57 protein-coding genes and 1 other RNA gene (2 of these 58 only partly in view) are annotated in these 55,297 nt (G+C 62.9%); 30 read left to right on the forward strand and 28 right to left on the reverse strand.

Translation table 11 applies throughout. The features are described from left to right. Positions 1-521 carry the 3' end of an ABC transporter ATP-binding protein/permease gene (locus NCT32_RS01625; RefSeq protein WP_061117829.1) on the forward strand. 1,357 nt of this gene lie to the left of the window's left edge, so 521 of the gene's 1,878 nt are visible here — the last part of the coding sequence; the start codon falls outside the window, past its left edge; the stop codon is at positions 519-521. 300 nt (positions 522-821) lie between these two features. Here NCT32_RS01625 and NCT32_RS01630 read toward each other — a convergent pair whose 3' ends face one another. Then, a complete protein-coding gene (locus NCT32_RS01630) occupies positions 822-2,210 on the reverse strand; it encodes an MFS transporter (protein WP_061117828.1) in 1,389 nt (462 codons plus the stop codon). 280 nt (positions 2,211-2,490) lie between these two features. Between NCT32_RS01630 and NCT32_RS01635 the strand changes: the two genes are divergently transcribed. From NCT32_RS01635 to NCT32_RS01660, 6 genes are all read left to right on the forward strand, one after another. Further along, positions 2,491-3,462, forward strand: coding sequence for a LysR family transcriptional regulator (locus NCT32_RS01635; protein WP_250476281.1), 972 nt, complete (start codon positions 2,491-2,493; stop codon positions 3,460-3,462). Positions 3,463-3,570: 108 nt separating this feature from the next. Next, on the forward strand, positions 3,571-4,884 hold the full coding sequence (locus NCT32_RS01640) for a Glu/Leu/Phe/Val dehydrogenase (protein WP_250476282.1): 1,314 nt from the start codon (positions 3,571-3,573) through the stop codon (positions 4,882-4,884). Between the two features lie 309 nt (positions 4,885-5,193). Then, a complete protein-coding gene (locus NCT32_RS01645) occupies positions 5,194-6,087 on the forward strand; it encodes a glutamate/aspartate ABC transporter substrate-binding protein (protein ID WP_250476283.1) in 894 nt (297 codons plus the stop codon). A 68-nt stretch (positions 6,088-6,155) separates the two neighbouring features. Next, positions 6,156-6,896 (forward strand): amino acid ABC transporter permease, encoded by a 741-nt coding sequence (locus tag NCT32_RS01650; protein WP_061117824.1) that lies wholly within the window; start codon positions 6,156-6,158, stop codon positions 6,894-6,896. Beyond that, positions 6,896-7,573, forward strand: coding sequence for a glutamate/aspartate ABC transporter permease GltK (gene gltK, locus NCT32_RS01655; RefSeq protein WP_061117823.1), 678 nt, complete (start codon positions 6,896-6,898; stop codon positions 7,571-7,573). Before NCT32_RS01650 ends, gltK begins: the two co-directional genes overlap by 1 nt. After that, on the forward strand, positions 7,570-8,295 hold the full coding sequence (locus tag NCT32_RS01660; protein WP_061117822.1) for an amino acid ABC transporter ATP-binding protein: 726 nt from the start codon (positions 7,570-7,572) through the stop codon (positions 8,293-8,295). The genes gltK and NCT32_RS01660 overlap by 4 nt, the downstream gene beginning before the upstream one ends. 65 nt (positions 8,296-8,360) lie before the next feature. Here the strand turns inward: NCT32_RS01660 and NCT32_RS01665 are convergent, their stop codons facing one another. Further along, positions 8,361-8,693: a YegP family protein gene (locus tag NCT32_RS01665; protein ID WP_250476284.1), complete on the reverse strand. Its 333-nt coding sequence runs from the start codon at positions 8,691-8,693 to the stop codon at positions 8,361-8,363. An 87-nt stretch (positions 8,694-8,780) separates the two neighbouring features. Next, a complete protein-coding gene (locus NCT32_RS01670) occupies positions 8,781-9,683 on the reverse strand; it encodes a class II glutamine amidotransferase (protein WP_086960946.1) in 903 nt (300 codons plus the stop codon). 182 nt (positions 9,684-9,865) lie between these two features. Between NCT32_RS01670 and pyrC the strand changes: the two genes are divergently transcribed. The 3 genes from pyrC (at position 9,866) to rnpB (ending at position 12,196) form a co-directional block, all read left to right on the forward strand. Then, on the forward strand, positions 9,866-10,936 hold the full coding sequence (pyrC, locus tag NCT32_RS01675) for a dihydroorotase (RefSeq protein WP_250476285.1): 1,071 nt from the start codon (positions 9,866-9,868) through the stop codon (positions 10,934-10,936). A 10-nt stretch (positions 10,937-10,946) separates the two neighbouring features. Beyond that, positions 10,947-11,753 (forward strand): DUF3025 domain-containing protein, encoded by an 807-nt coding sequence (locus tag NCT32_RS01680; protein WP_409241415.1) that lies wholly within the window; start codon positions 10,947-10,949, stop codon positions 11,751-11,753. A 29-nt stretch (positions 11,754-11,782) separates the two neighbouring features. Then, positions 11,783-12,196, forward strand: an RNA gene (rnpB, locus tag NCT32_RS01685) — RNase P RNA component class A. Between the two features lie 65 nt (positions 12,197-12,261). Here the strand turns inward: rnpB and NCT32_RS01690 are convergent. Both NCT32_RS01690 and NCT32_RS01695 read right to left on the reverse strand, forming a co-directional pair. Then, positions 12,262-12,684, reverse strand: a complete 423-nt coding sequence (locus tag NCT32_RS01690; protein WP_061117818.1) for an OsmC family protein — start codon at positions 12,682-12,684, stop codon at positions 12,262-12,264. 39 nt (positions 12,685-12,723) lie between these two features. After that, complete coding sequence (locus NCT32_RS01695) at positions 12,724-12,990, reverse strand: hypothetical protein (protein ID WP_250489859.1); 267 nt, start codon at positions 12,988-12,990, stop codon at positions 12,724-12,726. Positions 12,991-13,257: 267 nt separating this feature from the next. Between NCT32_RS01695 and rplM the strand changes: the two genes are divergently transcribed. From rplM to erpA, 3 genes are all read left to right on the forward strand, one after another. Then, the gene (gene rplM / locus NCT32_RS01700; protein ID WP_008351572.1) at positions 13,258-13,686 is read left to right on the forward strand and encodes a 50S ribosomal protein L13; all 429 of its coding nucleotides are present in this window, start codon (positions 13,258-13,260) and stop codon (positions 13,684-13,686) included. Positions 13,687-13,697: 11 nt separating this feature from the next. Further along, complete coding sequence (gene rpsI, locus NCT32_RS01705; RefSeq protein WP_061117817.1) at positions 13,698-14,090, forward strand: 30S ribosomal protein S9; 393 nt, start codon at positions 13,698-13,700, stop codon at positions 14,088-14,090. Positions 14,091-14,300: 210 nt separating this feature from the next. After that, positions 14,301-14,666, forward strand: a complete 366-nt coding sequence (erpA, locus tag NCT32_RS01710) for an iron-sulfur cluster insertion protein ErpA (RefSeq protein WP_061117816.1) — start codon at positions 14,301-14,303, stop codon at positions 14,664-14,666. Between the two features lie 64 nt (positions 14,667-14,730). On the opposite strand, the gene NCT32_RS01715 is transcribed toward erpA, so the two are convergent. Beyond that, positions 14,731-15,861 carry an anhydro-N-acetylmuramic acid kinase gene (locus tag NCT32_RS01715; RefSeq protein ID WP_086960961.1) on the reverse strand — a complete coding sequence of 377 codons (1,131 nt, stop codon included), beginning with the start codon at positions 15,859-15,861 and terminating at the stop codon, positions 14,731-14,733. 381 nt (positions 15,862-16,242) lie between these two features. On the opposite strand from NCT32_RS01715, the gene tyrS reads away from it, so the two are divergent. From tyrS to NCT32_RS01730, 3 genes are read left to right on the forward strand one after another with little or no spacing between them, the layout of a single operon-like run. Next, positions 16,243-17,502: a tyrosine--tRNA ligase gene (gene tyrS, locus NCT32_RS01720; protein ID WP_061117815.1), complete on the forward strand. Its 1,260-nt coding sequence runs from the start codon at positions 16,243-16,245 to the stop codon at positions 17,500-17,502. A 4-nt stretch (positions 17,503-17,506) separates the two neighbouring features. Continuing rightward, positions 17,507-17,965: a D-aminoacyl-tRNA deacylase gene (gene dtd, locus NCT32_RS01725; protein ID WP_061117814.1), complete on the forward strand. Its 459-nt coding sequence runs from the start codon at positions 17,507-17,509 to the stop codon at positions 17,963-17,965. Then, positions 17,962-18,612, forward strand: coding sequence for a histidine phosphatase family protein (locus NCT32_RS01730; protein WP_061117813.1), 651 nt, complete (start codon positions 17,962-17,964; stop codon positions 18,610-18,612). Before dtd ends, NCT32_RS01730 begins: the two co-directional genes overlap by 4 nt. On the opposite strand, the gene ruvB is transcribed toward NCT32_RS01730, so the two are convergent. The 9 genes from ruvB to NCT32_RS01775 all read right to left on the reverse strand — a co-directional run bounded on the left by ruvB (position 18,609) and on the right by NCT32_RS01775 (position 28,260). Beyond that, positions 18,609-19,670, reverse strand: coding sequence for a Holliday junction branch migration DNA helicase RuvB (ruvB, locus tag NCT32_RS01735; protein ID WP_061117812.1), 1,062 nt, complete (start codon positions 19,668-19,670; stop codon positions 18,609-18,611). The genes NCT32_RS01730 and ruvB overlap by 4 nt on opposite strands. 55 nt (positions 19,671-19,725) lie before the next feature. Next, complete coding sequence (gene ruvA / locus NCT32_RS01740; RefSeq protein WP_061117811.1) at positions 19,726-20,307, reverse strand: Holliday junction branch migration protein RuvA; 582 nt, start codon at positions 20,305-20,307, stop codon at positions 19,726-19,728. A gap of 24 nt (positions 20,308-20,331) precedes the next feature. After that, positions 20,332-20,874, reverse strand: coding sequence for a crossover junction endodeoxyribonuclease RuvC (ruvC, locus tag NCT32_RS01745; protein WP_061117891.1), 543 nt, complete (start codon positions 20,872-20,874; stop codon positions 20,332-20,334). A gap of 88 nt (positions 20,875-20,962) precedes the next feature. Continuing rightward, complete coding sequence (gene purH, locus NCT32_RS01750) at positions 20,963-22,528, reverse strand: bifunctional phosphoribosylaminoimidazolecarboxamide formyltransferase/IMP cyclohydrolase (protein ID WP_250489860.1); 1,566 nt, start codon at positions 22,526-22,528, stop codon at positions 20,963-20,965. A gap of 64 nt (positions 22,529-22,592) precedes the next feature. Then, positions 22,593-22,826: a Fis family transcriptional regulator gene (locus NCT32_RS01755; protein WP_008351548.1), complete on the reverse strand. Its 234-nt coding sequence runs from the start codon at positions 22,824-22,826 to the stop codon at positions 22,593-22,595. Beyond that, positions 22,823-23,917, reverse strand: coding sequence for a tRNA dihydrouridine synthase DusB (gene dusB, locus NCT32_RS01760; RefSeq protein ID WP_061117889.1), 1,095 nt, complete (start codon positions 23,915-23,917; stop codon positions 22,823-22,825). Before dusB ends, NCT32_RS01755 begins: the two co-directional genes overlap by 4 nt. Before the next feature lie 212 nt (positions 23,918-24,129). Further along, a complete protein-coding gene (locus NCT32_RS01765; protein ID WP_061117810.1) occupies positions 24,130-25,326 on the reverse strand; it encodes a UbiH/UbiF/VisC/COQ6 family ubiquinone biosynthesis hydroxylase in 1,197 nt (398 codons plus the stop codon). Positions 25,327-25,328: 2 nt separating this feature from the next. Continuing rightward, complete coding sequence (locus NCT32_RS01770) at positions 25,329-26,726, reverse strand: aminopeptidase P N-terminal domain-containing protein (RefSeq protein WP_061117809.1); 1,398 nt, start codon at positions 26,724-26,726, stop codon at positions 25,329-25,331. Positions 26,727-26,955: 229 nt separating this feature from the next. Continuing rightward, complete coding sequence (locus tag NCT32_RS01775) at positions 26,956-28,260, reverse strand: class I SAM-dependent RNA methyltransferase (protein WP_061117808.1); 1,305 nt, start codon at positions 28,258-28,260, stop codon at positions 26,956-26,958. 224 nt (positions 28,261-28,484) lie between these two features. Between NCT32_RS01775 and NCT32_RS01780 the strand changes: the two genes are divergently transcribed. Continuing rightward, entirely contained in the window at positions 28,485-28,703 is a 219-nt protein-coding gene (locus NCT32_RS01780; RefSeq protein WP_061117807.1) for a hypothetical protein, read from the forward strand. Positions 28,704-28,758: 55 nt separating this feature from the next. On the opposite strand, the gene NCT32_RS01785 is transcribed toward NCT32_RS01780, so the two are convergent. The 3 genes from NCT32_RS01785 to NCT32_RS01795 are packed head-to-tail and all read right to left on the reverse strand — an operon-like array spanning position 28,759 to position 31,687. Beyond that, positions 28,759-30,201, reverse strand: a complete 1,443-nt coding sequence (locus NCT32_RS01785; RefSeq protein WP_061117806.1) for an NAD(P)(+) transhydrogenase (Re/Si-specific) subunit beta — start codon at positions 30,199-30,201, stop codon at positions 28,759-28,761. Then, complete coding sequence (locus tag NCT32_RS01790) at positions 30,202-30,522, reverse strand: NAD(P) transhydrogenase subunit alpha (protein ID WP_061117805.1); 321 nt, start codon at positions 30,520-30,522, stop codon at positions 30,202-30,204. It abuts the gene before it with no gap. Between the two features lie 19 nt (positions 30,523-30,541). Then, positions 30,542-31,687: a Re/Si-specific NAD(P)(+) transhydrogenase subunit alpha gene (locus tag NCT32_RS01795; RefSeq protein WP_250489861.1), complete on the reverse strand. Its 1,146-nt coding sequence runs from the start codon at positions 31,685-31,687 to the stop codon at positions 30,542-30,544. Positions 31,688-31,912: 225 nt separating this feature from the next. Between NCT32_RS01795 and NCT32_RS01800 the strand changes: the two genes are divergently transcribed. The 3 genes from NCT32_RS01800 (at position 31,913) to NCT32_RS01810 (ending at position 34,240) form a co-directional block, all read left to right on the forward strand. Next, a complete protein-coding gene (locus NCT32_RS01800) occupies positions 31,913-32,395 on the forward strand; it encodes an NUDIX hydrolase (protein ID WP_061117803.1) in 483 nt (160 codons plus the stop codon). A 7-nt stretch (positions 32,396-32,402) separates the two neighbouring features. Next, a complete protein-coding gene (mnmA, locus tag NCT32_RS01805) occupies positions 32,403-33,533 on the forward strand; it encodes a tRNA 2-thiouridine(34) synthase MnmA (protein ID WP_061117802.1) in 1,131 nt (376 codons plus the stop codon). Between the two features lie 149 nt (positions 33,534-33,682). Continuing rightward, positions 33,683-34,240: a TetR/AcrR family transcriptional regulator gene (locus NCT32_RS01810; RefSeq protein WP_061117801.1), complete on the forward strand. Its 558-nt coding sequence runs from the start codon at positions 33,683-33,685 to the stop codon at positions 34,238-34,240. Positions 34,241-34,636: 396 nt separating this feature from the next. On the opposite strand, the gene NCT32_RS01815 is transcribed toward NCT32_RS01810, so the two are convergent. The 5 genes from NCT32_RS01815 to NCT32_RS01835 all read right to left on the reverse strand — a co-directional run bounded on the left by NCT32_RS01815 (position 34,637) and on the right by NCT32_RS01835 (position 39,128). Next, the gene (locus NCT32_RS01815) at positions 34,637-35,248 is read right to left on the reverse strand and encodes a glutathione S-transferase N-terminal domain-containing protein (protein WP_250476295.1); all 612 of its coding nucleotides are present in this window, start codon (positions 35,246-35,248) and stop codon (positions 34,637-34,639) included. Between the two features lie 149 nt (positions 35,249-35,397). Then, positions 35,398-36,099, reverse strand: a complete 702-nt coding sequence (locus tag NCT32_RS01820) for a membrane integrity-associated transporter subunit PqiC (protein WP_061117800.1) — start codon at positions 36,097-36,099, stop codon at positions 35,398-35,400. Beyond that, positions 36,096-37,769 carry an intermembrane transport protein PqiB gene (locus NCT32_RS01825; RefSeq protein ID WP_061117799.1) on the reverse strand — a complete coding sequence of 558 codons (1,674 nt, stop codon included), beginning with the start codon at positions 37,767-37,769 and terminating at the stop codon, positions 36,096-36,098. The genes NCT32_RS01820 and NCT32_RS01825 overlap by 4 nt, the downstream gene beginning before the upstream one ends. Continuing rightward, the gene (locus NCT32_RS01830; protein ID WP_250476298.1) at positions 37,762-38,451 is read right to left on the reverse strand and encodes a paraquat-inducible protein A; all 690 of its coding nucleotides are present in this window, start codon (positions 38,449-38,451) and stop codon (positions 37,762-37,764) included. The genes NCT32_RS01825 and NCT32_RS01830 overlap by 8 nt, the downstream gene beginning before the upstream one ends. Continuing rightward, entirely contained in the window at positions 38,448-39,128 is a 681-nt protein-coding gene (locus NCT32_RS01835) for a paraquat-inducible protein A (protein ID WP_061117798.1), read from the reverse strand. Before NCT32_RS01835 ends, NCT32_RS01830 begins: the two co-directional genes overlap by 4 nt. Positions 39,129-39,588: 460 nt before the next feature. Here NCT32_RS01835 and NCT32_RS01840 point away from each other — a divergent pair, with 460 nt between their 5' ends. From NCT32_RS01840 to NCT32_RS01855, 4 genes are all read left to right on the forward strand, one after another. Continuing rightward, entirely contained in the window at positions 39,589-40,158 is a 570-nt protein-coding gene (locus NCT32_RS01840) for a cytochrome b (RefSeq protein ID WP_061117797.1), read from the forward strand. A 116-nt stretch (positions 40,159-40,274) separates the two neighbouring features. After that, positions 40,275-40,832, forward strand: a complete 558-nt coding sequence (locus NCT32_RS01845) for a YceI family protein (protein ID WP_061117796.1) — start codon at positions 40,275-40,277, stop codon at positions 40,830-40,832. Positions 40,833-40,891: 59 nt separating this feature from the next. After that, the gene (locus NCT32_RS01850) at positions 40,892-41,482 is read left to right on the forward strand and encodes a YceI family protein (RefSeq protein WP_061117795.1); all 591 of its coding nucleotides are present in this window, start codon (positions 40,892-40,894) and stop codon (positions 41,480-41,482) included. Positions 41,483-41,721: 239 nt separating this feature from the next. Next, positions 41,722-42,588 carry a DUF5672 family protein gene (locus NCT32_RS01855; RefSeq protein ID WP_061117794.1) on the forward strand — a complete coding sequence of 289 codons (867 nt, stop codon included), beginning with the start codon at positions 41,722-41,724 and terminating at the stop codon, positions 42,586-42,588. A 115-nt stretch (positions 42,589-42,703) separates the two neighbouring features. Here the strand turns inward: NCT32_RS01855 and secF are convergent, their stop codons facing one another. From secF to queA, 5 genes are all read right to left on the reverse strand, one after another. Beyond that, positions 42,704-43,654 (reverse strand): protein translocase subunit SecF, encoded by a 951-nt coding sequence (gene secF, locus NCT32_RS01860; RefSeq protein WP_061117793.1) that lies wholly within the window; start codon positions 43,652-43,654, stop codon positions 42,704-42,706. A 26-nt stretch (positions 43,655-43,680) separates the two neighbouring features. After that, on the reverse strand, positions 43,681-45,747 hold the full coding sequence (secD, locus tag NCT32_RS01865; protein WP_061117792.1) for a protein translocase subunit SecD: 2,067 nt from the start codon (positions 45,745-45,747) through the stop codon (positions 43,681-43,683). Between the two features lie 127 nt (positions 45,748-45,874). Then, a complete protein-coding gene (yajC, locus tag NCT32_RS01870) occupies positions 45,875-46,204 on the reverse strand; it encodes a preprotein translocase subunit YajC (RefSeq protein WP_061117791.1) in 330 nt (109 codons plus the stop codon). A gap of 208 nt (positions 46,205-46,412) precedes the next feature. Continuing rightward, positions 46,413-47,573 (reverse strand): tRNA guanosine(34) transglycosylase Tgt, encoded by a 1,161-nt coding sequence (gene tgt, locus NCT32_RS01875; protein WP_061117790.1) that lies wholly within the window; start codon positions 47,571-47,573, stop codon positions 46,413-46,415. A 47-nt stretch (positions 47,574-47,620) separates the two neighbouring features. Next, positions 47,621-48,667 (reverse strand): tRNA preQ1(34) S-adenosylmethionine ribosyltransferase-isomerase QueA, encoded by a 1,047-nt coding sequence (gene queA, locus NCT32_RS01880; protein ID WP_061117789.1) that lies wholly within the window; start codon positions 48,665-48,667, stop codon positions 47,621-47,623. A 95-nt stretch (positions 48,668-48,762) separates the two neighbouring features. Here queA and recG point away from each other — a divergent pair, with 95 nt between their 5' ends. The 6 genes from recG to ubiA all read left to right on the forward strand — a co-directional run. Further along, positions 48,763-50,952, forward strand: a complete 2,190-nt coding sequence (gene recG / locus NCT32_RS01885; RefSeq protein ID WP_061117788.1) for an ATP-dependent DNA helicase RecG — start codon at positions 48,763-48,765, stop codon at positions 50,950-50,952. Positions 50,953-51,082: 130 nt separating this feature from the next. Next, positions 51,083-52,042: a hydrogen peroxide-inducible genes activator gene (locus NCT32_RS01890; protein ID WP_061117787.1), complete on the forward strand. Its 960-nt coding sequence runs from the start codon at positions 51,083-51,085 to the stop codon at positions 52,040-52,042. A gap of 335 nt (positions 52,043-52,377) precedes the next feature. Further along, positions 52,378-53,850 carry a catalase gene (locus tag NCT32_RS01895; protein ID WP_061117786.1) on the forward strand — a complete coding sequence of 491 codons (1,473 nt, stop codon included), beginning with the start codon at positions 52,378-52,380 and terminating at the stop codon, positions 53,848-53,850. A 33-nt stretch (positions 53,851-53,883) separates the two neighbouring features. Continuing rightward, entirely contained in the window at positions 53,884-54,036 is a 153-nt protein-coding gene (locus NCT32_RS01900) for a hypothetical protein (RefSeq protein WP_250489862.1), read from the forward strand. Positions 54,037-54,182: 146 nt separating this feature from the next. Continuing rightward, positions 54,183-54,671, forward strand: a complete 489-nt coding sequence (locus NCT32_RS01905) for a Dps family protein (RefSeq protein ID WP_061117886.1) — start codon at positions 54,183-54,185, stop codon at positions 54,669-54,671. Between the two features lie 119 nt (positions 54,672-54,790). Further along, positions 54,791-55,297, forward strand: partial view of a 4-hydroxybenzoate octaprenyltransferase gene (gene ubiA / locus NCT32_RS01910; RefSeq protein ID WP_061117785.1) — the 5' portion only. Its footprint extends 354 nt past the window's final position; the window shows 507 of its 861 coding nt (coding positions 1-507); its start codon is at positions 54,791-54,793; its stop codon lies beyond the right edge, outside the window.

Below are 55,297 nucleotides of genomic sequence, written 5' to 3' on the forward strand. Positions count from 1 at the left end.
CGCAGGACACCGTGCTTTTCAACGATTCGATCTACTACAACATCGCGTACGGACGTCCTTCGGCGAGCCGCGACGAAGTGATCGCGGCGGCGCGCGCGGCGCATATCCACGAGTTCATCGAGGCGTTGCCGGCGGGTTATGACACGCCTGTCGGCGAGCGCGGGCTGAAGCTGTCGGGCGGCGAAAAGCAGCGCGTCGCCATCGCGCGCACGCTTTTGAAAGACCCGCCGATCCTGATCTTCGACGAAGCCACGTCGGCGCTCGATTCGAAGTCCGAACGCGCGATTCAGCACGAACTCGATTCGATCGCGCGCGAGCGGACGACGCTCATCATCGCGCACCGGTTATCGACGGTCGTGCATGCGCAGCAGATCATCGTGATGGATCACGGGCGCATCGTGGAGCGAGGCACGCACGCCGAACTGCTGCGCGCGAGCGGGCTGTTTGCGCAGATGTGGGCGTTGCAGCAGCAGCGGGCGGAAGAGGCGGTGCGCGATCAGCGGGATACGGCGGGCGTTTGACGCAGCGGGCGCCTGATGGCCGATCAGGCGCGATCGCACGAAACTCGACAAATCCCCCGTTCCGCACCTGAAGCCAAGGTGAACGCGCGTGGATGGTGTCGGATTCGAGGACTTGATCCTTCTCGCTGCAATCCTCGCCGTGCTCACCTGTCCGGTTGTGCGAATCATTCGTCGCATGGGGCGTTCCGGCTCGTGGGTGCTCGCGTTCATGACGCCGGCACTGACCTCATCGCGCTGTACGTCTTCGCATTCGTGCGCTGGCCGGCGATCGACGGCGACCGCCGGCCATAAGCCGCGGCCTCACTCCATCGCGTGCGCGCCGCCGATTGCGACGCCATCATGCGTCTGCGAGGAAGTGGACGACCACCGCAGCCACTGCGCACGCAGCATGAACAACGCGCCGAATGCGCAGGTCGCGAGCACGCCGAAGGTCGCGAAGCCCATCTGATAGCTTCCCGTGCTTTCCTTCGCGATCCCCATGATCACCGGCAGATAGAAGCCGCCGATGCCGCCCGCCGCACCGACGATCCCCGAGAGCAGCCCTGTCTTGCCCTTCCACCGATGCGGCACGAGCTGGAACGTCGAACCGTTGCCGAGACCGAACGCGACGTACAGACAGATCAGAATCGCCACACCGCCCGCGACCGGCGGCATCCAGATCGCGAACGCGAAGTCGCCGATCGCAATTGCCGCGAGCAGCACGAGCAGCGCCCGCACGCCGGTCACACGATCGGCGACATAGCCGCCGAACGGCCGCACGATCGCGCCGAGAAACGCGAGCAACGACATGAAAAGCCCCGCTTCCAGCTTCGGCATCTGATAAAGCGACGTGAGCAGCAGCGTCACATACGACGACATGCCGACGAAGCCACCGAAGGTAATGCTGTAGATCAGCATGATGACCCATGTATCGCGCTCGCCCAGCACCGACCGATAGTGTCGCGGCAGCACCGCAATCGCGATCAGCGCACCGATCACCGGCAATAGCAGCACGCCGGTCTTGCCGCCGCCGAACACGCCGCCATTCACCGCGAGCACCAGCACGATGAGGCTGACCAGCGTCACCGCGAAGCTGGACAGCGCGCGCATCGTGCTGCCGGTTTTCTGGCCGGCATCGGAGGCCCATGCGAGAAGCGCGGCCGCCGTGATCGCGAGCAGCGGCAGCGCGGCGGCGGTCGAGATCTGCCAGCCGAAGGCATCGGCGAGATGCGGGAACAGGAAGCCGTCGAGCACCGCGCCGATGTTGCCCGCAGCGGCGAGACCCAGCACGAGCCCTTGCACCTTCGGTGGATAGTTGCTGCCGGCCATCGGCAACGCGACTGCGAAGCTCGCGCCGCCCATGCCGAGAAATACGCCGAGCACGAGCAGCAGCGCATACGAGGGCACGCCAGGCAGAAGCGGCAGCACGATCGACGGAATCGACGAGAGCACGACGCCCATCAATGCGACGCGCCGTCCGTCGGTCGACTGATAGAGATTGCCGAGCGTCACGCGCAGGATCGCCGCGGCCAGCACCGGCACCGCGACGAGAAAGCCCTGTTGCGCGGCGGACATCGTCACGTCGCGGCCGATGAACGGCGCGAGCGGTCCATACAGCACCCAGACCGTGAAACCCGTATCGAAGTAAAGGAAGCAGGCGAGCAGCGAGCGCCAGTTGCCGCTCCTGAGCGACGCGATCAGATTGGACATTGCGGGTTTCCGTATATGCGCGCTTCCGGAAGAGCACGCGACGGCCCCCAAAATTGCAAGCATCATGCCAATGGAATGCATGTTTGATCGACGTATCGCATCGGGCGAGTGGTGGCGCGGGATTCGAGCGCGCATGGGGCACGTCGTCGCGATTCGGCACACCCGCCGACGGCACCGCGTCCGTGCGCGACCGCATGCGAATGGTGCGCCGCGCCTTCGCGCGGTTCATGCCCGCTAGAATGCGCATTTGCCGAACAAGCGCCGCTTGCGCCCGAATCGAATGGAACTGAAATGGCTGGAAGACTTCGTGTCGCTCGCGGAGACGCGCAGCTTTAGCCGCTCCGCCGAGCTTCGACATATCACCCAGCCCGCATTTTCGCGGCGCATCCAGGCGCTGGAGGCGTGGCTCGGCACGGAGCTCATCGACCGGTCCGTGTATCCGACGCGGCTCACGCAAGCCGGCAACGTGTTCTACGAGCAGGCGCTCGCGATGCTCTCGCAGTTCCACGAAGCGCGCACGCTGCTGCGCGGGCAGGGCGGCGTGCCCTCGGCGACCATCGAGTTCGCCGTGCCGCATACGCTGTCGCTCACCTACTTTCCGCGCTGGCTCGAGCACATCGAGGCGCGGGTCGGGCGCATCCGCACGCGGCTGCGCGCGCTTAACGTTCACGATGCGGTGCTGTCGCTCGTCGAAGGCGGCTGCGATCTCGTGATGGGCTATCACCATCCGAGTCATCCGGTCGCGCTCGATCCCGCGCGCTACGACATGCTCACGCTCGGCGTCGAGCCGATCAGTCCGTTCTCCGCGGTCACCAAGGGCGGACGCGCGCGCTTTTCGCTGCCCGCGACCGCCGAATCCCCGGTTCCGTATCTGTCGTACACGCCGAACGCCTATCTCGGGCGCATGACCGAAGTCATCATCGCGACCGCGCCTACGCGGCTCTATCTCGACAAGGTGTATGAAACCGACATGGCCGAAGGACTCAAGGCGATGGCGCTGGCCGGGCACGGCGTCGCGTTCCTTCCGCACAGCGCAGTGGAAGATGCCGTGGAGGAAGGGCGGCTCATCCGCCTCGATCGCGGCACACGCGGCACGCCCGCAGGTCAGTTCACGCTGACGATGGAAATCCGCCTCTATCGCGACAAGCTCGCGGCGCCTGGCGAGGAGCCGCGGCAGGCGTTGATGCGCGCGCTATGGGACGCAGTCGGTGAAGAATTGTTAAAGGCATCGTCCGGAAAGCCCGGCGCATAAGGCTTGGCGACGTTATGCAGGATTTGCATGATGGGATAAGGAAACGGCATTGGATTTGAAAACGGCGTTTTTCGACAATGAGCGCATTCCTTCAACGCTGGAGCGTCAATGTCCTCCTCGAAGCAGTCGCTGCAAACGCCGGATGCCAAACATGCAATCCCGTCGTATCTCAACGCCGACGATCTCGGTCCCTGGGGCAACTATCTCAAGCAGGTCGATCGCGTCGCGCCGTATCTCGGTTCTCTCTCGCGCTGGCTCGAAACCCTCAAGCGCCCGAAGCGCATTCTCGTCGTCGATTGCCCGATCGAACTCGATAACGGAACCGTCGCGCACTTCGAAGGCTATCGCGTGCAGCACAACACGTCGCGCGGTCCCGGCAAGGGCGGCGTGCGTTATCACCAGGACGTGACACTCTCCGAAGTGATGGCGCTCTCCGCGTGGATGTCGGTGAAGAATGCGGCCGTGAACGTGCCGTACGGCGGCGCGAAGGGCGGTATCCGTGTCGATCCGCGCACGCTGTCGCGCGGCGAGCTCGAACGCGTGACGCGTCGGTACACCAGCGAGATCGGCATCATCATCGGGCCGAACACGGACATTCCCGCGCCGGACGTGAACACGAACGAGCAGATCATGGCGTGGATGATGGACACCTACTCCATGAACCAGGGCCAGACGGCGACGGGCGTCGTGACCGGCAAGCCGATCTCGCTCGGCGGCTCGCTCGGCCGCAAGGAAGCGACGGGTCGCGGCGTGTTCGTGGTCGGCACGGAAGCGGCGCGGCGCATCGGCATGGAGATCGAAGGCGCGCGCATCGCGGTGCAAGGCTTCGGCAACGTGGGCGGCATCGCAGCCAAGCTGTTCCAGGAAGCGGGCGCGCGCGTGATCGCCGTGCAGGATCACACGGGCACGATTCACAACTCCAAGGGCATCGACACGGCCGCGCTGCTCGATCACGTCGCGAAGAACGGCGGCGTCGGCGGCTTCGCGGGCGCGGATCCCGTGCAGGCCGAAGAGTTCTGGATGATCGAAACCGACATCCTGATTCCGGCCGCGCTGGAAAACCAGATTACCGAGAAGAACGCGTCGAAGATTCGCACGAAGATCGTCGTCGAAGGCGCGAACGGCCCGACCACGACCGCAGCGGACGACATCCTGAACGACAAGGGCATCCTCGTGATTCCGGACGTCATCGCGAACGCGGGCGGCGTGACGGTCTCGTATTTCGAATGGGTGCAGGACTTTTCGAGCTTCTTCTGGACCGAGGACGAAATCAATCAGCGTCTCGAACGCGTGATGCGCGAGGCGTTTGCCAGCGTGTGGCAAGTCGCGAGCGAGCACCAGGTTTCGGTCCGCACGGCGGCGTTCATCGTCGCGTGTACGCGGATTCTGCAGGCGCGTGAAATGCGCGGCCTCTACCCCTGATCCGATGCGGCGGCGCGCTCGCTCGAGCAGTCTGCGCAATGCGGGCAGCGTTCGCGCCCCTTGAATGATGCGGGCGGCATTCCCTCGGGAATGCCGCCCGCATTTGCATGAAAACTACAAGTCGGCCGACTAGTTGTATTCGGTCAAGCATCCGCGCAAAAACGCCAGTAATATGCGCGGTCGCAACCCGTTGCAACCCAGTTGCAATCAGGCGTCTCACAAATAAGACGGCGTGGGTTAACAATCATTCTTTCAGAATAATTACCCTGCTAAACTTGCCCCGGTTTTTCGCCACAGGAGATCGAACACATGAAGATTAAAAAGGCTGCGCTGCTCGTCGCCGCGCTCGGGTTTCTCGCAACCGGCGCGTATGCCCAGGACGCGGGCACGCTGAAGAAGATCAAAGACACGGGCGTGATCTCGCTGGGGCATCGCGAATCGTCCATTCCGTTTTCTTACTATGACGACAAGCAGAACGTCGTCGGTTACTCGCACGAGTTCGCGCTGAAGGTCGTCGAGGCCGTCAAGCAGAAGCTGGGCATGCAGGATCTGAAGGTGAAGCTCACGCCGATCACGTCGCAGAACCGCATTCCGCTCGTGCAGAACGGCACCGTCGATATCGAGTGCGGCTCGACCACGAACAACGCCGAACGCCAGCAGCAAGTCTCCTTCTCGAACACGATCTTCGTGATCGGCACGCGCCTCATGACCAAGAAGGATTCGGGCGTGAAGGACTGGGCCGACCTGAAGGGCAAGACCGTCGTGACGACCGCCGGCACCACGTCCGAGCGCCTGCTTCGCAAGATGAATCAGGACAAGAACATGGGCATGAACATCATCAGCGCGAAGGACCACGGCGAGTCGTTCCTGACGCTGTCGACGGGCCGCGCGGTCGCGTTCATGATGGACGATGCGCTCCTCGCGGGCGAACGCGCCAAGTCGAACAACCCGAACGATTTCGTGATCGTCGGCGCGCCGCAGTCGCATGAAGCGTACGGCTGCATGATCCGCAAGAACGATCCGGAGTTCAAGAAGGTCGTCGACGATGCGATCGCCAAGGTCGAAACGTCGGGCGAAGCGGACAAGATCTACAAGAAGTGGTTCGAAAGCCCGATCCCGCCGAAGGGTCTCAACCTCAACTTCCCCGAAAGTGACGACATCAAGGCTCTCTACAAGAGCCCGAATGACAAGGCAATCGACTAACCGGTTCGAGTCTCGAACGAACGAAACGGAAGGAGCTTGCTTCTTCCGTTTCTTTTTGGAGTGAGTCCATGTCTTATCACTGGAACTGGGGCATCCTGCTGAGTCCGGTTTCGACCGGCGAGCCCACCACCTATCTCGGCTGGCTGATCTCCGGCTTTTGGGTGACGATCACCGTGTCGCTCGCGGCCTGGGTGATCGCGCTCGTGGTCGGCTCGTTGTTCGGCATCTTGCGCACGGTCCCGAATCGCACGCTGGCGGCCATCGGCACCGTCTACGTCGCGATCTTCCGCAATATTCCGCTGATCGTGCAGTTCTTCGTCTGGTATCTCGTGATACCGGAGCTGCTGCCGCCTTCCATCGGCAACTGGTTCAAGCAACTGCCGCCGACCGCGCAGTTCTTCTCGTCGTCGATCATCTGTCTCGGGCTCTTCACCGGCGCGCGCGTGTGCGAGCAGGTGCGCTCGGGCATCAACGCACTGCCGCCCGGACAGCGCAACGCGGGCCTCGCGATGGGCTTCACGCAATGGCAGACGTACCGTTACGTGCTGATGCCGGTCGCGTACCGCATCATCGTGCCGCCGCTCACGTCGGAATTTCTCAACGTGTTCAAGAACTCGGCGGTGGCGTCGACCATCGGTCTCTTGGATCTGTCCGCGCAGGCGCGTCAGCTCGTCGACTACACGGCGCAGACCTATGAGTCGTTCATCGCGGTGACGGTCGCCTACATGCTCATCAATCTGGTCGTGATGCAGTTGATGCGCTGGGTCGAAGCCAGAACGCGGCTGCCTGGCTACATCGGAGGCAAGTGATGCATCATTTCAACTGGAGTGGTGTTCTCGCGTCGTGGCCCACGCTGATGACGGGCGCCAAGATCACGCTGCAGATCACGGTGCTCGCCATCGTCGTCGGCATCGTCTGGGGCACCGTGCTCGCGCTGTTCCGCCTGTCGGGCGTCAAGCCGCTGCAATGGTTCGCGAGCGCGTACGTCACGCTGTTCCGCTCGATCCCGCTGGTGATGGTGCTGCTGTGGTTCTTCCTGATCGTGCCGCAGTTGTTGCAGAACGTGCTCGGGCTGTCGGCGGATATCGACATTCGTCTCGCATCGGCGATGGTCGCGTTCTCGCTGTTCGAGGCCGCGTACTATTCGGAAATCATTCGCGCGGGCATTCAAGCGGTGCCGCGCGGTCAGGTGAATGCGGCCTTCGCGCTCGGCATGACCTACGGCCAGGCGATGCAACTCGTCGTGCTGCCGCAGGCGTTCCGTGCGATGGTGCCGCTCTTGCTCACGCAGGCCATCGTCCTGTTTCAGGATACGTCGCTCGTCTACGTCATCAGTCTCGCCGACTTCTTCCGCACGGCGACGAACATCGGGGATCGCGACGGCACGTCCGTCGAGATGGTCCTGTTCGCGGGCGCGTGCTATTTCGTGATCTGCGTGGTGGCGTCGGCCCTCGTCAAAAGTCTTCAGAAAAAGGTCGCAAGATGATCTCTATCAAGAATGTTTCCAAGTGGTACGGGCAGTTCCAGGTGTTGACGGACTGCACGACCGAAGTGAAGAAGGGCGAGGTTGTCGTGGTGTGCGGCCCGTCGGGTTCGGGCAAGTCGACGCTCATCAAGACCGTGAACGGCCTCGAGCCGTTCCAGAAGGGCGAGATCACGATCAACGGGCAATCGCTCACCGACAAAAAGACCAATTTGTCGAAGCTGCGCTCGAAGGTCGGCATGGTGTTCCAGCACTTCGAGCTGTTTCCGCATCTGACTATCACGCAAAACCTGACGCTCGCGCAGATCAAGGTGCTCGGCCGCTCGAACGACGAAGCAACGCAGAAGGGTTTGAAGCTGCTGGATCGCGTCGGCCTGCGCGCGCATGCCGACAAGTTTCCGGGCCAGCTTTCGGGCGGTCAGCAGCAGCGCGTGGCGATTGCGCGCGCCTTGTCGATGGACCCGATCGCGATGCTCTTCGACGAGCCGACATCCGCGCTCGATCCGGAGATGATCAACGAAGTGCTCGACGTGATGGTGGAACTCGCGCAGGAAGGCATGACCATGATGTGCGTGACGCACGAAATGGGGTTCGCTAAGAAGGTCGCGAACCGCGTGATCTTCATGGACAAGGGCTTGATCGTCGAGGACGATCAGAAGGAAGCGTTCTTCGCGAATCCGAGGTCGGATCGCGCGAAGGATTTCCTCGCGAAGATCCTGCACTGACCTCGTCGTGAAAAAAAGGCGCTTCCGAAACGAAGCGCTTTTTTTTCGTTAAGGATTGGCTAGAGTCACGTGTGCGCAACTACCTTGGCATCAGGCGCATGCTCTTTCACCGACGCGATGCCGTTGTCACGCGCCTCGACACTCGAATATCTCTGACTTGTGCCAATGACCTTGTGATTCGCTGCTTTCAGATTAAACATCGGCTGATCATTGCACGCGAGCGTACGTTCATAGCGCTCATCACGCGGTGCATTCTCTCGTACTGACTTGATGCCGATGTCCACTGATTCGCGGTCGGCATACAACTGACTCGAAAGAATTATTTCGCCGTTACCGGCATGAAGGTCGAAGTGGTATTCGCCGTTCTTCGCTCGATGAATGATGAATCTTCCGTTCATGGCCCTCTCTCGGATCTTATGGTTGGGGCCTTCAGTCTATGACTGGACGAATGGACCGTACCAGCGCGTCGACAAAAGATTACCGATCTATTCAATCCCAAGTTCCGATTCCACCGCCGCCGTCGTCCGAATCTCGCCAATCTCAAGCGCCGATCCGACGCACGCCTTCGCGAGCGGCTCCGCCGCCTTCTTCGCGATTTCCTCCGGCACCGGAATATTCACGCTGCGGGCGAGCGCGCCGCACTGGAACATCGCGAGATCGCCGGGCGCGAAGCGCGTCCAGGTCTCATTGTCGGTAAGCGGGGACGTGGCGATCACGGCGACGCGGTCTTCCGGCGTCGTGTATTTGGCGAAGTCGATGGACATGTCCGCGTCGATCAGATGCGCCGTCGAGAAAGGCCAGCTACGCACCAGATAGTACAAATGCGTGGAACAGTGCGAGAAGAGCGCCTGCCCGTTCGACATCAGGAAATTGAAGACGCCGTATTGCGTGATGTCGCGGGTGAGCCCGGCGAGCGCGTCGAAGAGTTCTTCGAGCGGCGGCTGCGAACACGGAAACGCGCGGCGCAGGCCTTGCAGCAGCGCGCAGAAGGCGAGCTCGCTATCCGTCGTGCCGACCGGCTGATAGACGCCGGTGAGTTCGGGCGTATGGCCTTTCAAATCGCCGTTGTGCGCGAAGATCCAGTGCCGGCCCCACAACTCGCGCATGAACGGATGACAGTTCTCGAGCAGGATATGCCCCTGCGTCGCCTTGCGGATATGTGCGATCGTGTTCTTCGATTTGATCGGATAACGCTTCACCATGTCTGCGAGCGGCGAGCTGGCGGAGGACTGGTGATCGATGAAGAGCCGGCAGGCCTTGTCTTCGAAGAACGCGATCCCCCAGCCGTCGGCATGATGATCCGTGACGCCGCCGCGCGCCGCGAAACCGGTGAACGAAAACGTCACGTCGGTCGGTTCGGCGCAATTCATTCCGAGAAGTTGGCACATGATGCGGGGGGCGGGCGGCTTATGGCCTGGTTGTTACAATACGTCCGACAAGCATATCACCGAGGTCGGGCCGAAAAAATCGCGCAACCGCTCATAACCGTGCGCGTTGTGGAATTTCCACGGCGATTTTTTCCTGTCCTCGCGTGGACTTGCGCCATTCCACCGATCCCCGTCATCACGCCATGTCCGCTACCTCATCCTCGCCCAATTCGCTCACGATCGCGCGCCCCGACGACTGGCATCTGCACGTGCGCGACGGCGCGACGCTCGCGGCCGTCCTGCCGCACACGGCGCGCCAGTTCGGCCGCGCGATCATCATGCCGAACCTGAAGCCGCCCGTAACGACGACCGAGATGGCCGCGGCGTACCGCGAGCGCATCCTCGCGGCGCTGCCGAAGGACGGCGCGGCCGCGCGCTTCGAGCCGCTGATGACGCTCTATCTCACCGACAACACGCCGCCCGACGAAATTCGCCGCGCGAAAGACAGCGGCTTCGTGCACGGCGTGAAGCTGTATCCGGCGGGCGCGACGACCAATTCCGACGCGGGCGTGACGGATCTTGGAAAGTGCGCGAAGACGCTCGAAGCGATGCAGGAAACGGGCATGCCGCTGCTCGTGCACGGCGAAGTAACCGATGGCGACATCGACGTGTTCGATCGTGAGAAGGTCTTCATCGACCGCGTGATGACGCCGCTGCGCCGCGATTTTCCGGCGCTGAAGGTCGTGTTCGAGCACATTACGACGAAGGACGCGGCCGATTACGTGCGCGAGGCCGAAGGGCCGATCGGTGCAACGATCACCGCGCATCACCTGCTGTACAACCGCAACATCATGCTCGTCGGCGGCATGCGGCCGCATTACTACTGCCTGCCCGTGCTCAAGCGCGAGACGCATCGCGTGGCCCTCGTCGAGGCGGCGACGTCTGGCAATCCGCGCTATTTCCTCGGCACGGACAGCGCGCCGCATCCCAAAGGCCTGAAGGAACACGCGTGCGGCTGCGCGGGCTGCTACACGGCGCTGCACGCGCTCGAGCTCTACGCCGAAACTTTCGACAAGGCCGGCGCGCTCGACAAGCTCGAAGGCTTCGCCAGCTTCCACGGCGCGGACTTCTACGGCCTGCCGCGCAGTGCGGAAAAGGTGACGCTGGAACGCGGATCGTGGACGCTGCCCGCCGAATTCACCGCCGGCGACGCGACGATCGTGCCGTTGCGCGGCGGCGAATCGATCGGCTGGCGTTTCGCGGACGCGCATTGACATTTCGAACGTGAGCGCGGGTTTCGCGGATATCGACTGGGCGCGGCCCTGGCTCGCGTCGATCGAAGCGCGCGGCAGGCGCTGGCAGGCGGCGGCGCTTGCCGGTTACAACGAATATCTCGCGACGCTCAACGAAGACGCGGCGGCGGCCTCCCATGTCACCGGCCGCGGCGAAGCGCTCGCGTTCATCGCGCAGGAAGAACTGCCGGCGGGCGCCTCGTACGAAGGGCATATCGCGCAGACCGGCCGCGTGCCGACTCGCCACAATCTCCACGATTTCTTCAACGGGTCGATGTGGTTCACGTATCCGCGCATCAAGGCGACGCTCAACGCGCTACAGGCACAGCAGATCGATACGCTCGGCATCGGCCCGACGCGCGGCGGCGTGCGCGACGCGCTCACGCTCTTCGACGAAAACGCGGTGCTCTTCGCCTGCGCCGATCCATCGCTGGCGCTTGCGCTGCGCGGTTTCCGTTGGCGCACGCTGTTCGTCGACGAGCGCACGGCGTGGGGCACGCGCTGCGAGGCGCGCATCTTCGGTCACGCGCTGCTGGAAAAGCTCGTCGCGCCGTACAAGGCGTGCACGGGGCACGCGTGGATCGTCGAGGTTCCCATCGACTATTTCACGCTCGACGATGCCGCCCGCCGCGCGCTGATCGACGAACGCGTGGCGCAGCGCCTGAACGCCGAGCCGCTCGACAGCCGCGCGTTCGCGCCGCTGCCGGTGCTGGGCGTGCCGGGCTGGTGGGCCGCGAACGCGTCACCCGACTTCTACGACGATACGAACGTTTTTCGACCGGGCCGCCGCAATCGCTGAAGCAGGTCCGATGTTAAAATCGATGCCGCAAAGCGGGCCAGGCAATCGCGGCCTCGACGGTTTCGGCCGAAGAGGGCGAGGAAAGTCCGGACTCCACAGGGCAGGGTGATGGCTAACGGCCATCCGTGGCAACACGCGGAACAGGGCAACAGAAAGCAAACCGCCGATGGCTTCGGGCGCAAGTCCGGAGATCAGGTAAGGGTGAAACGGTGCGGTAAGAGCGCACCGCGGACGTCGCGAGACGCTCCGGCACGGTAACCTCCACCCGGAGCAATTCCAAATAGGCAGGCGCGCATCCTCGCGATGCAGGACGGGGCCCCCGTCCGTCTGCGGGTAGGAAGCTTGAACGCGTCAGCAATGGCGCGTCTAGAGGAATGATTGCCACGCGCGTTCGGCTTCGGTTGGCGCGCGCACAGAATCCGGCTTATCGGCCCGCTTTGTCGTCATTCAAAGGAAAAGAGCCGGCGTCTGGCGACGCCGGCTCTTTTTCATTTCTGCTGGACCTGGCCTACGCTTCGACGATCTCGAACGAATGCGTGAGTTCGGCCGTCTTCGCCAGCATGATCGACGCCGAGCAGTACTTGTCGTGCGACAGATTGATCGCGCGCTCGACCGTCGCCGGATTCAGATTCTTCCCGGTCACGGTGAAATGGAAATGGATCTTCGTGAAGACTTTCGGGTCTTCGCTTGCGCGATCGGCCTTGAGCGTGACCGAGCAATCCTCGATTTCCTGACGGCTCTTCTTCAGGATCATCACGACGTCGTAGGCGGTGCAGCCGCCGGTGCCGAGCAGCACCATTTCCATCGGGCGCGGCGCGAGATTGCGGCCGCCGCCTTCGGGTGCGCCATCCATATTGACGAGATGGCCGCTTCCCGTTTCCGCGGCGAAGGCCATGCCGCCTTGTCCCATCCAGCTAACTTTGCATTCCATGCTCAGGCTCCAGCTGTTCAGCGCGTCGTTACAGAAACTTTATTGTAGCCGTTCAGGGATTTTCGACGGGTCGCGGCTTACGAGCATCCACGGGTTGACAAAGCGACAATCGCCGCGGTCGCCACGGCGTTGACCCAAAAAACCTGATTCGAGGATGCGCTCTAGAGGGATATTTTTCCGAAACGATGGCGCAAAAGCGTCGTAACTAACTGAAATTATTGATGAAGTGAAATCTTTATTTGTGATTTCAATATTTCGAATTATGAAATACGCTTTCATCATGCAAATCTTCTTGCCTTGCAGCATGACCGTGCCTATACTCGTCCCTGTCTCCTCCACCTCCTCTTTGGTGGATTAAGCCCGAGCCACAGCGGCCCGGGCTTTTTTTCGCCCTCGCGCCGCGTAAAGCGAATCTTTGACGCAACGGTCAAATTCCCTTTATAATTCAAAGTTCTCTTCGCCACACGCCCGCGGAGAGAGGCTTGTGAGAGCCTGCACGCGTCGCGAACGCACTCATATAAGCAGGGCCGAGCAAGGCAAAGTTCAAGGGCAGATCAATTTTTTGGATCGATCATGAAGACGTTTTCCGCAAAAGCCGAAGAGGTGACGCGCGAATGGTACGTGATTGACGCGACGGATAAGGTTCTCGGCCGTGTCGCCAGCGAAGTGGCACGCCGTCTTCGCGGCAAGCACAAGCCTGAATTCACTCCGCACGTCGACACCGGTGATTTCATCATCGTCGTCAATGCCGGCAAGCTGAAGGTCACCGGCAACAAGACCACGGACAAGAAGTACTATCGTCACTCGGGCTACCCGGGCGGCATCTACGAAACGACGTTCGGCAAGATGCAGGAGCGTTTCCCGGGCCGCGCGCTCGAGAAGGCTGTCAAGGGCATGCTTCCGAAGGGTCCGCTCGGCTACGCGATGATCAAGAAGCTGAAGGTCTACGCCGAAGCAACGCATCCGCATACGGCTCAACAGCCTAAAGCGCTCGAGATCTAAGGGGAGCCCACATGATCGGTAACTGGAACTACGGTACGGGCCGCCGCAAGAGCGCCGTCGCTCGTGTCTTCATCAAGTCGGGCAAGGGCGATATCGTCGTCAACGGCAAGCCCATCGCCGACTATTTCTCGCGTGAAACGTCGCTGATGATCGTGCGTCAGCCGCTCGAACTCACGAACCACGGCACCACGTTCGACATCAAGGTCAACGTGTCGGGCGGCGGTGAGACGGGTCAGGCCGGCGCGGTGCGCCACGGCATCACCCGCGCGCTGATGGACTACGACGCAACGCTGAAGTCGCAACTGTCGAACGCAGGCTTCGTCACCCGCGACGCGCGTGAAGTGGAACGTAAGAAGGTCGGTTTCCACAAGGCACGCCGCAGGAAGCAATTCTCGAAGCGTTAAGCGCTTCGGCATTTCCCCGGGACCGGAGCCGGTTCCTGGCGAAACTGCTGCGAAAGCCGCCCGCACCTTGGTGCCGGCGGCTTTTTCGTTTTTGCGCGCAAAATCACCGCCATGTCGAACTTGCATATAGCCCATTGATTTCATGGACATTCGGCACGATATTGAGATCAGCCCTACAATAGCGGTCAGAAGCTAAATTGGAGAGTTCGAATGAGCGCTGTCAGCGACACCCCCACGACCGAAATGCCGATGCCGTTCGTCTTCACCGACGCGGCTGCAGACAAGGTCAAGCAATTGATCGATGAAGAAGGCAATCCGGATCTGAAGCTGCGCGTGTTCGTGCAGGGCGGCGGATGCTCCGGTTTCCAGTACGGCTTCACGTTCGACGAAGAAGTCAACGAAGACGACACCGTGATGGACAAGGCCGGCGTGCAGTTGCTCGTCGATTCGATGAGCTATCAGTATCTCGTTGGCGCGGAGATCGACTATAAGGACGACATCAACGGCGCGCAGTTCGTCATCAAGAACCCCAACGCCACCACGACGTGCGGTTGCGGTTCGTCGTTCTCCGTCTGAGCACGAATCAGTCGATGTGAGCGAAACGGAGCCTTCGGGCTCCGTTTTTGTTTTCGGGCGCGCCTCAGTGCGGGTAGATTGCGCCGAGCACCCGCGCACCCGACGCGCCTGTCACCGCGGGCAGATTGCCCGGCTCGCGCGCAACGCAGCGCATCGCGAGCCACGCGAACGCAAGTGCTTCGACCTGCTGCGGCGGCACGCCGAGCGCCTCGGTCGTCATGACGGGCACGCCCGCAACGCCGCCGTCTTCCAGCGCCTGCTCGAGCATTTTCATCAGAACCGGATTGCGCGCGCCGCCGCCGCACACGTACACGGCGCGCACATCCGACGCGTGACGCGCGATCTCGCGGGCGACCGTCGTTGCGGTGAACGCGGTGAGCGTCGCCTGAACGTCGGCGGGAGCAAGGCTCGCGAAGGCGGCGAGCTTCGCGTCCATCCATGCCGCGTTGAACAGATCGCGGCCCGTACTTTTCGGCGGAGGCAGTTCGAAAAACGGCTCGTCGAGAAGGGCGTCGAGCAGCGCCTGATGCACCTGGCCTTGCGCCGCGAATTGCCCGCCATCGTCGTAGGCTCTTTGCAGATGACGCAACGCCCATTCGTCGATCAGCGCGTTCGCCGGACCACAATCGAAGCCGCGCACTTCGCCGCTTGCCGCAAGGATCGTGATATTGCTGATGCCGCCGAGATTGCACACCACGCGCGTCTCGTTCTTTTCGCCGAACACCGTTGCATGAAAGGCCGGCACGAGCGGCGCGCCTTGGCCGCCCGCGGCGACATCGCGGCTGCGGAAATCGGCGACGACGTCGATGTTGGTCATCTCCGCAAGCAGCGCGGGATTGTTGATCTGTCGCGTATAGCCCTTCTCCGGCCGATGCCGCACCGTCTGGCCGTGAACGCCGATCGCACGCACCTTCGCCGCCGAATAGCCGCTCATGCTCTGCAATTCATGACAGCACACGGCGTAACGCGTCGCGAGCGCATTGGCGGCGAGCGCCTCGCGCTCGATTTCGTGGTCACCGGGTGATTGCAATTCGAAGAGCGCGTCGCGCAAGCCTTTCGAGAAGGAGACATGCGCCTCGCCGAGCACGACGGGCGGCTTGCCCGCCGCGAATTGCACCGCGACGCCGTCCACGCCGTCCATGCTAGTTCCGGACATCAAACCGAAGTACACGCCATCGGCCTTGCCGGTTTCGATTGCTTCGGTTTTCTTGGGCACGCTGCTCTCCTCGTCGATGCCGTGTTGCGGATTTCGCTCAAGCGGCGATTATCCGCGTTATGCATCGAATCGTTAAGACGCGTCTGGCGTCGTCCTCATGGACCGACGCCTTTCGCCAGGCCGCAGCACGCGCAAACGCGCCTCATCCGACACGAAACGGCGCGAATGGCCGCGTCATCGCGTAAAATCCTGAGCCTGAACAAGCAATTGCGCGCGATTTCGTCATTTTTTCCGCGCACGCCGCGTTTCGACGCGCGGCGTCCCATCCGGCCGCGCCGGACCGCTGCGACGGTGTTGAGGCCAGATCGCGCCGCCCCGTTCGCCAGTCATCGAACCCTTTTGACTTCACAAGCCGCAAGCATGACCACAGATTCCAACGCTTCTTCCGCGCCCGCCGCCGCGCAGAGCTTTCCGATCACCGACGATGTGAAAAACGCGCTCGCCATCGCGAAGCGTGGCTGCGACGAATTGCTGATCGAAGACGAATTCGCGCAGAAGCTCGCAAGAAGCGCCGCGACGGGCAAGCCGCTGCGCATCAAGCTCGGTCTCGACCCGACCGCGCCCGACATCCACATCGGCCATACGGTCGTGCTGAACAAGATGCGCCAGTTGCAGGATCTCGGCCATCAGGTCATTTTCCTGATCGGCGATTTCACTTCGCTGATCGGCGATCCGTCCGGCCGCAACGCGACGCGCCCGCCGCTCACGCGCGAGCAGATCGAAAACAACGCGAAGACGTATTTCGAGCAGGCTGCGCTCGTGCTGGATCGCGAGAAGACCGAAATCCGCTACAACAGCGAATGGTCGATGCCGCTCGGCGCCGACGGCATGATCAAGCTCGCGTCGCGCTACACGGTGGCGCGCATTCTCGAGCGCGAGGACTTCACGAAGCGCTTCCAAAGCGGCGTGCCGATTTCGATCCATGAATTTCTGTACCCGCTGATGCAGGGCTACGACTCCGTCGCGCTGAACGCGGATCTCGAGCTCGGCGGCACGGATCAGAAGTTCAACCTGCTCGTCGGCCGTGAATTGCAGAAGCAATACGGCCAGGAACAGCAGTGCATCCTGACGATGCCGCTGCTCGAAGGCCTCGACGGCGTCGAGAAGATGTCGAAGTCGAAGAACAATTACGTCGGCATCAGCGAGAAGCCGACCGAGATGTTCGGCAAGCTGATGAGTATTTCGGACGTGCTCATGTGGCGCTACTTCGAGCTGCTGTCGTTCCGCAGCATCGATGAGATTGCGGGCTTCAAGAAGGAGGCGGAAGGCGGCCGCAACCCGCGTGACTTCAAGGTGATGCTCGCGCAGGAGATCGTTGCGCGCTTCCACTCGTCGGCGGACGCACAGCGCGCGCTCGACGACTTCAACCATCGCGCGAAGGGTGGCGTTCCGGACGACATTCCGACGGTGACGCTCGCGGGCGCCCCAATCGCGATCGGCCAGTTGCTGAAGCAGGCGGGCCTCGTGCCGTCGACGAGCGAGGCGCTGCGCAATATCGAGCAGGGCGGCGTGAAGATCGACGGCGCGACCGTCTCCGACAAGGGCCTGAAGATCGAGGCGGGCGAGTTCGTGGTGCAGGTGGGCAAGCGCCGTTTCGCACGCGTCACGCTGACCGCTTGAGCCGATGATCGCGCTCATTCAGCGTGTGAAGCGCGCCGATGTCCGCGTGGGCGAGCGCGTAACCGGTGCGATCGACGCGGGCTTGCTCGCGCTGGTCTGCGCCGAGCGCGGCGACAACGAAGCAGCAGCCGACAAGCTGCTCGCCAAGATGCTCGCGTACCGGGTGTTCAGCGACGCCGCCGGCAAGATGAACCTGTCCGTCTCGAACATGGATGGCGCGGGCCGCGCGGGCGGCGTCTTGCTGGTCTCGCAATTCACGCTTGCCGCCGATACGTCGAGCGGCTTGCGCCCGAGCTTCACGCCTGCCGCTCCGCCCGACGAAGGCAAGCGGCTCTTCGATTACTTCGTCGAGCAGGCACGCGCGAAGCATCCGATCGTCGAAACGGGCGAATTCGGCGCGGAGATGCAGGTGTCGCTCGTCAATGACGGGCCGGTTACTTTCTGGCTTCAGGTACGTCCATGACGACTCGGGTACTCTTCATCCGGCACGGCGAAACCGACTGGAATCGCATCAAGCGCATTCAAGGGCATATCGATATTCCGTTGTCCGAGCACGGCTTCCTGCAAGCCGAACAGCTCGGAGAACGCCTGGCTCGAGAAGGCGGGATCGATGCGGTCTATTCGAGCGATCTGCAACGCGCGCAGCAGACGGCGCGTCCATTCGCGGATGCGCTCGGGCTCGAGTTGCGCTTGTCGGAAAAGTTGCGCGAGCGGTTCTACGGCGCGTTCCAAGGCCATGACAGCGACGAGATCAGCGACAGGTTTCCCGCTGAATACGTCGAATGGCAGACACGCGATCCCGGTTTTTCACCGCCCGGCGATGGTGAGTCGCAGCGCGTGTTTTATCACCGCGTCGTGCATGCGATGGAACCGATCGTTGCCGCGCATCCGGACGGATGTATCGCGGTCGTCGCGCATGGCGGCGTGCTCGATTGCATCTATCGATTCGCGATGAAGCTGTCGCTCCATGAACCGCGCAACTGGCCGCTGCTCAATTGCAGCGTCAATGTGGTGGATTATCAGGATGGCGGGGCGAGGGTCGTGTCGTGGGGGGATGTCGCGCATCTGTCGACGGACACTGACGACGACAGCTTGCGCAAGCGCGCCTAGCCGTTGCTCGTATCCCAAAGATCCCGAATCGGCCCGGCATCCGGCGCAGCGATGCCGAAGTGCCGATACGTGAGCATGGTCGCGACGCGTCCGCGCGGCGTGCGCTGCAGGAAGCCTTGCTGGATCAGATACGGTTCGAGCACGTCCTCGATCGTATCGCGCTCCTCGCCGATTGCCGCGGCGAGATTGTCCACGCCGACTGGCCCGCCATCGAACTTGTGCAGGATCGCTTCGAGCAGCTTGCGGTCCATCAGATCGAAGCCGACGGGATCGACGTCGAGCATCTTTAGCGCGCGGTCCGCGACATCGGCGGAAATCACGCCGTCCGCTTTCACCTCGGCGTAGTCGCGCACCCGGCGCAGCAGGCGGTTCGCAATCCGCGGCGTGCCACGGGAGCGCTTGGCAATTTCCAGCGCGCCTTCGGGTACGATCTCCGCCTTCAACAAAGACGCCGACCGCGACACGATGCGCGCCAGTTCGCTCGCGTTATAAAACTCCAGCCGCGACACGATGCCGAAGCGGTCGCGCAGCGGATTCGTCAGCATGCCCGCGCGCGTGGTCGCGCCGACGAGCGTGAACGGCTGCAGATCCAGCTTCACGCTGCGCGCGGCCGGTCCTTCGCCGATCATGATGTCGATCTGATAATCCTCGAGTGCCGGATACAGGATTTCCTCGACGACCGGCGAAAGCCGGTGAATTTCGTCGATGAACAGCACATCGTTCGCTTCGAGATTCGTGAGAAGCGCGGCGAGATCGCCCGCGCGTTCGAGCACCGGGCCCGACGTCTGCCGCAAATTCACACCCATTTCCCGCGCGATGATATGCGCGAGCGTCGTCTTGCCGAGACCCGGCGGCCCGAACAGCAGTACGTGATCGAGCGCTTCGGAGCGCCGCTTGGCCGCTTCGATGAAGATTTCGAGTTGACCGCGCGCCTTTTCCTGCCCGATGTACTCGTCGAGCTTGTGCGGGCGCAGCGCGCGCTCGAACGCTTCTTCGTTCGGCGAGACGGGCGTAGCCGAGATGACGCGTTCGGCGGCGAGTTTGTCGGTTTCGATCATGGGTCGATTGTACAGCTAGGCTTCTCGCGGGGAATCGGCCGAATGGGCCAGGCCGTCACGCCTTCGAAAGTGCCTTCAGCGCCAGCTTGATACCCTCGGACACCCCCGTTCCCGCCGGCACATTCTTGACGGCGGCGAGCGCTTCCTTCTCGGAATAGCCGAGCGCGAGCAGCGCGTTGAGGATATCGGACGCGTGATCCGACTGGGAAACCGTCCCCGCAATCGCGCCGAGATCCGCGCCGAGCTTGCCTTTCAGTTCGAGCAGCAGCCGTTCCGCCGTCTTCTTGCCGATGCCGGGCACGCGCGTGAGGCGCGCGGCGTCTTGCGTCGTCACCGTCTGCGAGAGCTCGTGCACGCTCATGCCCGAAAGCACCGCCAACGCCATCCGCGCGCCGATGCCGCTTATTTTCAGCAACTCGCGGAACGTCGAGCGCTCCTGCGCGGTGAGAAAGCCGTACAGCAGATGCGCATCTTCGCGCACGATCAGCTGGGTGAGCAGCACGACTTTTTCGCCGGCATTCGGCAGGTTATAGAAGGTGCTCATCGGCACGTCGATTTCGTAGCCGACGCCGCCGCAATCGACGAGCAAGTGCGGCGGATTTTTTTCCAGCAGAACGCCGGCGATGCGACCGATCATGTGTTTGAACCAGAAGAAGTGTTATTAGCCGATGAGACGACCGCGCCGCACGCGCAAGCCTTTCTTCGCAAGCCCCGGCGCGATGCCGCCCAACGCCGCGAGGCCCGTGCCGCCGTGCGCGTGGCAGATGGCCATGCCGAGCGCGTCGGCGGCGTCGGTGCCTGGCACGCCGGAGAGGCTGAGGAGCCGCACGACCATCTGCTGCATCTGTTCCTTCGTCGCGCGTCCGTAGCCGACGACGGCCTGCTTCAACTGCAACGCCGTGTACTCCGCCACCGGCACGCCGCTCGCGACGAGCCCGCAAATGGCCGCGCCGCGGGCCTGGCCGAGCAACAGGGTCGATTGCGGATTCACGTTGACGAAGACCTTTTCGATCGCGGCCTGATCCGGATTGTGCTGCGTGATGAGCGTCGAGATACCGCTGAAGATGGTGTTCAGGCGCGAAGGCAAGTCGGCATCGGCCGTCTTGATGACGCCGCTCGTGACGTAAGTGAGCGTGTGCCCCGTCTTGTCGATGATGCCGAAGCCCGTCACACGCAGGCCGGGGTCGATGCCGAGGATTCTCATTCGTTCGCGATGCGCGTAGTCCAAATCAAAAAGGCCTGCTTGCGCTCTCGAAGCGCAAACAGGCCAATCTTAAATGAAGCGGGCGAGATTAATGGCGGAAATGACGCGTGCCGGTGACGATCATCGCGACATTGTGCTCATCGGCGGCGGCGATCACTTCGTCGTCGCGCATGGAGCCGCCCGGCTGGATCACGCAGGTCGCGCCCGCGTTCACGACGACGTCGAGGCCGTCACGGAACGGGAAGAATGCATCGGAGGCCACTGCCGAGCCGTTCAGCGTCAGACCGGCGTTCTGCGCCTTGATGCCCGCGATGCGCGCCGAATCCACGCGGCTCATCTGGCCCGCGCCGACGCCGAGCGTCATGCCGCCGCCGCAGAACACGATGGCATTCGACTTGACGTACTTCGCGACGCGCCACGCGAACATCAGGTCGTCCATTTCCTTCGGCGTCGGGTGGCGCTTCGTCACGACGCGCAGTTCGTGCGCCTGCACGTTCTTCGCATCGAGCGATTGCACTAGCAGGCCGCCGCCGACGCGCTTCAGGTCGAACGTGTTGTGACCGTCCCCGAGTGCGATCTGCAACAGGCGCACGTTCTGCTTCGCCGCGAACACGGCGCGCGCCGCCTCGCTGAACGACGGTGCGATCAGCACTTCGACGAACTGCTTCGCGACCGCTTGCGCCGCGGCTTCATCGACTTCGCGATTGAACGCGATGATGCCGCCGAATGCGGAGGTCGGATCCGTCTGGAACGCCTTCGAATACGCGTCGGCGGCGTTCGCGCCGATCGCCACGCCGCAAGGATTCGCGTGCTTGATGATGACGCAGGCGGGCGCATCGAACGTCTTCACGCATTCCCACGCGGCGTCCGAATCGGCGATGTTGTTGTACGACAGTTCCTTGCCCTGCAACTGCTCATAATTCGCGAGCGCGCCTGCGGGCACCGAAAGGTCGCGATAGAACGCCGCGCTCTGATGCGGATTCTCGCCGTAGCGCAGGTCCTGAACCTTCTCGAACGCCATGTTGAAGGTGGCCGGATACGTGTTGCGGCTCGAATGCTGCAGCTCTTCCGTGAGGCTCGTCAGATAGTTCGTGATCGCGCCATCGTATTGCGCGGTGTGCGCAAACACCTTCGTCGCGAGACGGAAGTTCGTCTTGTAGCCGACGGCGTTATTGTTCGCGCGCATTTCGTCGAGCACGGCGGCGTAATCGGCCGGATCGACGACGACCGTCACGTCGCGATGATTCTTCGCTGCGGAGCGCAGCATGGTCGGGCCGCCGATATCGATGTTCTCGATCGCGTCTTCCAGCGAGCACTCTTCCTTCGACACCGTCTGCACGAACGGATACAGATTGACGACCAGCAGGTCGATGGTCGGGATATCGTGTTTCTCGAGCGCGGCCATGTGCTCGGGCAGGTCGCGGCGCGCGAGAATCCCGCCATGCACTTTCGGATGCAGCGTCTTCACCCGCCCGTCGAGCATCTCCGGAAAGCCGGTGTAGTCGGCGACTTCGGTCACGGGCAGGCCCGCGTCGGCGAGCAGTTTCGCGGTGCCGCCGGTCGAGAGGAGCTTGACGCCGAGCGCCGACAGCGATTTGGCGAAATCGACGATGCCGGATTTGTCGGAAACGGAAAGGAGCGCTTGCTTGATCATGATGAACACTGAAACCGAAAAGGGAAACCAGGCCGGACCAAGGCGCGCGCCTCAGTCCGATGAATCAAATCAATCCGTGCTGCTGAAGCTTCTTGCGTAACGTGTTGCGGTTGATGCCGAGATACTCGGCCGCGAGCGATTGGTTCCCGCCCGCCTGCTCGAGCACCACTTCGAGCATCGGTTTTTCCACGCACGAAATCACCATGTCGTAGACGTCGTGCGGGTTGGAGCCGTCCAGATCCTGGAAGTAGTTGTCGAGGCTCTGGCGGACGCATTGTTCGATGTTATGTCTGCTCATGCGGCAATCAGTCGGTCTGTCGTGTTGTTGAGCCCGCCGCACGATTCTTCCCCTTCCGCGTCTTCGGCGTCACCGGACTCGTCCACATAGACGAGGCGGTCCGACAACGCCTTTTGCGCGTCAAAGAATTCGTTGACAGCGAGCAATTGTTCTTTGGTCGTGTCCAGCGTATTCATCCGGTGCCGGAAGGTGTTGGCGCCGGAAAGGCCGCGAGTGTACCAGCCGATATGCTTGCGCGCAGTCCGTACGCCGGTGAATTCCCCATAAAAGGCGTAGTGATCTTCGAGGTGTTCGTTCATCACCTGCTGGATCTCGTCGATGCGCGGCGGCGGCAGGCGCTCGCCGGTCGTCAGGAAATGTTCGATCTCGCGAAACAGCCACGGACGCCCCTGCGCCGCGCGGCCGATCATGATGGCGTCGGCGCCGGTCGCGGCGAGCACGTCGCGCGCTTTTTCGGGCGTCGTGATGTCGCCGTTCGCGACGACGGGAATCGTCACCGATGCCTTCACGGCCGCGATGGTTTCATACTCCGCGTCGCCCTTGTAGAGATCGGCGCGCGTGCGGCCGTGGACGGTGAGCATCGAAATGCCCGCGTCCTGCGCGATCCGCGCAATGGTCAGCGCATTCTTGTTTTCGCGATTCCACCCCGTGCGAATCTTGAGCGTCACGGGCACGGCGCCCGGACCCACGCCGACCGCCTGCACCACGGCTTCCACGATGCGCGCGACGAGCGGCTCGTTCTGCAGCAGCGCCGACCCCGCCGCGACGTTGCACACCTTCTTCGCCGGACAGCCCATGTTGATGTCGATGATCTGCGCGCCGTTCGCGACGTTGTGGCGCGCGGCCTCGGCCAGCATCTGCGGATCGGCGCCGGCAATCTGCACCGAGATCGGCTCGACCTCGCCGGCGTGGTTCGCGCGGCGCATGGTCTTTTCGCTTTTCCACAACTGCGCGTTCGAGGCGACCATCTCCGACACCGCGTAGCCAGCGCCCATGCGTTTGCAGAGCTGCCGGAACGGGCGGTCGGTGACGCCTGCCATCGGAGCGACGAACAGGTTATTGCGCAGAACGTGTGAACCGATGGTGAGCATGAAGGCTGAACGATCCGCGCTGATGATCTCGGCAAGAGCCGCGTCAGGCGGATGCAACGTTGCTGAAGGGGAAACGCCTATTTTAACGCGAAGAGCGTGCTGAAATTAAGAGCAATCGTCTGCAAGTCTTTAAATCTTCTATGAAAGAACGGGCGCTCATAGAGGATAACTCCCACGGCTTAGCGCAGACGGTTGCCATATTCCGTGCCGGGTCAGCGCCGTTGGCCGAACATCATCTGCCGGGCGAGCGCGGATTTCACCGGCGGGAGGAACTCGAGCGCGGTGAGGGCGAGACCGCGCACCGCGGCGAACGGCGGGAAATCGACCGTGAAAATGCGCGCGAGGGCGTCGGTCGCGCCGATCGTCAGGCGCCGGTCGAGCGTGCGGCGCTGCGCGAAGCGGGCGAGCGCGAGCGGGCGCGGGCCGTCGGCGGACAGGGCGTCGGTAAGCGCGAGCGCGTCGCGCAAGCCGAGATTCAGGCCCTGACCCGCGACCGGATGCAGCGTCTGCGCGGCATTGCCGATGGCGACGGTGCGCCGGTCGACGAGCCCATCGAGCGCGGTCAGGCCGAGCGGGAACGCCGCACGCGACGCGATGCGCGTGAAGCGGCCCATGCGCGAGCCGAAAGCGGCGCCCAGTTCGGCGAGGAAAGTGTCGTCGTCGAGCTGCATGCGGCGCGCGGCTTCGTCGGGCGTGCAGCACCAGACGAGCGAGTAGTCCGCGTGACGCTGACCGCCACAGGGCAAAAGCGCGATCGGTCCTTCGCCGGTGAAGCGTTCCCACGCGACGTTCGCGCGCGGATCCGAGACGCTTACCGTGCCGACGATGGCCGTTTGCCCGTAATCCCGCGCGCGGCGCTCGCCGGGCGCGGTCACGTCGCTCTTCTGATAAAGACCGCCTTCGGCATTCACGAGCACCTTCACACGGATCGTGCGCTCGCCGCTGGACGACTGCAGCGGCAGTGTGACGCCGTCGTGATCCTGCAGCGGCGCGAGTGCCGAGGTATCGGTGAGCCAGTGGACCTTGGTCGCGCGCACCGCATCGGCAAGCGCGCCGACGAGCGAGCCGTAACGCACCACGTAGCCCAGTTCGGGCAGCTCATGCTCGTCGTGCTCGATCAGCGTGCGGCCGAAGTGCCCGCGCTGCGACACGTGAATGCGGCGGATCGGCGTGGCGTCACCGGGAAAGCCGAGCGGCTGGAGCATCACGCGGCTGCCGTGCGACAGCGCGAGTGAGCGCGGATCGTTGGCGGCTGCTTCGGGCGTGCGCGCGTCGATCAGCGCGATGGACAGGCGCGACGTGGCGCTGCGCCGCGCGAGCCAGCCGGCGAGCGCGAGCCCGACCGGCCCCGCGCCGACGATGGCGATGTCGTAGTCGAAATGCGGTTCGATGCCTTGCACGTCGCTCATGGTCAGTTTGCGTTTGAATCGCGCATCAGCGCTTCGATCTCGTCGGCCGCGACGGGCACCTCGCGCGTGATCAACTCGCAGCCGCTTTCCGTGATGACCGCGTCGTCCTCGATGCGGATGCCAATGTTCCAGTACTGTTCCGGCACGTCTTCGGCGGCGCGCACGTAGAGACCCGGTTCGATCGTGAGCGCCATGCCGGGCGCCAGCGTGCGCCAGGGCCGCGCGCCTTGCTCGTCGAGCGGACCGTCGGCCTCGCGGTATTCGCCCGCGTCGTGTACGTCCATGCCGATCCAGTGTCCCGTGCGATGCATGTAAAAGCGCGCGTAGGCGCGTTGCGCGAGGACATCGTCGAGGCTTGCGAACTTTGTCTTGTCGAGGATGCCGGTATCGAGCAAGCCTTGCGACAGCACTTTCAACGCCGCCTGATGCGGCGCGTCGAAGCTCACGCCGGGGCGCGTCGCATCGACGGCTGCCGCCTGGGCCGCGAGCACGATGTCGTAGAGCTCGCGCTGCGCGGGCGTGAAGCGGCCGCTTGCGGGGAATGTGCGCGTGATGTCGGAGGCGTAGCCGTCGAGTTCGCACGCGGCGTCGATGAGGATCAGGTCACCGTCGCGGGCGATTGCGTTGCCCGCCGGATAGTGCAGCACGCAGGCGTTCGCGCCCGCCGCGACGATCGATCCGTATGCAGGCGCCTGCGCGCCGTGCCGGCGGAACGTGTAAAGCAACTCGGCTTCGATCTCGTACTCGCGCATGCCGGGGCGGCATGCGCGCATCGCGCGGCGGTGAGCTTCGGCCGAAATCGAAGCTGCGCGGCGCATGATGGCGATTTCGTGCACGTCTTTCACGAGGCGCATCTCGTCGAGGATGGGCAGCACATTTTCCGCGCGGGCGGGTGCGCGCACGCCGGTACGACCTTGCGCGCGCACAGCGGCGAGCCAGTCGCGCACTTGCGCATCGAGGTCCGCCGACGTGCCGAGCGCATAGTGCAGCGCGGGCTTGTCGGCGATCAGCCGGGGCATTTCCTCGTCGAGCGCGCTGACGGGGAATGCGGCATCGAAGCCGAAGGCGTCGCGCGCGGCTTCTGGGCCGAAACGAAAGCCTTCCCACGTTTCGCGTTCCGTGTTTTTCTCGCGGCAGAAGAGAATCGACGCGGGCTCGCCGTCCTTCGCGCTCGCGTTCAGCACGAGCGTCGCCTCGGGTTCGTTGAAGCCCGTCAGATAGTAGAAGTAGCTGTCGTGCCGGAAAGGGTAGTCCGTGTCCCGGTTGCGCATGACTTCCGGCGCGGTGGGGACGATGGCCACGCCGCCGCCTCGCGCACGCAGCGCGGCGAGCACGCGCTCGCGACGCGCGCGGTAAATATCGACGGCGATGGGACTGGCGAGTTCGGTCGGTGAGTTCATGCGCCGATTGTAGCGCCGGCTTCGCGATCACGGCACCTGGCCATTCGGCATAGGCCGAAACGCATCCGGGACGATGCAGTATCGCCCGGACGTGGCAGCGCATGCCTTCTCGCGATCGTCGGCGGGAGGCGTGCGATTCGTGCAATCTGCCTATGCCATTCGGCCGAATGGCTTCACGTGTGCCGCCGCTGCATACTTGTTTCGAAGGCAGCGCATACGGCGGCGCGGCTCATTCGCCAGCAGGACGATTGCGCACGCTGCCCGCGATCAGATCGAAGCGGAACAGGCGGCATTCGAGCGCGCCATTGAAAAGCGGCGTCTTGGTCGATTCGCGCAGCCGCAAGAGGCCCGGCAATTTGCGGTCGGATGTGAGCACGTACGCCCGCCAGCCGGGAAAGCGCTGCTTGAGCGCGTTGCCGAACGAGACGAAGAATTCCGTGTCGGCCGGATCGGGCTGTGCGCGTGCAAACGCGTCGTCGTCCTCGCGGCGCGAGCGCGCCGTATCGCGGATCTCGCCGCGCGGTCCGCGCCCGCGCACTTCTATCCGCTCGCCATAGGGCGGATTGGCGATGAGGATGCCCGGGGCGTCGGTGGGCGGGACCATGTTGCGGGCGTCGACCTGCTTGAGCGACAAATCGGTAATGCCCGCGCGGCTCAGGTTCGCGCGCGCCTTTTCGAGCATGTCGCCGGAGATGTCACTGCCGAAGATGTTCAGCTCGGCTTGCGTGGCGCGCGCGGCGCGGCGCTGTTCGAGGGCGGCCGTTTTGAGCTTCTGCCACATGCCCGGATGAAACGGCTTGAGCTTTTCGAAGCCGAAACGCCGATCGTTGCCCGGCGCGATGTTGAGCGCGGTCTGCGCCGCTTCGGCGAGGAAGGTGCCGCTGCCGCACATCGGATCGAAGAGCGGCGTGCCGGGCGTCCAGCCGGTGAGGCGCAGGATGCCAGCCGCGAGATTTTCGCGCAGCGGCGCGGCGCCCTTGTCCAGGCGCCAGCCGCGCTTGAAGAGCGGTTCGCCGGAGGTGTCGAGATAGAGCGTGCACTCGTTCACCGTGAGGAACGCGAACACGCGAACGTCGGGCTGCGCGGTGTCGATGCTCGGACGCGCGCCGGCGACATCGCGCAGGCGGTCGCAGACGGCGTCCTTGACGCGCAGCGTCGTGAATTCGAGGCTCTTCACCGGCGATTTGATCGCGGTGAGGTCGACGCGCATCGTCTGGCTGGGCGTGAACCATTGCTCCCAGCGTTGCCGATGCGTGAGTTCGTAGATGTCTTGCTCGCTGCGATACGGGCCTTGCGCGACCTTCAGAAGCACCCGGCTCGCGATGCGCGAATGCAGGTTCGCCGCCATGCCCGCGACCCAGCCGCCCCGGAAATGCACGCCGCCGGGCACTTGTGCGCCGACGACCAGCGATCCGCCGCCCGACAGCGGCGCGCTCGCCACATGACGCTCGCCGATCTCCGAAAGCTCGGCGGCGAGCGGCGCTTCGAGACCGCGCGGGCAGGGGACAAACCAGTCGAAGAGTGGGGAGGACATGAGCTGCTTTGAGGGACGTTGAAAGGCGGTATTGTACGCGCGTGCTTCACCGGCCCAGGACGTCGTCGCTCTTTGCAAACAAACCCGCGCCTTTCGCAATGGCGTCGGGTACGAACCGTTGGCCGGTCGTTTCCGCTCGTCCGAATTGGGACTATTCGCCTGTTGCTACGTCAGTCGGATCTCCAGAGTCTGATTTGGCGAACCTGCCAATCAAAGGAGATTCCATGCCGAACGTGTACGTTGAACCACTTCCGAAACATCGCGACGGGGCAATCGAAGGCTACGCACTCGAGCTCTCAGCCACGCAACGGCTGACCACCGTCGACTACCGAACCCAGGCTGATGCGATAAAAGCTGCGCGCGCCAACGGCTATAAACCGCTGGTCGCGCGCGTGAGACAAACCGACAAGGGCAATCCCGATCACTGGCGCGCAGCAGATTGATTACGCGCCTTCTTGTCCTGGCAGCCGCGCTGCGGCTGCCAGGCTGCACTCGTCGTTATTCGACCGCCTTCATCATGTCCTCAACCACCTTCTTCGCATCCCCGAACACCATCATCGTCTTGTCCATATAGAACAGTTCGTTGTCGAGTCCGGCATAACCCGCCGCCATCGAGCGCTTGTTCACGATGATCGTCCGTGCCTTGTACGCTTCGAGAATGGGCATCCCTGCGATCGGCGACTTCGGATCGTTCTTCGCGGCGGGATTCACCACGTCGTTCGCCCCGAGCACGAGAACCACGTCCGTCTGACCGAACTCGCTGTTGATGTCCTCCATCTCCTGCACCATTTCGTACGGCACTTCGGCTTCCGCCAGCAGCACGTTCATGTGCCCCGGCATGCGCCCGGCGACCGGGTGAATCGCGTAGCGCACATCGATGCCTTTTTCGACCAGCTTGTCGGTCAGCTCCTTCAACGCGTGCTGGGCGCGCGCGACGGCAAGACCATAACCCGGCACGATCACCACGCTTTCCGCGTTGCCGAGCATGAACGCGGCATCGTCGGCGGAACCGGACTTCACCGGACGTTGCTCCGTCGAGCCGCCCGCGGCCGCGCCGCCGGCTTCGCCGCCGAACCCGCCGAGAATCACGTTGAAGAACGACCGGTTCATCGCGCGGCACATGATGTACGACAGAATCGCACCCGACGAACCCACCAGCGACCCCGCGATGATCAGCATCGGATTGTTCAGCGAGAAGCCGATGCCCGCCGCCGCCCAGCCCGAGTACGAGTTCAGCATCGACACGACCACCGGCATGTCCGCGCCGCCGATCGGAATGATGATCAGCACGCCGAGTGCGAACGCGATCAGCGTCATGACGACGAACGGCAGCCACGACTCGGTGAGCATGAAGATCACGCCGAAGCCGACCATCGCGATGGCGAGCAGCAGGTTGATCAGATGCTGTCCCGAATAGGTGACCGGCGCGCCCTGAAACAGCCGGAACTTGTACTTGCCCGACAGTTTCCCGAACGCGATGACCGAGCCCGAGAACGTGATCGCCCCGACGAACGTGCCGATGAACAACTCGACGCGATTGCCATAGGGAATCGGCTCGCCGAGCGGGGCCAGTCCGAACGCGGCAGGTTCGGCCACCACGCCATACGCGATACACACCGCCGCGAGACCGATCAGCGAGTGCATCGCCGCGACGAGCTCGGGCATCTTCGTCATCTCGACTTTCGCCGCGATGTACGCGCCCGCACCGCCGCCGACGATCAGCGCGACGAACAACAGCGACAGCCCGAGCGCCAGATTGGCTTCGAGATAAGCCGCCTGTTTCACGATCAGCGCGAGCGTGGTGAGAATGGCGATCGCCATGCCCGCCATGCCGAACGTATTGCCGATGCGCGCGGTCTTCGGATTGGACAAGCCTTTCAGCGCCTGGATGAAACACACCGAGGCGACGAGATACAGGAGAGTGACGACGTTCAGGCTCATTTACGCGCCCTCCTTGCTGACGATCTTCTTCGGTTCCTTCTTCTTGAACATCTCCAGCATTCGCCGTGTGACAAGAAAGCCGCCGAACACGTTCACCGCCGCGAGCAGCACGGCGAGCGTGCCGAAGAACTTGCCCGCCACGCCGACCGTGAGGCCGACCGCGAGCATCGCGCCGACGATGACGATCGCCGAAATCGCATTGGTCACGGCCATGAGCGGCGTATGCAGCGCAGGCGTGACGTTCCACACGACGTGATAGCCGACGTAAATGGCCAGCACGAAGATGATGAGATTGATCACCGTGTGATTGATGACATCCATGTGCGTCTCCGTATCGGCGTTAAGCGGCCGGACGCGTGACTTGTCCGTCGCGGCACTGGAGCGTGGCCGCGACGATGTCGTCCGCGAGGTCGATGTTGAGCGTGCCTTCCTTGGTGAGGATCAGTTTCAGGAAGTCCAGAAGATTGCGGGCATAGAGCGCGGAGGCATCGGCTGCGACCATCGAAGCGAGGTTCGTGTGGCCGACGATATGCACGCCGTGCTTCATCACCACCTGATCCACTTCGGTGAGCGGACAGTTGCCGCCTTTCTTGCCTTCGAACTCGGGTCCGCGACCCGCGGCGAGATCGATGATCACGGAGCCTGGCTTCATGTGCTTGACCGTTTCCACCGAGATCAGCGTCGGCGCCGGACGGCCGGGAATCAGCGCCGTCGAGATGACGATATCCGCCGCTTTCGCACGCTCATGCACCTGCGCCGATTGCCGCGCGAGCCAGCTCGGCGGCATCGGACGCGCGTAGCCGCCGACGCCGACCGCCGCTTCGCGCTCCTCGTCGGTTTCGAAGGGCACGTCGACGAACTTCGCACCGAGCGACTCGATCTGCTCCTTCACGGCCGGACGCACATCGGAGGCTTCGACGACCGCGCCGAGACGCTTGGCCGTGGCGATCGCCTGCAGGCCCGCGACGCCCGCGCCGAGCACGAGCACGCGCGCGGCTTTGACGGTGCCGGCAGCGGTCATGAGCATCGGCATGAAGCGCTGGTAATACTGGCAAGCCATCAGCACCGCCTTGTACCCGGCGATGTTCGCCTGCGACGACAGCACGTCGAGACTCTGCGCGCGCGTCGTTCGCGGCGCGGCTTCGAGCGCGAACGCGGTGACGCCCGACGACGCGAGCAGCGCGGTGTTTTCCGTATTGAAGGGATCGAGCATGCCGACGAGCACGGCGCCCGGCTTGAGCATCGCCAGTTCGCTTTCGCTCGGTGACTGCACCTTGAGGACGATTTCGGCGGAAAGGGCCGTGGCCGCATCGACGAGATCCGCGCCCGCTTGCGCGAAGGCATCGTCGATATAGCTTGCCGGCAAGCCCGCGCCGCTCTGGACAGAAACGCGATGTCCTTGCGTGACGAGCTTTTTGACCGTTTCGGGCGTAGCGGCGACGCGCGCCTCGTTCGCCCGCGTTTCAGCAGGCACTCCGATGTGCATCTTCAAATCCTCCTGTCTTTGTTGCCATCGTCACCCCGGGGAAGGGTTAGGAAGGCTTAAGGCTGAGTTGTTATTCAAATGCTGGAACGGACGGCTATCGCAACTGTAACCGAAGATGGCACGCGCAAGAATCCGATCCGGCACTCGTTCCACCCGTCGAGCGTCAGCGCTTACCCTTAGGACAGGGCGCGCGGGAACGTCGCCGGGACGGTAAAATATCTCACCATGAAATCAGATACTTGGGCCCCCCACGTTACGGTGGCGGCGATCGTCGAGCGAGACGGGCGCTTTCTCGTCATCGAAGAGCACACGTCCGCAGGTTTGCGGATCAACCAACCGGCCGGTCACCTCGAAGCGGGCGAAACGCTCGTCGAAGCGGTAATCCGCGAGACGCTCGAAGAAACGGCGCATCGATTCGAGCCCGAGGCGCTCGTCGGCGCCTATATGACGCACTTCGCGCGACCGGGGCGCGATGTCACGTATCTGCGTTTCACGTTCTGCGGCAAGTCGTTGGGTGAAGAGGCCGATCGTTCTCTCGATCAAGGCATCGTGCGCGCGATGTGGCTCACCGCCGACGAGCTGCGCGCGTCCGCCGACCGGCACCGGACGCCGCTCGTGATGAAGTGTGTCGACGACTATTTATCCGGGCGGCGCGTGCCGCTCGATTTCATTCATACGCATTCGGTCGCGCCGGTGGTGCGGGCGTGATATCCCTATGAGCAAGCGAAAGGTGGTAGTGGGCATGTCGGGCGGCGTGGATTCGTCCGTGACGGCATGGCTTCTGAAGGAACAAGGCTACGACGTCGTCGGCCTCTTCATGAAGAACTGGGAAGACGATGACGACGGCGAATATTGCTCGACCCGCCAGGACTGGATCGACGTGGTGTCGGTCGCGGATCTGATCGGCATCGATGTCGAGGCGGTCAACTTCGCCGCCGAGTACAAGGACCGTGTGTTCGCGGAGTTTCTGCGCGAATATTCGGCGGGCCGCACGCCGAACCCGGACGTGCTCTGCAATGCGGAAATCAAGTTCAAGGCGTTCCTCGATCACGCGATGTCGCTCGGCGCGCAGACCATCGCGACGGGCCATTACGCGCGAGTGCGCGAGCACAACGGCCTCTTCCAGTTGCTCAAGGCCACGGATTCGACCAAGGATCAGTCGTATTTCCTGCATCGGCTGAATCAGGCGCAACTGTCGAAGACGCTGTTCCCGCTCGGCGAAATCCCGAAGACGAAAGTGCGCGAGATCGCTGCGCAAATCGGCCTGCCGAACGCGAAGAAAAAGGATTCGACCGGCATCTGCTTCATCGGCGAACGGCCGTTCCGCGAATTCCTGAACCGCTACCTGCCGACGAAGCCCGGTCCGATGAAGACGGCCGACGGGAAGATCGTCGGCGAACATATCGGGCTCGCGTTCTATACGTTCGGGCAGCGCAAGGGCATCGGCATCGGCGGCGCGAAGGAGGGCAGCGGCGAGCCGTGGTTCGTCGCCGGCAAGGACATGGCGACGAACACGCTCTATGTGGTGCAGGGTCACGACCATCCGTGGCTTCTGTCGCCGACGCTCGTCGCGGGCAATACAAGCTGGGTCGCGGGTTTCGCGCCTGACGAGGGTGTGGCGTGCGGGGCGAAGACGCGCTATCGGCAGCAGGACGCGGCGTGCCGCTTTGCGAACGCAGACGACGGCCGCTTCGCGCTGCATTTCGACGACGCGCAATGGGCCGTCACGCCGGGGCAATCCGCCGTGCTCTATCAGGGCGACGTGTGTCTGGGCGGTGGCATCATCGAGCACGCGGCGGCGGGGCAAGGGGCGACGCAAACGGCGGTGCTTGCAGCCGCGCGTTAGCGTCGCCGGCAGCAACGAACGAAAGCCCTGGCTTCGGTCAGGGCTTTTTCTTGCCTATCGGTCCGATAAAACCTTTTTCGATACAAGCGCTTGACCGTCTATCTAGCGATAGATAAATTACGCACATCGAACGCAGGGGAATGCCGCAAATGGACAAGAACACGGTACGGGAAGCGCTGCTGGACCACGCTCAGACGTTGTTGATGACGCACGGCTACAACGGATTCAGCTACCGTGACTTGTCCGAACTGGTCGGCGTAAAGACCTCCAGCATCCACTACTACTTTCCAGCGAAGGAAGATCTCGCGCTCGAGGCGGTGAACGCATACAGCGCGGATCTGATGTCGTCGATCTACGCGATCGACAGTTCCGCCCCCGCCGACAAGAAACTCGACCGCTACACGAAGCTGTTCGGGCGAATCATCGGCGGTGGTAATCGGATTTGCCTGTGCGGCATGCTGGCGGCGGACATCGAATCGCTGCCGGAGAAGGTCCGTCACGCCGTGCAGTCATTCTATAAAGCGAACGAGAACTGGCTGGCGAAGGTGCTCGCCGAAGGCGAAGCGCAGGATACGCTCGACGCCGGTGGAAAACCCGAAGCCGCGGCGCGCACCTTGTATGCCGCATTTCAGGGCAGCCTGCTTGGGTGCCGTCTCTTTCAGACACGAGCGCGACTGGAAGAAGTCGCGGACGCATTTCGGCGGTAGACAAGGCTGTGGATAACCTTGTGAGAAACACCTGAATTAACGGGGGGCTTTCTACCGTTGAGTAGATAGATTTTGATTCGGGAAGGCTATTTCGTGGATGCCGCCGATTTTTAGTCTGTCGATATGGCGAAAGGTGGACTATCTCGAGTAGAAAGCGCCTGTGTCAACGTACATTCGGGCTTACTGCCATTCAAAATCTATCTAGCAGTAGATATGACGGCAGGTTTTGGCATCGCGTTTCGCTTCTCCCGCGACCGCGATGTGCTGAGCGACGGAGGGCCGACGCTCATGCGCATTACTGACGCGCACGCCGACCGCCCAGGCAAACACGATATCGAAGTGACGAACTAGAGCCGCGACGCTCCCGCCGCACGCAGAAGTGCTTCCGCGTCCGGATCAGACCGGCGCGGTATCCACAAATGACTGGCGCTGCGAGATTCGCGCGTAGTACTTGTCGAGATTGGGATGCGCGTCGCGCCAGTTCAGATCGGGCATACGGAAGTCGAGATAGCCGAGCGCACAGCCGCAGGCGATATCCGCAAGCGTGAAGCGGTTCGCCGAGCACCACTGCTTCGAGCCGATACCGCGCGCCATCGCGCTCAGGCCGTCCTCGATCTTGTGACGCTGGCGCGTCGTCCACTTTTCACTGCGATGCGCTTCTTCGCGCAAGACCCCTTCGAGACGGATCAGCACGGCGGCATCGAGCATGCCGTCAGCGAGCGCTTCCCAGCAACGCACTTCGGTGCGCTCGCGGCGCTCTTGCGGCAGCAGTTTGCCGACAGGCGTAAGCGTGTCCACGTACTCGCAGATGACGCGCGAATCGAACACCGCTTCGCCGTCGTCCAGGATGAGGCACGGCACCTTGCCGAGCGGGTTGTAGTCGTGGATTTTCGAATCGGATGCCCAGACGTCCTCGAGCACCAGTTCGCAATCGATCTTCTTCTCCGCCATGACGATCCGCACTTTGCGGACGAATGGGCTGGGATGCGAACCGATCAGTTTCATCATCTAGTTTTCACGGTTGATTCGAAATGCGGGCGACGACGATCTTAACCGGGCGCGCACGCACCATCGGATATTTAGAGATAGCTTCCAGCGTCGATGTCGTCTGCCGACAACATGAGCCGCGCCCGGCACGATGCCGGACGCGGCATGGATCATTGCGCGCTGGCCGTCGTCGCGGGGTTCGTGGACGGACACGGCAAAACCGCCGCGGACGCGGGCTTCACGTTCGCACCGCTCTTGCTCTTCGCGGACGCGGCAGGCGCGCTCGTCGCCGAGGGGAGCGAACTCAGGCTGCGCACGCCCGCGGAGATCGCGGAGGCCAGCGCATCGACCGCCTTGCGATGACCGTCGACGAGCGCGTCGTAGCCTGCGTCCACGCGTTCCTGCGCGACGGTCCGGCACGTCAGCACCGTATCCGATCCGGCGGCGCGCACGCTCCACACCGCGTCGATCACCGCCTGCGAGCCTGGCCACGACTCGAAGCGCCGCACGTTCACCTTCACGCGATACACCGGCACCGACTCCGGATGCGGCGTGCCGTACACGTCGATCGCGCCGAGCTGCTGCGTGAGATCGGCGGACAGCGCGCGCCGGACTTCGTCGCCGGGCAGCGACGCCCAGCGCTCTTCTTCGAGCACGCGCACCTGCGCGGGACTCGTCTGCACGACCAATTGATTCTTGGCGACCTGCTGCGGCACGTCGACGGGCGCGAGCTCGAAATAGAACGACGCCTGCGCGGTCGGCATTGGACGCGCGTCGCCGCCGCCGAGCGTATAGAAACGGCTCGTCGGCGAAGCGCAGGCGGCGAGCATCGCCGCCGCGCTCAAGGTCAATATCAACGAGCCGAACTTCATGGTTTGTCTCCCGATTTTCCGCGCACGAGCGATTCCGGATGGCGTTCAAGGTAATCCGCGAGCGAGTTGAGCGACTGCAGCGTGCGCGTGAGTTCCTGCAGCGCCTGATGGACGTCCGACTGAAGCGGCGAGTCCGATTGCAGCGTCGACTGCGCCTGGCCGAAGGTCTTCTTCGCCTGCGCGAGCGTGTCCTGCATTTCCGGCAGGACTTCCTTGCCGACCCGGTCGAAGAGCGCGTTCGCGTTCTTGAGCGAGCCATTCAGATTGGTGCCGATTTCGTCGAACGGAATCTTGTCGATCTTGCGCGCGATGTCCGCGATCTGCAGTTGCAGTTCGTCGAGCGTGTTCGGCACGGTCGGCAGTTCGAGCGGATCATTGTTGGCATTGACCTTCGCGGGCGCCGCCTTCGGGAAGAAGTCGAGCGCGACATACAACTGGCTCGTTAGCAGGTTGCCGGTGCGCAACTGTCCGCGCAGGCCGCGATTCACGAGCAGTTGCAGCATGTCCTGGCTCGCTGTCGAACCTTGCTCCGGCAGCGCCTGCTTCGCACGCCTGCCGAGACGATCGGGATAGAGATCGATCGTGACCGGCATCATGAAAGCATGCGACTTCGGATCGTATTGCACGCCGATGCCCGTGACCTGTCCGAGCACGATGCCGCGGAAATCGACCGGCGCGCCGACCGACAGCCCGCGCAGCGACTGATTGAAGTTCATCACGACATGAACGGCCTGGCCATCGGGGTCGCGCATCGCGTCGGCCTCATCGCCGGCGAGCCGGAAGGTCGCATTGGTTTGCGCCTGCGGCCCGGGCGGCTGGTTCGGCGGCGTCTGGAACGCAATGCCGCCCAGCACGACCGTCGCGAGCGATTGCGTGTTGAGCGTGAAGCCGCTCGAATCGAGCCGCAGATCGACGCCGCTCGCATGCCACCAGCGCGAATTGGTGCCGACATACTGATCGTAAGGCGCGGTGACGAACACCTGCAGCGTGACGCCGGTGCCGTCCTTGTCGAGCGAAAACGCCACGACCTGACCGACCTGCACGCGCCGGTAATAGACCGGCGAGCCGATGTCGAGGGAGCCGAGCGACTCGCCGTGCAGCGTGAAGGTGTGGCCCTTCTGGTCGCCCGTGACGGCGGGCGGCGTCTCCAGGCCGACGAAGTACGTCTGGTCTTCAGTCGACCTGCCCGCATCGACGCCGATATACGCGCCCGACAATAGCGTCGACAGACCGGTCACGCCGCTTGCCGCGACGCGCGGGCGCACGACCCAGAAGCGCGTGTCCTTCACGGCGAAATCGGTGGCTTCCTTGGTGAGCTGAACATCGACGAGCACGCGTGAATGATCTTTCGACAGCGTGATGGTCTTGACCGTGCCGATATCGACGTCCTTGAACTTCACCTTCGTCTTGCCCGGCTCGAGTCCTTCCGCGCTGACGAAGCTGATGGTCACGGTCGGCCCGCGGCTCGACACCGTCTTCACGACGAGAATCACGCCGATCAGCGCCGCAACGAGCGGAATGAGCCACACGAGCGAGGGTAGCCAGCGGCTGCGCGGCTCGATCACGGGCTCGGGCAGATTCGGCGGGAGGCCGCCGCCTTTGCCTGTGTCGCCATTGCCGGCGGGCGGCACCGGCTGCTTCGGGTCGTTCGGACCTTGGGCGCTAGTCATATTTCTTTCCTGACGGTTCGATGTTGTCCCACATGAGGCGAGGGTCGAATTGCATGGAAGCGATCATCGTCAGCACGACGACCGATGCGAACGCGAGCGCGCCCGGACCCGGCGTGATGACCGCGAGCGACTTGAAGCGCACGAGCGCGACGGTGAGCGTGATCACGAAGACATCGAGCATCGACCAGCGGCCGATACCTTCGACGATGCGAAAGAGCGTCGTGCGCTGACGCGGCCGCCAGGTCGAGCGCCGCTGCACGCTGATGGTGAGAAAGGCGAGCGTGAAGAGCTTGAGCATCGGCACGAGAATGCTGGCGACGAAAATCACCGCGGCGAGCGGATAGTCGCCGTCGTTCCAGAAGAGCGCGACGCCGCTCATGATGGTGTCGTCCTCGGAGCCGAGAATCGACGACGTGTGCATGATCGGAAAGAGATTCGCAGGGATATAGAGGATCGCCGCGCTGATGAGCAGCGCCCAGGTGCGCGCGATGCTGTCCGGGTGGCGCCGGTGCACGGCCGCGCCGCAGCGCGTGCAGCGTTGCTTCTCGACGGTGTACGCGAGCGGCTGCACGAGCCCGCAAGCGTGACACGCCACGACATTCGCGCGCGACGCCGTCGTGTAGTAAGGCTCGCTGGCTTCTCCGCCGGTTGCCGGATCGGCCGGATCGATCGGATCGTTCACGATTTCTGACTCGCTTCAGAGGGAATGTGCTTGCGGCCGTTGGCTGGGTGTGTACCCCCGCGCGGGCGGAGCGTGTTCGCGATGTCCCACAGCGCGCGCGGATCGAAGCTCACGACGACCGCGAACATGAGCGTCAGCGCGCCGAACGCGAAGAGCGCGGCTTCGGGAATCACGCGCGCGATGCTGACCATCTTCACGAGCGTGACGAGCACGCCGAGCATGAAGACTTCGATCATGCCCCACGGACGCACGAACTGGATGCCGCGCAGAAGCCCGTTGAAGCCCGGCGGGACGTAGCCCGAGCGCAGCGGAAGCAGCACGTAGAGCAGCGCGAGCAATTCGCACAACGGAAACAGGATGGTCGAACAGAAGACGAGAACCGCCATGATCTCCATCTGCTCGTTCCACAGCGCGACGATCGCGCCGATGAGCGTGGTCTGCGACGTGAGGCCATTCGCCTCCAGTTCGACGATGGGAAAGCCCTGCGCGATCAAGAACGTGACGAGCGCCGCGAGCGTCATCGCGCAGATTTTGTCGAGGTTCGACGAGATGCTGCGATAGAGCAGCGAGCCGCAACGCGGACATTTCGCCGAAGTGCGTTGAGGCAGCGCACGTTTATGGAAGAGCGCGTCGCATTCGTGACACGCGATCAGATCATCCGGTTCGTTCGCGTTCATGGTCGAGGCCCGAGACGGGTCGAGCGTGTTGGTCGGGCGCCGCGAGGACCGGCTCCGAGCGGACTTAGCAAGCAGCGGGCCAGCACAAAAAGTATCAGCATGGTATCAAATGGCGAGTCGTTATCTGATTGCGCAGAGTGCTTCGCGCCACACGGAATTAAATCGCTGGTCCGCTCGTTAATACTTTGATGCCGGAATCCGGCGCGGGTCGCGCCGCTTCGTCGTGCCTCCATCGACCGTTGCACGCGTGGAATAGTTCGTTGCACGCGCGGCACGCAAAGACCCGGAAACATTGTGCAAAGCCGCCAAACCCGCGCCGGGACTGGGTTTGCCGGCTCAGTGCGGGCCGTTTTGCGTGCGCTGGCAATTCGTTATCGTTGAGGTAGCATGGCGGCCTTGAATACTTGTCGTCAGCCGGCGACTGCGCCGGCCAACATCGAACACTTGAGGTGAAAGCAAAATGGAAAGCACCGCTCGCATCGCGGCGACGCCGCCGGCGCAACGCTACAGCGCCACGGCGATCGGCCTGCACTGGCTGATCGCGTTGTTGATCGTGTGCGGCTTCTGGCTCGGCTGGATCATGACCGACATTCCGGGCATCACGCCGACGAAGCTCAAGTACTTCTCATGGCACAAGTGGATCGGCGTGACGGTGTTCGCGCTCGCGCTGCTGCGCCTTATCTGGCGCGCGACGCACCAGGCGCCGTCGATGCCCGATGGCATGCCGCGCTGGCAGCAGGGCGCCGCGCATCTCACGCATTTTCTGCTCTATCTGCTGATGCTCGTCATTCCCGCGTCAGGTTATCTCTACAGCTCGGCGGCGGGCATTCAGGTCGTCTATCTCGGCGTGCTGCCGCTGCCGACGATCATCGGCCCGGACAAGGCGCTGAAGGCGACGCTGCGCATCGTCCATATCGCGCTGAACTACACGTTGCTGTTCTTCGTCGCGATGCACGTTCTCGCTGCGCTCAAGCATCATTTCGTCGATCGCGACGGCTTGCTCGGGCGCATGCTGCCGTTCCACAGATAAGCGCGCCGCATTGTTTCCTGGCCGTTGGCAGGGCGTTTCCCGGCGGCTGATTGTTATCGCGTTCTTATGATTTCCAATACCGGTCTGTTCGATCGAACCGTTTGAATAGGGCACACATGAAAGTGAAACTCAATCGTTGGATGATGGCTACGGCGGCTTCGCTTGCGCTGGTCGCGGGCGCGCAGGCGCAGGTGGACGTGAGCAAGAGCACGGTGATTGCCACCTCGAAGCAGATGAACGTCCCCACCGACGGCAAGTTCAACAAGTTCAGCGCGCAGATCGCCTTCGATCCGGCGAAGCCGACCGCGGGCACGGCGAACATCACGATCGACACGGGCAGCTACGACCTTGGCGACGACGACTACAACAAGCAGGTACGCGGCGCGGAATGGTTCGATGCCGCCAAGTATCCGACCGCGACTTTCGTCTCCAGCGCGATCGCGCCGGCCGGCGGCAACAAGTACAACGTGACCGGCAAGATCACGATCAAGGGCAAGTCGCAGACGGTCACGGTTCCTGTGACGGTCACGCAGCAGGGCGCGACGGAAACCTTCGACGGCGCGCTGCCGATCAAGCGCACCCAGTTCGATGTCGGGACGGGTGAATGGAAAGATACGTCGATCGTCGCGGACGACGTCGTCATCAAGTTTCACATCGTTGCCGCGAAGAAGTGAGCGGCGCTTTTGTTACACACGACGCATATTCAGCGTACTTAGTTAGTCAGGAGAAGAACTTGAAAAAGCTTTCGATCATCGCCGCGGGCGCGCTCGCACTGGGTCTGTCGTTCGGCGCCTCGGTGAGCGCACTCGCCGCCGACACGTACAAGCTCGACCCGAACCACACCTATCCGAGCTTCGAGGCCGATCACTTCGGTGGCGTGTCGACGTGGCGCGGCAAGTTCAACAAGAGCAGCGGTGAAGTCACGCTCGATCGCGCGGCGAAGACGGGCACGGTGAACGTGACCATCGACCTTTCTTCGGTCAACACGGGCAATGTGAAGCTGGACGAGCATCTGCAGAAGGCCGAATTCTTCGATGTCGCGAAGTATCCGACGGCCGAGTACAAGGGTACGTCGATCAAGTTCGACGGCGACAAGCCTTCGGAAGTTATCGGCACGCTCACGATGCACGGCGTGACGAAGCCGATCAACCTGAAGGTCGAGAGCTTCAAGTGCTTCGTGAACCCGATGATGAAGAAGGAAGTGTGCGGCGTGGAAGCGACGACGACCTTCGATCGCGGCGACTTCGGGATGGATTACGGCAAGGCGTATGGTTTCAGCCTGAAGACGGTGCTGCATATTCAGGCCGAAGGCGTGAAGCAGTAAGTGTCTTCGGTTTTACCGGCAAGCCGCTTCGCGCGCCGACGCGAAGCGGCGCCGCATGACGTCAGGCGCTCCGGCGCCTTGCCTGAAGTTCTTCCATTTTCCCCCGCGTCTTCTCCTTTCCAGACAAGCTACAGACTTTTGCTGATTCGGCAAGGCGGACTGCTATTCTGCGCACGTCAGCAGCGTGCATGGCTGCATGAAAGTAAGATAAACAACCATCTGAAAAGCAAGCTGGTGCAATGAATAGCGACTCCAGAACCGATCTGAGCAACGTGACGGTATGTGCCGTGGACTCGCTCAATCCCCGGCTGGCGTCGCGTGCGTTGGGGATTTCGAGCAGACATTGCAAGTTCGGCGATGTCGTGCTCTTCACGCACGAAGAAATCGATACCGAAGCGCGAATCGTCACTACGCCTCACATCGCGTCGCGCGAGCAATATAACGATTTCATCCTCAAGAACGTCATTCGCCATATCCACACGCCGTGGGTCTTGCTCATCCAATGGGACGGTTACGTTGTCGATCCGTCGGCGTGGAGCGCGGACTTTCTGGACTACGACTATATCGGCGCGCGCTGGCCGGCGCATAACGATGGCATGGCCGTCGGAAATGGCGGATTCTCGCTGCGCTCGGCGAAACTCATGCATCTGCTTGCGAGCGATGAATTTCCGCTGCGTGACGGAATCAACGAAGACGAGCTGATCGGCCGGATTTATCGACCGGTTCTGGAGGCGCAACATGGCATCAAGTTCTCGCCCAATGAAGTTGCGGACCGGTTCTCATATGAAAATGCCGAGCCAACAGCGCCGACGTTCGGATTTCACTCTCCGCATAACTTTTTCCAACACCTGACTGACCTGGAACTAAAGGAACTGGTCGATATGGCGCATCCGGGCACGGTCGCCACGGACAGCATGATCTGCCTGCTGGCAAACTACCTCGTTCGCAATCGGCTCGTTCCGCTCAGGATCTTGTACTCCGGCATGATGAAAACGGTCGACGCCGATCATGTGCGAAAGACGCTCCTCAAAGTAGGCGTGAGCGCAGATCTGGCCGCATATTGCGTGTCGCTTTGCGAAGCGCTGATCCGCGAGCCTGCGCCCTGAACGGTTCCGGGTTGAGCGAATTCTGTCGGGCTGAAGGCGGTAAGCCGGAAACAAAAAGGGCCGGTCTTTCACAGACCGGCCCTTTTGCTTTTCCAGGCAGACGCCAGGTTCACGCTCAAACCTGCGCGCCCGCGTTCGGATCGTTCGGATCGAACTTGTCCTTCTTGTCCTTCACGAGATCTTCGCGCTTCACGCCGAACCACATCGCGAGCGCCGCCGCGACGAACACCGACGAATAGATACCGAACAGAATACCTACGGTGAGCGCCAGCGCGAAATAATGCAACGTCGGGCCGCCGAAGAAGAACATCGACAGCACCATCATTTCCGTACAGCCGTGGGTGATGATGGTTCGCGACATCGTGCTCGTGATCGCGTGATCGATCACTTCCTTCACCGTCATCTTGCGCTGCTTGCGGAAGGTTTCGCGAATCCGGTCGAAGATAACGACCGACTCGTTCACCGAGTAGCCGAGCACCGCGAGAATCGCCGCCAGCACGGACAGCGAGAACTCCCACTGGAAGAACGCAAAGAAGCCGAGAATGATCACCACATCGTGCAGGTTCGCGATGATGCCCGCCACCGCGTACTTCCATTCGAAGCGGAACGACAGATAAATCACGATGCCGATGACCACGCACGCGAGCGCGAGCAGGCCGTTCGTCACCAGTTCCTTGCCGACCTGCGGACCGACGAACTCGACGCGTTGCAGCTTCACTTCGGCGTTGTCGGCCTTGAGCGCGGTCATCACCTGATCGCTCTGCTGCGCGGACGTGAGACCCTGCTTGAGCGGCAGACGAATCAGCACGTCCTGCGACGTACCGAAGTTCTGCACCTGCGCGTCGGGGTAGCCGAGCCTTGCCATCGAACCGCGCACCGGTTCGAGCTGCGCGGCTTGCGGATACTGCACCTCGACGACCGTGCCGCCGGTGAACTCCACCGACAGATGCAGGCCGCGATGCACGAGAAAAAATACGGCCACGAGAAACGTCACGAACGAAATCACGTTGAAGATCAACGCGCGTTCCATGAACGGCAAGTCGCGGCGGATGCGGAAGAATTCCATTGTCTATATCTCCGGACTCAGCGGAATCAGCGGGACTCGCCCGGTTTCTGTTGATCGATGCCGGGGCCCGAACGACGGCGCACCGTCGGCTTGCCCGTGCGCGCTTGCGCTTGAGCTGCCGGGCGCGGCGCAGCCGCCGCCGTCTTCGTCTTGCCCTTCGCGGTCTTCACGATTTCGTCGACAGGCGATTCGTCGCCGCGTTGCGCCGCGAGATACGCCGCCGCGGCCGCTTCGGCATTCGAGCCTTCCGGACGCCACACCTGACCGATTGCGAGCGACTTCAGCTTCTTCTTGCCGCCGTACCACAGGTTCACGAGCCCGCGCGAGAAGAACACCGCCGAGAACATCGACGTGAGAATGCCGATACAGTGCACGACCGCAAAGCCGCGCACCGGGCCCGAACCGAATGCGAGCAGCGCCAGACCGGCGATCAGCGTGGTCACGTTCGAGTCGAGAATCGTCGCCCAGGCGTGCTTGAAGCCTTCCTGGATCGCGGTCTGCGGCGGCGCGCCGTTACGCAGTTCCTCGCGGATACGTTCGTTGATCAGCACGTTCGCGTCGATCGCCATACCGAGCGCGAGCGCGATAGCCGCGATACCCGGCAAGGTCAGCGTCGCCTGCAGGAGCGAGAGCACCGCGACCAGCAACAGAAGGTTGACCGAGAGCGCCAGCATCGAGAACACGCCGAACAGCAGGTAGTACGCGACCATGAAGACGGCGATCGCGGCGAAACCGTAGGTCACCGAATCGAAGCCCTTCTTGATGTTGTCCGCGCCGAGGCTCGGGCCGACCGTGCGTTCCTCGATGATGTCCATCGGTGCCGCGAGCGAACCGGCGCGCAGGAGCAGCGCGAGGTCGGTGGCGGCCTGCGGGGTCGGCTGGCCGGTGATCGAGAAGCGGTCGCCGAGCTCGGACTGGATCGTCGCGACCGTCAGCACTTCGCCTTTGCCCTTTTCGAACAGGACCATGGCCATCGGCTTGCCGATGTTGTCGCGCGACACGGCCGACACCGCTCGGCCGCCGGCGGAGTCCAGCCGGATGTTGACGGACGGGCGCTGATGATCGTCGAAGCCCGCCGACGCATCGATGATGCGGTCGCCCGTGAAAATCACCTGCTTGCGCAAGAGCACCAGGCGATCGCCCTGCTTGAACGCTTCGTCGCCGGGCGGCACAGCGTCGTTCGGACCGATGTAGGTGTTGACCGGATCGGCGAGGCGCGCTTCGAGCGTCGCCGTGCGGCCGATGATGTCCTTCGCCTTCGCGGTGTCCTGCACGCCCGGCAGCTCGACCACGATGCGGTCCGAGCCCTGCTGCTGGATCACCGGCTCCGCGACGCCGAGTTCGTTCACGCGGTTATGCAGCGTCGTGATGTTCTGCTTGAGCGCGCTGTCCTCGACGGTCTTCTGCGCAGCCGCCGAGAACGTGCCGACCACCTGGAAGCCGTCGCCGCCCTGGCGCGTCACCCATTGCAGTTCCGACACGCCAGTCTGGAGCTGCGTGCGCGCGCTGTCGGCGCTGTCCTGATCCGAGAAGTTCACGACGACCGACTGCCCGATGCGGTTCACGCCGCCATCGCGGATATTGCGGTCGCGCAGATACGTGCGCGCGTCGGCGGCGTCGGAGTCGAGCTTCTTGTTGAGCGCGCCGGCCATGTCGACCTGCAGCAGGAAGTGCACACCGCCGCGCAAGTCGAGACCGAGGTACATCGGCAGTGCGTGCAGGGCCGTCAGCCAGCGCGGCGAAGCGCTCTGCAGGTTCAGCGCGACGATGTACTGCGGATCGGCCGGATCCGTGTTGAGCGTCTTCGAGAGAAGGTCCTTCACGTGCAACTGCGTGTCGGTGTCCTTCAGGCGCACGCGGATGTTCGCGTTCAGTTGCGAATTATCGAAGGTGACTTCGTCGGCCTTGATATTGTTCGCGGCGAGCGCTGCTTCGACGTTCGCAAGCGTCGAAGAATCGAGCTTGACCGTCGCCTTGCCGCTCGACACCTGAACTGCGGGCGCCTCGCCGAAGAAGTTGGGGAGCGTGTACACGAGGCCGATGACGAGCGCCACCAGCATCACGACATACTTCCAGAGGGGATAACGATTCATGGGAATGGCCGACCGGAAAGTTGGCTTCGGAGGAGAGGGCGTCCGGCGTTATGCGCGATGAGCCGGTGATGAAGGATCGGACGGCTCGGTGAGCGAGGCCGCGCCGGACGCGGTGGAACGAGTGGCCTTACAGCGACTTGATCGTGCCCTTCGGGAGAATGGTGGTCACAGCCGCTTTCTGGATCGTGATTTCCGTGCCTTCGGCGATTTCCACGCCCACGTAAGCATCCGTGACCTTCGTGATCTTGCCGACGATACCGCCGTTGGTCACCACTTCATCGCCCTTGGCCATGGCGGCGAGCATGTTGCGATGCTCCTTCTGACGCTTCATCTGCGGACGGATCATGATGAAGTACAGCACCGCGAACATCAGGATCAGCGGCAGGAAGCTCATCAGGCTCGATTCCGCGCCACCCGCGGTTACGCCTTGTGCAAAGGCATTGGAAATGAACGACACGTTGGTCTCTCCGTTAAAACGTCACAAATACGTTCGAAAAACTCGAATGGAAATTAGCCCGGTATTCTACCACTCGCCCATGACGCGACACTCCGGGAATGCGCTTTGTCATCAAGCCGTTACGACTCGCATTTCCGGACTTTCGCTGCATGCTCGGCAAACAGTAGAAAGGCAATTGTAATACTGCCGCGCCATTTCAAGACGCGGCTCAATCGACTCCGCGCGCACGATTTTCCGCGAACGTCTTGCGGAACGCTTCGAACGAGTGATTTTCGATCGATGCCCGCACTTCGCCGATCAATTGCAGGTAGTAGTGCAGGTTGTGAATCGTGTTCAGTTGCGCGCCGAGAATTTCACCGACGCGATGCAGATGGTGCAGATACCCGCGCGTGAAGTTCTGGCATGTGTAGCAGCCGCAGCTTTCGTCGAGCGGCTTCATCGAATTCTTGTGCGTCGCGTTCTTGATCTTGAGATCGCCGAAACGCGTGAAGAGCCAGCCGTTGCGTGCGTTGCGGGTAGGCATCACGCAGTCGAACATGTCGACGCCCGCCGCGACGCCCGCGACGAGATCCTCCGGCGTGCCGACGCCCATCAGGTAATGCGGCTTGTCGGCGGGCAGCTTCGGACCGATGTGGTTCAGCACGCGCATCATGTCTTCCTTCGGCTCGCCGACGGAAAGCCCGCCGATCGCGAGACCGTGAAAGCCGATCTCGGAAAGACCTGCGAGCGATTCGTCGCGCAAATCCTCGAACATTCCGCCCTGCACGATGCCAAAGAGCGCGTTCGGGTTGCCGAGCCGGTTGAATTCGTCGATGGACCGCTTCGCCCAGCGCATCGACATGCGCATGGAATCCGCAGCGTCCTTGTGCGAGGTCGGAATGCCGTTGGTCGAGTAGGGCGTGCATTCGTCGAACTGCATGACGATGTCGGAGTTCAGCACCTTCTGTATCTGCATCGACACTTCGGGCGAAAGGAAGAGCCGGTCACCGTTGATCGGCGACGCGAACGTTACGCCTTCTTCGGTGATCTTGCGCAGTTCGCCGAGCGAAAACACCTGAAAGCCGCCCGAATCGGTGAGGATCGGCCGGTTCCAGCCCATGAATTTGTGCAAGCCGCCGTGCGCGCCGATGACTTCCAGCCCCGGACGCAGCCACAGGTGGAACGTGTTGCCGAGGATGATCTGCGCGCGCAGCTCCTCGAGCTCGCGCGGCTGGATCGCCTTGACGGTGCCGTAGGTTCCGACCGGCATGAAGATCGGCGTTTCGACGACGCCGTGATTGAGCGTGAGGCGCCCGCGGCGCGCCTGGCCGTCGGTCGTCAGCAATTCGAACTTGAGCCCGTTCTCGGGCGGGGTGTGGTTGGCGGTCATCAGAATTCCTGCCACTGGAAAACAGTCCAGCGCATTGGTTGAAAAAACTAGTCGCGGCGCGTCAGCAGCATGGCGTCGCCGTAACTGAAGAAACGGTACTTCTCCTCGATCGCGTGACGATATGCATCGCGAATCGTTTCCATGCCGGCGAACGCCGACACGAGCATCAGCAGCGTCGATTTCGGCAGATGGAAGTTCGTCACCAGCCGGTCGACGACGCGAAATTCGAAGCCAGGCGTGATGAAGATATCGGTTTCGGCCTGCGTCGCGGCGAGCGGCCGGCCGGCGCTTGCCGCATCGCGCGCGGCGGCTTCGAGCGCGCGCATCGACGTCGTGCCGACCGCGATCACCTTGTTGCCGCGCGCCTTCACCGCCGCGATGCGATCGACGAGCGATTGCGGCAGGTCGTACCACTCGGTGTGCATCTTGTGCTCCGCGATGTTCTCCACGCGCACCGGCTGGAACGTGCCCGCGCCGACGTGCAGCGTCAACGTCGCGCGCTCGACGCCGCGGGCATCGAGTTCGGCGAAAAGGGCGTCGTCGAAATGCAGGCCCGCAGTCGGCGCGGCCACCGCGCCGGGATTGGCCGCATAAACGGTCTGATAGCGCGTTTCGTCGTAGGCGTCGGCGTCGTGCTCGATATAGGGCGGCAGCGGCAAGCGCCCGTATTGCTCGATGAGCGTCAGGCATTCGGCCGGAAAGTGCAGCGTGTAGAACGGCTCGACGCGCTCGCCGACGGTCACGTCGAATGCATCCGCAAGGCGGATCGTGGTGCCTTCGGCCGGGCTCTTGCTCGCGCGGATCTGCGCGAGCGCCGTGGTCGCGCCGGTCAGCCGCTCGACCAGCACCTCGACGCGCCCGCCACTGGCCTTCTGGCCGAAGAAGCGCGCCTTCAGGACTTTGGTATCGTTGAACACCAGCAAATCGCCCGGCGCGATCAGATCGGGAAGTTCGGAGAAGCGCCGATCGACGAGCGTGGCGGGCGTGATGCGGTTGTCGACCTCGAGCAGGCGGCTCGCGCTGCGCTCGGCGAGCGCACTCTGCGCGATCAGCTCGGGCGGCAGATTAAAATCGAAATCGGAAAGCGTGAACATGGCGTGACTGGGTGACGCAACTTAGGCGCGAACAGGACGCGAAAAAACCGCAATCGCGCCGAACAAACCTCATATTGTACTTGCGAAGAGAGTCAATGCCCTTGTCCGACCGCCGCCTGGCTTCCCCGACCGATGCACTCCCGACCGCGGACGAAGCCGACGCGCCTGTCGCGCGCAAGCGGGCGAAGACGGCGGAAAGCGCCGGGAAAAAAACCAAACCGGTCGTGAGGACGGCGGACAAGCTCGCGAAGCTGGGCCTGAAATCGGACATCGATCTCGTATTGCATCTGCCGATGCGCTACGAGGACGAGACTTCGCTCACGCCCATCGGCGAACTGATTCCCGGCGATATTGCCCAGACCGAAGGCGTCGTGTTCGACAACGAGATCGCGTATCGGCCGCGTCGCCAGTTGCTCGTGAAGATTCACGACGACGCAGGCGACGAGCTTACGCTGCGCTTCCTCAACTTCTACGGCTCGCAGGTCAAGCAGATGGCCATCGGCGTGCGCCTGCGCGTGCGTGGCGATGTGCGCGGCGGCTTCTTCGGGATGGAAATGGTGCATCCGGCGGTGCGTCCCGTCGATGACGACACGCCGCTGCCGCAAGCGCTCACACCGGTTTATCCGTCGACGGCGGGCATTTCGCAGGCGTACTTGCGCAAGGCCATCGACTCGGCCATTTCCCGCGTGTCGCTGCCGGAACTGCTGCCCGAGCCGATCGCGCGCGCGCATCTCGCGCCGCTGAACGTGCCCGGCCTGCTCGACGCCGTTAAGACGCTGCATCATCCGCGCGCGGATTCGGATGAAACCGCGCTCATCGACGGCACGCATCCGGCGTGGACGCGCATCAAATTCGAGGAATTGCTCGCGCAGCAACTGTCGCTCAAGCGCGCACACGAGGAGCGACGCACGCGCGCCGCGCCCGCGATGCCGCGCCGCCTGCCCGACGATGACGCGTCGCTCGTCGTGAGGCTGTTGCGCACGCTGCCTTTCGCGCTGACCGGCGCGCAGCAGCGCGTGGTCGCGGAAATCGCGGGCGAACTGACGCTCGCGCATCCGATGCAGCGTCTGCTTCAAGGCGATGTCGGCAGCGGCAAGACGATCGTCGCGGCGCTGGCGGCGGCACAGGCCATCGACGCCGGATATCAGGCCGCGCTCATGGCGCCGACCGAAATCCTCGCGGAGCAGCACGCGCGCAAACTCCGCGGCTGGCTGGAGCCGCTGGGCGTCACGGTCGCGTGGCTCGCGGGCAGCCTTAAGGCGAAGGAAAAGCGCGCCGCGATCGAGGCGGCGGCGCTCGGCACGGCGAAGCTCGTCATCGGCACGCACGCGATCATTCAGGATGCGGTGGAGTTCGCGCGCCTCGGACTCGTGATCGTCGACGAGCAGCATCGCTTCGGCGTCGCGCAACGGCTTGCCCTGCGGGCGAAAGCCCTGAATGCGGCGGACGGCGCGCGCGACTTCCAGCCGCATCAACTGATGATGTCCGCGACGCCGATCCCGCGCACGCTCGCGATGACCTACTACGCGGATCTCGACGTCTCGACCATCGACGAACTTCCGCCCGGCCGCACGCCGATCCTCACCAAGGTGGTGTCGGACGGCAGGCGCGACGAAATTATCGGCCGCGTGCGTGAAGCGGCGCTGACCGGACGGCAGGTGTACTGGGTCTGTCCGCTGATCGAGGAAAGCGAGACGCTGCAGTTGCAGACGGCCGTCGAGACCTACGAGACGCTGGTTGCCGCGCTGCCCGAACTGCGCGTCGGGCTGGTTCACGGCCGGCTCGCACCCGCCGAAAAAGCGGCGGTGATGGACGCGTTCTCGCGCAACGAAGTGCAACTGCTCGTCGCGACGACGGTGATCGAAGTCGGCGTCGACGTGCCGAATGCGTCGCTGATGGTGATCGAGCATGCGGAGCGTTTCGGTCTCGCGCAACTGCATCAGTTGCGCGGGCGCGTGGGTCGGGGCAGCGCGGCGTCCGTGTGCGTGCTGATGTATTCGAACCCGCTGTCGCAGACCGCCCGCGCGCGCCTGAAAACCATGCGTGAGACGACCGATGGCTTCGAGATCGCTCGCCGCGATCTCGAGATTCGCGGCCCCGGCGAATTTCTCGGCGCGCGGCAATCGGGTGAAGCGATGTTGCGCTTCGCGAGTCTCGAAAACGATGGCTGGCTGATCGAACCGGCGCGCGCCGCCGCCGATCAGATGCTCGCGCAGTTCCCCGAGGCCGTCACGCGGCACCTCGCGCGCTGGCTCGGCGCGAGGGAGCACTATTTGAAGGCCTGACTGAACTCGCGCGGGTCATGTCGGTCCCTATTTAGCCGCCGCGGACCGGCGATTCGGCAGAAGTTGTCGAACGACGGCACGCAGGTGTATAACTCAAACCTATTGAATCAATGTATTTCATTGGCCGCCAATGACCCTCACTGAACTGAAGTACATCGTCGCGGTCGCGCGCGAGCGGCATTTCGGCCGCGCGGCCGAGGCGTGCTTCGTCAGCCAGCCGACGCTGTCGGTGGCAATCAAGAAGCTCGAAGACGAACTCAACGTGCAGATCTTCGAGCGCGGCACGAGCGAAGTCAGCGTGACGCCGATCGGCGAGCAGATCGTGACGCAAGCGCAGCGCGTGCTCGAACAGACGCTCGCCATCAAGGAAATCGCCAAGCAGGGCAAGGATCCGCTCGTCGGTCCGTTGCGCCTCGGCGTGATCTACACCATCGGACCGTATCTGCTGCCCACGCTCGTCAAGCAGATGATCAAGTCGGTCCCGCAGATGCCGCTGATGCTCCAGGAGAACTACACGCTCAAGCTGATCGAGTTGCTGAAGCAGGGCGAAATCGATGTCGCGATCATGGCGCTGCCGTTCCCCGAAACCGGGCTGATGGTGCGCGCGCTCTATGACGAGCCGTTCGTCGTCGCGATGCCTTCCGGACACGCGTGGGAGAACCGCGCGAAGATCGATCCGGACGATCTCAAGCAGGAAACCATGCTGCTGCTCGGCAGCGGTCACTGCTTCCGCGATCACGTGCTCGGCGTATGCCCCGAATTGATGCGCTTCTCGCAGAACGCGGACGGCATCCAGAAGACGTTCGAAGGCTCCTCGCTGGAGACGATCCGTCATATGGTCGCGAGCGGCGTCGGAATTACGGTGCTGCCGCGCATGTCGGTGAGCGAGGTGAAGCCCCACGCGGGGGGCATCGATTCGGGTCTGCTCAGCTACGTGCCGTTCGATGAACCGGTGCCGGACCGGCGCGTCGTGCTGGCATGGCGCAAGAGTTTCACGCGCATGCCTGCCATCGACGCCATCTGCGAAGCGATCGCCAATTGCGATTTGCCGGGCGTGAGAAAGCTCGACATGCCTGTCGCCGTGAACTGATCTACCTTTTCCCTGAAAACGCCGCGCTCTGGCAACGGAGCGCGGCGTTTTCGTTTGGCGCACGCCTTAAGGCAAAGCTGGCGCGAAGTTCGGCCTATCGAATAGATAAATTTAATCGAATTATAAATGTCGATAGTCTAAGCTAGGATTCTCTCACTGCCGGTTCTCAGCCGACATCACGACAGAGAGAGGATTCCATGACCGCCACGACCTTCTTCGACCGCTGGAACAGCCTGCGCGACATGACGGTTTCGATCCTCGCCGATTTCGCTCGCGTCGCCTGAAGCGCGCGGCTCGCATCATCCCACGCAACCCAAAAAAGCAGGAGCATCACGATGACGACTCAACGACTCACGACCGCAGCAGGCGCACCGGTCGGCGACAACCAGAACTCGCAGACCGCTGGCCCGCGCGGCCCGGTCGCGCTGCAGGATTTCTGGCTCGTCGAGAAACTCGCCCACTTCGACCGTGAAGTGATTCCGGAGCGCCGCGTGCACGCGAAGGGCTCGGGCGCGTTCGGCACGTTTCGCGTGACGCACGATATCTCGCGCTACACGAAGGCGAAGTTGTTCGCCGACATCGGCAAGGAAACGCCGATCTTCATGCGCTTCTCGACGGTCGCGGGCGAGCGCGGCGCCGCCGACGCCGAGCGCGACGTGCGCGGCTTCTCGCTCAAGTTCTATACGGAAGAGGGAAACTGGGACGTCGTCGGCAACAACACGCCGGTGTTCTTCATCCGCGATCCGCTCAAGTTTCCCGACTTCATTCACACGCAAAAACGCGATCCGTACACGAACATGCGCAGCAATGTCGCGGCGTGGGATTTCTGGTCGCGTCACCCGGAATCGCTGCATCAGGTGACGATTCTCATGAGCGACCGTGGCATTCCGAAAAACTACCGGCAGATGCACGGCTTTGGATCGCACACGTTTTCGTTCGTCAACAAGGACGGCGAGCGCTTCTATGTGAAGTTCCACTTCAAGTCGCAGCAACCGCTCGACCATTACACGGATGCCGAAGCCGCGGCGGTGATCGCGAACGATCGCGAAAGCGCGCAGCGTGACCTCGTGGAGAACATCGACAACGGCAACTTCCCGCGCTGGAATTTCCGCATTCAGGTGATGACGGAAGAAGAGGCGGCGAAGTCGAAGGTGAATCCGTTCGACATCACCAAAGTGTGGTCGCACAAGGACTATCCGCTGATCGACGTCGGTGTGATCGAGTTGAATCGCAACGCGCAGAATTACTTCGCGGATGTCGAGCAGGCCGCGTTCTCGCCGGCGAACGTGGTGCCGGGCATCGGCTTCTCGCCGGATCGCCTGTTGCAGGGCCGCCTGTTCTCGTATGGCGACACGCAGCGTTATCGTCTCGGCATCAATCATCACCAGATTCCGGTGAATGCGCCGCGCGCGCCGATCGCCAATCCGTTTCATCGCGATGGCGCAATGCGCACCGATGGCAATCTCGGCGGGCGCGTGAATTACGAGCCGAACCGCTACGGCGAATTCGCGCAGGACGCCAACGCGAACGAGCCGCCGCTCGCGGGCGGCACGGTGCATCGCTACGACCATCGCGAGGACGACGACTACTACAGCCAGCCGGCGGCCCTGTTCAGGCTCTTCGACGACGCGCAGCGCGAGCGCTTCTTCGGCAACATCGCGCGGCACATTCATGGCGTGCCGAACGAAATCGTCGCGCGGCAAATCGGGCATTTCCGCCGCATCGACGCGGCTTACGCGCAGGGCGTGATCGACGCCCTCGCGAAGCTCGGCCAGTACGTCGACGAGAAGGATACCGCCGCTGCGTGACGGCGGCGCTGGGATACACCGGGAGAAAACATCATGTCGCAAGCGTTGAATCACATCGCACAGGCGGTCGACCACATCGAAGCATCCAGCCGTCAGGCGTCGCGCGGCGTGCGCGTCGCGATTGCATTCGGCATCGTCGCGGCGGGCTATGGACTCGTCGTGGCGAGCGGTGTCGTCGGCGCCTGAGCGTCGTCGAAGCGTTCGACAGACTTGCGAAGCAATACGGCGCTTCCTGTTTCTCTACGATAAACTGTCGAGCGCTCGAAGCGCCGCGCGGCAAGGCGATGCGCGCGGCGTTCGCAACGTTCGAATCACTCTCTCACGGAGTCATCATGGCGAAGAAAGGCACTGCACCTGCCGTCAACATCGGCATCAGCGACAAAGACCGCAAGAAGATCGCCGACGGGCTGTCCCGGCTGCTGGCCGATACGTACACGCTCTATCTGAAGACGCACAACTTTCACTGGAACGTCACGGGTCCGATGTTCAACACGCTGCATCTGATGTTCGAGACGCAGTACAACGAACTCGCGCTCGCCGTCGATTCGATCGCGGAACGCATCCGCGCGCTGGGCGTGCATGCGCCGGGCAGCTACAAGGAATTCGCGAAGCTGTCGTCAATCCCGGAAGCGGACGGCGTGCCGGCTGCCGAAGACATGATCCGTCAGCTGGTGGAAGGTCAGGAAGCGGTGGTGCGCACGGCGCGCGAGATTTTCCCGGCGACCGAAGCCGCGAACGACGAGCCGACGGCCGACCTGCTCACGCAACGCATGCAGACGCACGAGAAGACCGCGTGGATGCTGCGCGCGATGCTGGCCTGATGCTTCTTCCGTTTCGAAGCGATGAAACCCCGCTCTCAAGCGGGGTTTTTGCTTTTGAGGATGTCCCGGCACGCTGATCTAAAATAGCCGGATCGCGTTTCTCTGCCTCGACATTCGCCATGCTCGCCCGTCTTCCGCTTTACATGCGCCTCGTGCGCCTCGACAAGCCCATCGGCAGCCTGTTGCTGCTATGGCCGACGCTCAACGCATTGTGGATCGCGTCCGATGGCCGTCCGTCGCCGATGCTGCTCGTCATCTTCACGATCGGCACGATCCTGATGCGCTCGGCGGGCTGCGCGATCAACGACTACGCCGACCGCGATTTCGACCGCCACGTGAAGCGCACCGCCGAGCGGCCGATCACGTCGGGCAAGATCAAGGCATGGGAAGCGGTGGCGCTCGCGGCGGCGCTCGCGCTCGTCGCGTTCCTGCTGATCCTGCCGCTCAACACGCTAACCAAGGAGTTGTCGGTGTTCGCGCTGTTCGTCGCGGGCACGTATCCGTTCACCAAGCGCTTCTTCGCGATTCCGCAGGCGTATCTCGGCATCGCGTTCGGCTTCGGCATCCCGATGGCCTTCGCCGCCGTGCAGAACCACGTGCCGATGCTCGCGTGGATCATGCTCGCG

Source organism: Caballeronia sp. INML2, from assembly GCF_023631365.1.
Classification (GTDB): domain Bacteria; phylum Pseudomonadota; class Gammaproteobacteria; order Burkholderiales; family Burkholderiaceae; genus Caballeronia; species Caballeronia turbans.

What these genes read in the sequence shown, in the direction of transcription:
- NCT32_RS01630 (WP_061117828.1), bottom strand. Translation starts at nt 2,210, where the DNA reads ATGTCCAATCTGATCGCGTCGCTCAGGAGCGGCAACTGGCGCTCGCTG.
- NCT32_RS01635 (WP_250476281.1), top strand. Translation starts at nt 2,491, where the DNA reads ATGGAACTGAAATGGCTGGAAGACTTCGTGTCGCTCGCGGAGACGCGC.
- NCT32_RS01640 (WP_250476282.1), top strand. Translation starts at nt 3,571, where the DNA reads ATGTCCTCCTCGAAGCAGTCGCTGCAAACGCCGGATGCCAAACATGCA.
- NCT32_RS01645 (WP_250476283.1), top strand. Translation starts at nt 5,194, where the DNA reads ATGAAGATTAAAAAGGCTGCGCTGCTCGTCGCCGCGCTCGGGTTTCTC.
- NCT32_RS01650 (WP_061117824.1), top strand. Translation starts at nt 6,156, where the DNA reads ATGTCTTATCACTGGAACTGGGGCATCCTGCTGAGTCCGGTTTCGACC.
- gltK (WP_061117823.1), top strand. Translation starts at nt 6,896, where the DNA reads ATGCATCATTTCAACTGGAGTGGTGTTCTCGCGTCGTGGCCCACGCTG.
- NCT32_RS01660 (WP_061117822.1), top strand. Translation starts at nt 7,570, where the DNA reads ATGATCTCTATCAAGAATGTTTCCAAGTGGTACGGGCAGTTCCAGGTG.
- NCT32_RS01665 (WP_250476284.1), bottom strand. Translation starts at nt 8,693, where the DNA reads ATGAACGGAAGATTCATCATTCATCGAGCGAAGAACGGCGAATACCAC.
- NCT32_RS01670 (WP_086960946.1), bottom strand. Translation starts at nt 9,683, where the DNA reads ATGTGCCAACTTCTCGGAATGAATTGCGCCGAACCGACCGACGTGACG.
- pyrC (WP_250476285.1), top strand. Translation starts at nt 9,866, where the DNA reads ATGTCCGCTACCTCATCCTCGCCCAATTCGCTCACGATCGCGCGCCCC.
- NCT32_RS01690 (WP_061117818.1), bottom strand. Translation starts at nt 12,684, where the DNA reads ATGGAATGCAAAGTTAGCTGGATGGGACAAGGCGGCATGGCCTTCGCC.
- NCT32_RS01695 (WP_250489859.1), bottom strand. Translation starts at nt 12,990, where the DNA reads ATGCTGCAAGGCAAGAAGATTTGCATGATGAAAGCGTATTTCATAATT.
- rplM (WP_008351572.1), top strand. Translation starts at nt 13,258, where the DNA reads ATGAAGACGTTTTCCGCAAAAGCCGAAGAGGTGACGCGCGAATGGTAC.
- rpsI (WP_061117817.1), top strand. Translation starts at nt 13,698, where the DNA reads ATGATCGGTAACTGGAACTACGGTACGGGCCGCCGCAAGAGCGCCGTC.
- erpA (WP_061117816.1), top strand. Translation starts at nt 14,301, where the DNA reads ATGAGCGCTGTCAGCGACACCCCCACGACCGAAATGCCGATGCCGTTC.
- tyrS (WP_061117815.1), top strand. Translation starts at nt 16,243, where the DNA reads ATGACCACAGATTCCAACGCTTCTTCCGCGCCCGCCGCCGCGCAGAGC.
- dtd (WP_061117814.1), top strand. Translation starts at nt 17,507, where the DNA reads ATGATCGCGCTCATTCAGCGTGTGAAGCGCGCCGATGTCCGCGTGGGC.
- NCT32_RS01730 (WP_061117813.1), top strand. Translation starts at nt 17,962, where the DNA reads ATGACGACTCGGGTACTCTTCATCCGGCACGGCGAAACCGACTGGAAT.
- ruvB (WP_061117812.1), bottom strand. Translation starts at nt 19,670, where the DNA reads ATGATCGAAACCGACAAACTCGCCGCCGAACGCGTCATCTCGGCTACG.
- ruvA (WP_061117811.1), bottom strand. Translation starts at nt 20,307, where the DNA reads ATGATCGGTCGCATCGCCGGCGTTCTGCTGGAAAAAAATCCGCCGCAC.
- ruvC (WP_061117891.1), bottom strand. Translation starts at nt 20,874, where the DNA reads ATGAGAATCCTCGGCATCGACCCCGGCCTGCGTGTGACGGGCTTCGGC.
- purH (WP_250489860.1), bottom strand. Translation starts at nt 22,528, where the DNA reads ATGATCAAGCAAGCGCTCCTTTCCGTTTCCGACAAATCCGGCATCGTC.
- NCT32_RS01755 (WP_008351548.1), bottom strand. Translation starts at nt 22,826, where the DNA reads ATGAGCAGACATAACATCGAACAATGCGTCCGCCAGAGCCTCGACAAC.
- dusB (WP_061117889.1), bottom strand. Translation starts at nt 23,917, where the DNA reads ATGCTCACCATCGGTTCACACGTTCTGCGCAATAACCTGTTCGTCGCT.
- NCT32_RS01765 (WP_061117810.1), bottom strand. Translation starts at nt 25,326, where the DNA reads ATGAGCGACGTGCAAGGCATCGAACCGCATTTCGACTACGACATCGCC.
- NCT32_RS01770 (WP_061117809.1), bottom strand. Translation starts at nt 26,726, where the DNA reads ATGAACTCACCGACCGAACTCGCCAGTCCCATCGCCGTCGATATTTAC.
- NCT32_RS01775 (WP_061117808.1), bottom strand. Translation starts at nt 28,260, where the DNA reads ATGTCCTCCCCACTCTTCGACTGGTTTGTCCCCTGCCCGCGCGGTCTC.
- NCT32_RS01780 (WP_061117807.1), top strand. Translation starts at nt 28,485, where the DNA reads ATGCCGAACGTGTACGTTGAACCACTTCCGAAACATCGCGACGGGGCA.
- NCT32_RS01785 (WP_061117806.1), bottom strand. Translation starts at nt 30,201, where the DNA reads ATGAGCCTGAACGTCGTCACTCTCCTGTATCTCGTCGCCTCGGTGTGT.
- NCT32_RS01790 (WP_061117805.1), bottom strand. Translation starts at nt 30,522, where the DNA reads ATGGATGTCATCAATCACACGGTGATCAATCTCATCATCTTCGTGCTG.
- NCT32_RS01795 (WP_250489861.1), bottom strand. Translation starts at nt 31,687, where the DNA reads ATGCACATCGGAGTGCCTGCTGAAACGCGGGCGAACGAGGCGCGCGTC.
- NCT32_RS01800 (WP_061117803.1), top strand. Translation starts at nt 31,913, where the DNA reads ATGAAATCAGATACTTGGGCCCCCCACGTTACGGTGGCGGCGATCGTC.
- mnmA (WP_061117802.1), top strand. Translation starts at nt 32,403, where the DNA reads ATGAGCAAGCGAAAGGTGGTAGTGGGCATGTCGGGCGGCGTGGATTCG.
- NCT32_RS01810 (WP_061117801.1), top strand. Translation starts at nt 33,683, where the DNA reads ATGGACAAGAACACGGTACGGGAAGCGCTGCTGGACCACGCTCAGACG.
- NCT32_RS01815 (WP_250476295.1), bottom strand. Translation starts at nt 35,248, where the DNA reads ATGATGAAACTGATCGGTTCGCATCCCAGCCCATTCGTCCGCAAAGTG.
- NCT32_RS01820 (WP_061117800.1), bottom strand. Translation starts at nt 36,099, where the DNA reads ATGAAGTTCGGCTCGTTGATATTGACCTTGAGCGCGGCGGCGATGCTC.
- NCT32_RS01825 (WP_061117799.1), bottom strand. Translation starts at nt 37,769, where the DNA reads ATGACTAGCGCCCAAGGTCCGAACGACCCGAAGCAGCCGGTGCCGCCC.
- NCT32_RS01835 (WP_061117798.1), bottom strand. Translation starts at nt 39,128, where the DNA reads ATGAACGCGAACGAACCGGATGATCTGATCGCGTGTCACGAATGCGAC.
- NCT32_RS01840 (WP_061117797.1), top strand. Translation starts at nt 39,589, where the DNA reads ATGGAAAGCACCGCTCGCATCGCGGCGACGCCGCCGGCGCAACGCTAC.
- NCT32_RS01845 (WP_061117796.1), top strand. Translation starts at nt 40,275, where the DNA reads ATGAAAGTGAAACTCAATCGTTGGATGATGGCTACGGCGGCTTCGCTT.
- NCT32_RS01855 (WP_061117794.1), top strand. Translation starts at nt 41,722, where the DNA reads ATGAATAGCGACTCCAGAACCGATCTGAGCAACGTGACGGTATGTGCC.
- secF (WP_061117793.1), bottom strand. Translation starts at nt 43,654, where the DNA reads ATGGAATTCTTCCGCATCCGCCGCGACTTGCCGTTCATGGAACGCGCG.
- secD (WP_061117792.1), bottom strand. Translation starts at nt 45,747, where the DNA reads ATGAATCGTTATCCCCTCTGGAAGTATGTCGTGATGCTGGTGGCGCTC.
- tgt (WP_061117790.1), bottom strand. Translation starts at nt 47,573, where the DNA reads ATGACCGCCAACCACACCCCGCCCGAGAACGGGCTCAAGTTCGAATTG.
- queA (WP_061117789.1), bottom strand. Translation starts at nt 48,667, where the DNA reads ATGTTCACGCTTTCCGATTTCGATTTTAATCTGCCGCCCGAGCTGATC.
- recG (WP_061117788.1), top strand. Translation starts at nt 48,763, where the DNA reads ATGCCCTTGTCCGACCGCCGCCTGGCTTCCCCGACCGATGCACTCCCG.
- NCT32_RS01890 (WP_061117787.1), top strand. Translation starts at nt 51,083, where the DNA reads ATGACCCTCACTGAACTGAAGTACATCGTCGCGGTCGCGCGCGAGCGG.
- NCT32_RS01895 (WP_061117786.1), top strand. Translation starts at nt 52,378, where the DNA reads ATGACGACTCAACGACTCACGACCGCAGCAGGCGCACCGGTCGGCGAC.
- NCT32_RS01900 (WP_250489862.1), top strand. Translation starts at nt 53,884, where the DNA reads ATGTCGCAAGCGTTGAATCACATCGCACAGGCGGTCGACCACATCGAA.
- NCT32_RS01905 (WP_061117886.1), top strand. Translation starts at nt 54,183, where the DNA reads ATGGCGAAGAAAGGCACTGCACCTGCCGTCAACATCGGCATCAGCGAC.